42 protein-coding genes are annotated in these 45,803 nt (G+C 73.8%); 23 read left to right on the forward strand and 19 right to left on the reverse strand.

Annotated features, from left to right (window positions below):
- Positions 1–123: 123 nt before the first annotated feature.
- On the reverse strand, positions 124–390 hold the full coding sequence (locus tag ACFWXO_RS18315) for a protealysin inhibitor emfourin (protein WP_375892475.1): 267 nt from the start codon (positions 388–390) through the stop codon (positions 124–126).
- Between the two features lie 108 nt (positions 391–498).
- Positions 499–1,521: a M4 family metallopeptidase gene (locus tag ACFWXO_RS18320; protein ID WP_380524884.1), complete on the reverse strand. Its 1,023-nt coding sequence runs from the start codon at positions 1,519–1,521 to the stop codon at positions 499–501.
- 333 nt (positions 1,522–1,854) lie between these two features.
- On the opposite strand from ACFWXO_RS18320, the gene leuA reads away from it, so the two are divergent.
- The 4 genes from leuA (at position 1,855) to ACFWXO_RS18340 (ending at position 6,327) form a co-directional block, all read left to right on the forward strand.
- Complete coding sequence (gene leuA, locus ACFWXO_RS18325) at positions 1,855–3,651, forward strand: 2-isopropylmalate synthase (RefSeq protein ID WP_375892479.1); 1,797 nt, start codon at positions 1,855–1,857, stop codon at positions 3,649–3,651.
- 370 nt (positions 3,652–4,021) lie between these two features.
- A complete protein-coding gene (locus ACFWXO_RS18330; RefSeq protein ID WP_375892480.1) occupies positions 4,022–4,573 on the forward strand; it encodes a TerB family tellurite resistance protein in 552 nt (183 codons plus the stop codon).
- A 163-nt stretch (positions 4,574–4,736) separates the two neighbouring features.
- Complete coding sequence (gene recO / locus ACFWXO_RS18335; RefSeq protein ID WP_375892482.1) at positions 4,737–5,483, forward strand: DNA repair protein RecO; 747 nt, start codon at positions 4,737–4,739, stop codon at positions 5,481–5,483.
- A gap of 4 nt (positions 5,484–5,487) precedes the next feature.
- The gene (locus tag ACFWXO_RS18340) at positions 5,488–6,327 is read left to right on the forward strand and encodes an isoprenyl transferase (RefSeq protein WP_375892484.1); all 840 of its coding nucleotides are present in this window, start codon (positions 5,488–5,490) and stop codon (positions 6,325–6,327) included.
- Positions 6,328–6,428: 101 nt separating this feature from the next.
- Here ACFWXO_RS18340 and ACFWXO_RS18345 read toward each other — a convergent pair whose 3' ends face one another.
- The 4 genes from ACFWXO_RS18345 to ACFWXO_RS18360 are packed head-to-tail and all read right to left on the reverse strand — an operon-like array spanning position 6,429 to position 9,674.
- The gene (locus tag ACFWXO_RS18345) at positions 6,429–6,839 is read right to left on the reverse strand and encodes a Fur family transcriptional regulator (protein ID WP_360228723.1); all 411 of its coding nucleotides are present in this window, start codon (positions 6,837–6,839) and stop codon (positions 6,429–6,431) included.
- Between the two features lie 35 nt (positions 6,840–6,874).
- Positions 6,875–7,897, reverse strand: a complete 1,023-nt coding sequence (locus tag ACFWXO_RS18350) for a metal ABC transporter permease (protein ID WP_380524886.1) — start codon at positions 7,895–7,897, stop codon at positions 6,875–6,877.
- Positions 7,894–8,658, reverse strand: a complete 765-nt coding sequence (locus tag ACFWXO_RS18355) for a metal ABC transporter ATP-binding protein (protein ID WP_375892487.1) — start codon at positions 8,656–8,658, stop codon at positions 7,894–7,896. Before ACFWXO_RS18355 ends, ACFWXO_RS18350 begins: the two co-directional genes overlap by 4 nt.
- Before the next feature lie 14 nt (positions 8,659–8,672).
- Positions 8,673–9,674: a metal ABC transporter substrate-binding protein gene (locus ACFWXO_RS18360; RefSeq protein ID WP_375892488.1), complete on the reverse strand. Its 1,002-nt coding sequence runs from the start codon at positions 9,672–9,674 to the stop codon at positions 8,673–8,675.
- Positions 9,675–9,865: 191 nt separating this feature from the next.
- Between ACFWXO_RS18360 and ACFWXO_RS18365 the strand changes: the two genes are divergently transcribed.
- On the forward strand, positions 9,866–11,248 hold the full coding sequence (locus tag ACFWXO_RS18365; protein WP_375892489.1) for a glycine--tRNA ligase: 1,383 nt from the start codon (positions 9,866–9,868) through the stop codon (positions 11,246–11,248).
- 113 nt (positions 11,249–11,361) lie between these two features.
- On the opposite strand, the gene ACFWXO_RS18370 is transcribed toward ACFWXO_RS18365, so the two are convergent.
- The 6 genes from ACFWXO_RS18370 to ACFWXO_RS18395 form a co-directional block, all read right to left on the reverse strand.
- Positions 11,362–12,540, reverse strand: a complete 1,179-nt coding sequence (locus ACFWXO_RS18370; RefSeq protein WP_380524888.1) for a hypothetical protein — start codon at positions 12,538–12,540, stop codon at positions 11,362–11,364.
- A 199-nt stretch (positions 12,541–12,739) separates the two neighbouring features.
- A complete protein-coding gene (locus ACFWXO_RS18375) occupies positions 12,740–13,318 on the reverse strand; it encodes an NADAR family protein (RefSeq protein ID WP_380524889.1) in 579 nt (192 codons plus the stop codon).
- A gap of 82 nt (positions 13,319–13,400) precedes the next feature.
- Positions 13,401–14,513, reverse strand: a complete 1,113-nt coding sequence (locus ACFWXO_RS18380; protein WP_380524890.1) for a threonine aldolase family protein — start codon at positions 14,511–14,513, stop codon at positions 13,401–13,403.
- 52 nt (positions 14,514–14,565) lie between these two features.
- Complete coding sequence (locus tag ACFWXO_RS18385) at positions 14,566–15,462, reverse strand: transcriptional regulator (protein ID WP_380524891.1); 897 nt, start codon at positions 15,460–15,462, stop codon at positions 14,566–14,568.
- Between the two features lie 137 nt (positions 15,463–15,599).
- The gene (locus tag ACFWXO_RS18390) at positions 15,600–16,439 is read right to left on the reverse strand and encodes a DUF3626 domain-containing protein (RefSeq protein ID WP_380524892.1); all 840 of its coding nucleotides are present in this window, start codon (positions 16,437–16,439) and stop codon (positions 15,600–15,602) included.
- Positions 16,440–16,552: 113 nt separating this feature from the next.
- Positions 16,553–16,786, reverse strand: coding sequence for a hypothetical protein (locus ACFWXO_RS18395; RefSeq protein WP_375892498.1), 234 nt, complete (start codon positions 16,784–16,786; stop codon positions 16,553–16,555).
- A 175-nt stretch (positions 16,787–16,961) separates the two neighbouring features.
- On the opposite strand from ACFWXO_RS18395, the gene ACFWXO_RS18400 reads away from it, so the two are divergent.
- Complete coding sequence (locus ACFWXO_RS18400; protein WP_380524893.1) at positions 16,962–18,158, forward strand: MFS transporter; 1,197 nt, start codon at positions 16,962–16,964, stop codon at positions 18,156–18,158.
- A 38-nt stretch (positions 18,159–18,196) separates the two neighbouring features.
- Positions 18,197–18,805: an alpha/beta hydrolase gene (locus ACFWXO_RS18405; RefSeq protein WP_380524894.1), complete on the forward strand. Its 609-nt coding sequence runs from the start codon at positions 18,197–18,199 to the stop codon at positions 18,803–18,805.
- Between the two features lie 311 nt (positions 18,806–19,116).
- On the opposite strand, the gene ACFWXO_RS18410 is transcribed toward ACFWXO_RS18405, so the two are convergent.
- Positions 19,117–20,400, reverse strand: coding sequence for an MFS transporter (locus ACFWXO_RS18410; RefSeq protein WP_380524895.1), 1,284 nt, complete (start codon positions 20,398–20,400; stop codon positions 19,117–19,119).
- Between the two features lie 76 nt (positions 20,401–20,476).
- Here ACFWXO_RS18410 and ACFWXO_RS18415 point away from each other — a divergent pair, with 76 nt between their 5' ends.
- Positions 20,477–20,839 (forward strand): MerR family transcriptional regulator, encoded by a 363-nt coding sequence (locus tag ACFWXO_RS18415; RefSeq protein ID WP_380524896.1) that lies wholly within the window; start codon positions 20,477–20,479, stop codon positions 20,837–20,839.
- A gap of 96 nt (positions 20,840–20,935) precedes the next feature.
- Here ACFWXO_RS18415 and ACFWXO_RS18420 read toward each other — a convergent pair whose 3' ends face one another.
- A complete protein-coding gene (locus ACFWXO_RS18420) occupies positions 20,936–22,411 on the reverse strand; it encodes an MFS transporter (protein WP_380524897.1) in 1,476 nt (491 codons plus the stop codon).
- Between the two features lie 111 nt (positions 22,412–22,522).
- Here ACFWXO_RS18420 and ACFWXO_RS18425 point away from each other — a divergent pair, with 111 nt between their 5' ends.
- A complete protein-coding gene (locus tag ACFWXO_RS18425; protein WP_375892555.1) occupies positions 22,523–23,401 on the forward strand; it encodes a helix-turn-helix transcriptional regulator in 879 nt (292 codons plus the stop codon).
- Positions 23,402–23,411: 10 nt separating this feature from the next.
- On the opposite strand, the gene ACFWXO_RS18430 is transcribed toward ACFWXO_RS18425, so the two are convergent.
- Both ACFWXO_RS18430 and ACFWXO_RS18435 read right to left on the reverse strand, forming a co-directional pair.
- Positions 23,412–23,834 carry a hypothetical protein gene (locus tag ACFWXO_RS18430; protein WP_380524898.1) on the reverse strand — a complete coding sequence of 141 codons (423 nt, stop codon included), beginning with the start codon at positions 23,832–23,834 and terminating at the stop codon, positions 23,412–23,414.
- On the reverse strand, positions 23,831–24,355 hold the full coding sequence (locus ACFWXO_RS18435) for a hypothetical protein (RefSeq protein ID WP_375892512.1): 525 nt from the start codon (positions 24,353–24,355) through the stop codon (positions 23,831–23,833). The genes ACFWXO_RS18430 and ACFWXO_RS18435 overlap by 4 nt, the downstream gene beginning before the upstream one ends.
- A gap of 135 nt (positions 24,356–24,490) precedes the next feature.
- Between ACFWXO_RS18435 and ACFWXO_RS18440 the strand changes: the two genes are divergently transcribed.
- From ACFWXO_RS18440 to ACFWXO_RS18475, 8 genes are all read left to right on the forward strand, one after another.
- Positions 24,491–25,711: a histidine kinase gene (locus tag ACFWXO_RS18440; protein ID WP_380524899.1), complete on the forward strand. Its 1,221-nt coding sequence runs from the start codon at positions 24,491–24,493 to the stop codon at positions 25,709–25,711.
- Positions 25,699–26,343, forward strand: coding sequence for a response regulator (locus ACFWXO_RS18445; protein WP_380524900.1), 645 nt, complete (start codon positions 25,699–25,701; stop codon positions 26,341–26,343). The genes ACFWXO_RS18440 and ACFWXO_RS18445 overlap by 13 nt, the downstream gene beginning before the upstream one ends.
- On the forward strand, positions 26,340–27,122 hold the full coding sequence (locus tag ACFWXO_RS18450; RefSeq protein WP_380524901.1) for a DUF4097 family beta strand repeat-containing protein: 783 nt from the start codon (positions 26,340–26,342) through the stop codon (positions 27,120–27,122). Before ACFWXO_RS18445 ends, ACFWXO_RS18450 begins: the two co-directional genes overlap by 4 nt.
- Positions 27,123–27,190: 68 nt before the next feature.
- Positions 27,191–28,378, forward strand: a complete 1,188-nt coding sequence (dusB, locus tag ACFWXO_RS18455) for a tRNA dihydrouridine synthase DusB (protein ID WP_375892519.1) — start codon at positions 27,191–27,193, stop codon at positions 28,376–28,378.
- Positions 28,379–28,942: 564 nt separating this feature from the next.
- Entirely contained in the window at positions 28,943–31,651 is a 2,709-nt protein-coding gene (ppdK, locus tag ACFWXO_RS18460; RefSeq protein WP_375892521.1) for a pyruvate, phosphate dikinase, read from the forward strand.
- 143 nt (positions 31,652–31,794) lie between these two features.
- On the forward strand, positions 31,795–32,307 hold the full coding sequence (locus ACFWXO_RS18465; protein ID WP_375892523.1) for a ribonuclease: 513 nt from the start codon (positions 31,795–31,797) through the stop codon (positions 32,305–32,307).
- Positions 32,308–32,386: 79 nt separating this feature from the next.
- On the forward strand, positions 32,387–32,863 hold the full coding sequence (locus ACFWXO_RS18470) for a hypothetical protein (protein ID WP_380524902.1): 477 nt from the start codon (positions 32,387–32,389) through the stop codon (positions 32,861–32,863).
- The gene (locus tag ACFWXO_RS18475; protein ID WP_375892526.1) at positions 32,863–33,174 is read left to right on the forward strand and encodes a transcriptional regulator; all 312 of its coding nucleotides are present in this window, start codon (positions 32,863–32,865) and stop codon (positions 33,172–33,174) included. Before ACFWXO_RS18470 ends, ACFWXO_RS18475 begins: the two co-directional genes overlap by 1 nt.
- 13 nt (positions 33,175–33,187) lie before the next feature.
- On the opposite strand, the gene ACFWXO_RS18480 is transcribed toward ACFWXO_RS18475, so the two are convergent.
- Positions 33,188–34,183, reverse strand: coding sequence for a hypothetical protein (locus ACFWXO_RS18480; RefSeq protein WP_380524903.1), 996 nt, complete (start codon positions 34,181–34,183; stop codon positions 33,188–33,190).
- 108 nt (positions 34,184–34,291) lie between these two features.
- On the opposite strand from ACFWXO_RS18480, the gene ACFWXO_RS18485 reads away from it, so the two are divergent.
- The gene (locus ACFWXO_RS18485; protein WP_380524904.1) at positions 34,292–35,533 is read left to right on the forward strand and encodes an ADP-ribosylglycohydrolase family protein; all 1,242 of its coding nucleotides are present in this window, start codon (positions 34,292–34,294) and stop codon (positions 35,531–35,533) included.
- Between the two features lie 15 nt (positions 35,534–35,548).
- On the opposite strand, the gene ACFWXO_RS18490 is transcribed toward ACFWXO_RS18485, so the two are convergent.
- Positions 35,549–36,283 carry a GNAT family N-acetyltransferase gene (locus ACFWXO_RS18490; protein WP_375892532.1) on the reverse strand — a complete coding sequence of 245 codons (735 nt, stop codon included), beginning with the start codon at positions 36,281–36,283 and terminating at the stop codon, positions 35,549–35,551.
- A 688-nt stretch (positions 36,284–36,971) separates the two neighbouring features.
- Here ACFWXO_RS18490 and ACFWXO_RS18495 point away from each other — a divergent pair.
- The 5 genes from ACFWXO_RS18495 (at position 36,972) to ACFWXO_RS18515 (ending at position 44,103) form a co-directional block, all read left to right on the forward strand.
- The gene (locus ACFWXO_RS18495) at positions 36,972–37,916 is read left to right on the forward strand and encodes a PAC2 family protein (RefSeq protein ID WP_360228636.1); all 945 of its coding nucleotides are present in this window, start codon (positions 36,972–36,974) and stop codon (positions 37,914–37,916) included.
- A gap of 187 nt (positions 37,917–38,103) precedes the next feature.
- Positions 38,104–39,117, forward strand: a complete 1,014-nt coding sequence (locus tag ACFWXO_RS18500; RefSeq protein WP_380524905.1) for an SGNH/GDSL hydrolase family protein — start codon at positions 38,104–38,106, stop codon at positions 39,115–39,117.
- Positions 39,118–39,389: 272 nt separating this feature from the next.
- Positions 39,390–40,700: a deoxyguanosinetriphosphate triphosphohydrolase gene (locus tag ACFWXO_RS18505; protein WP_375892536.1), complete on the forward strand. Its 1,311-nt coding sequence runs from the start codon at positions 39,390–39,392 to the stop codon at positions 40,698–40,700.
- A gap of 136 nt (positions 40,701–40,836) precedes the next feature.
- On the forward strand, positions 40,837–42,753 hold the full coding sequence (gene dnaG, locus ACFWXO_RS18510) for a DNA primase (RefSeq protein WP_380524906.1): 1,917 nt from the start codon (positions 40,837–40,839) through the stop codon (positions 42,751–42,753).
- Between the two features lie 147 nt (positions 42,754–42,900).
- A complete protein-coding gene (locus ACFWXO_RS18515) occupies positions 42,901–44,103 on the forward strand; it encodes a sigma-70 family RNA polymerase sigma factor (RefSeq protein ID WP_380524907.1) in 1,203 nt (400 codons plus the stop codon).
- On the opposite strand, the gene ACFWXO_RS18520 is transcribed toward ACFWXO_RS18515, so the two are convergent.
- Positions 44,091–45,350, reverse strand: a complete 1,260-nt coding sequence (locus ACFWXO_RS18520) for a helix-turn-helix domain-containing protein (RefSeq protein ID WP_380524908.1) — start codon at positions 45,348–45,350, stop codon at positions 44,091–44,093. The two genes, ACFWXO_RS18515 and ACFWXO_RS18520, sit on opposite strands and share 13 nt — an antisense overlap.
- Between the last annotated feature and the right edge of the window lie 453 nt (positions 45,351–45,803).

Genomic DNA, 45,803 nt, shown 5'->3' on the forward strand with positions numbered 1-45,803 from the left:
CCCTCTCGCCCCCGGGGCGTCTCCGGGGGGGGTGGCGGCGGGGGGGGGGGGCCCCCCCCCGGCCCCGCCCGCCCGCGGGGGGGCGGGGGGGCGCCCCGGGGGCGCGCCGGGCCCGGGAGGGGCCTACGCCCCCTCGCGGAGCACCAGCGAGACCAGCTCCCGCTGGGAGTCGGTGAGTTTGGGGTCGGCGCAGTACACCGTCCGCCCGTCGACGGTGATCTCGTAGTGGAAGCCGTCCGGCACCCCGTACGAGGGCGCGCGCAGCCCGCCCGCGACGGCCTCGCGGGCGAGCGCGTGGACGTGCGGGGCGTCCGTGCGGTCGACGGTTTCGAGCTCCGCGTGGCGGAGGATTCCGGCGAGTCCGCCGGTCCGGGTCACCTGGATACGCATGGTGTCCATGGTGCTACGCAGGGGAGGCTTTTGCGGCTCTTTTCCCCGACCGTGACCTTAAGGCGGTCTCAAACCGCTCCGGACCGGTGGTGAACCGGTCGTCCGCGGTCAGCCCGGGCTGACGCCGACCTGGGCCCAGGAGGCCGTCACGGTGTCGGCGACCGGGGGCTTGTCGGGGTAACGGGCCTTGGCGGCGGCCACGGTGGCCCGGGCGAAGGCGGTGAAGTCGGCGGTGGCGGGCAGCCCGCCGCCGGTCAGGGCGTCGTACCAGATCCGCCCGGCCTGCTCCCAGGACGACCCGCCCAGGGCGGTGGCCAACAGGTAGAACGCGTGGTTGGGGATGCCGGAGTTGATGTGCACCCCGCCGTTGTCGTCGGTGGTGTCCACGTAGTCCCGCATGTGGGCGGGTTGCGGGTCCTTGCCCAGCTGGGGGTCGTCGTAGGCGGTGCCGGGCGCCTTCATCGAGCGCAGCGCCACGCCCTGGACGCCGGGGGCGAGCAGTCCGGCGCCGATCAACCAGTCGGCGGAGGCGGCGTCCTGGTGCAGGGCGTACTGCTTGACCAGCGAGCCGAAGACGTCGGAGACCGACTCGTTGAGCGCGCCGGGCTGGTCCTGGTAGTCCAGTCCGGCGGTGAACTGGGTGACGCCGTGGGTGAGTTCGTGGCCGATGACGTCGATGCAGGCGGTGAAGTCGCCGAAGACCTGGCCGTCGCCGTCGCCGAAGACCATCTGCGAGCCGTTCCAGAAGGCGTTGTCGTAGTTGCGGCCGTAGTGGACGCTGGCGTCCATCCGCAGGCCGCGGCCGTCGATCGAGTCGCGGCCGAAGACGTCGGAGTAGAGCGCGAAGGTGGCGCCCAGGCCGTCGTAGGCGTGGTTGACGGAGGCGTCGGCGACCGGGGCGTGGCCCTCGGTGCGGACGGTGCGCCCGGGCAGCCGCTGGCCGTGCCCGGCGTCGTAGACCAGCCGGCTGAGGCCGGGGGCGCCGGTGGTCGGCGGGGGAGCGGCGAGGCGGGCCGCGCGGTGCGCGGCGTCCAGGGCGAGGGAGTGGACGGCGGGCTGGTGACCGGCCTCGGCGAGGCGGTCCAGGACGTACGGCGGGACGATCGCGCAGCGCGGGACTCCTGCAGTCATGTGGCCCAGGGTGAGGCCTGGATGACCGGATGTCACCACCCGTGGCAGGACCGTTCCACGTCTCAAGGGGTGGAACGGAAGCCCGGATCACTTCGGGGGCGCGCGGGCCTGGGTTACGCTGGGCCACATCATGCGCAACGGGCTGCTTCTTCTTAGCTGCCGCGTCGAGGGCCTGTAGTCCACCGGGCCGGCTCCCTCGCCGCGGGGAACGAGCTGTGCGCGGAAACGGCGATGCGACGGCGTATCGCGGGGCGCAGCAGCGGCCGGCCAGTCGGTGTCGATCCCTCCCGACCGCCCGCACCACGCATCCACAGGAAGCCGAGAGTCCCCTCCATGACCGAGCAGACCTCCGCCGCGTCCGTCCCCGCCGCTCGCGCCTTCGTCGACCGGCCGACCCCGATCACCGCCGCCTCCGTGCGCCAGCGGCCCTCGGGCATGCGCCACGGGCGCTACCTGCCGTTCGGCACCGTCGACCTGCCGGACCGCACCTGGCCGCACCAGGTGATCACCAAGGCGCCGCGCTGGCTCTCCACCGACCTGCGGGACGGCAACCAGGCGCTGATCGACCCGATGTCCCCGGCCCGCAAGCGGAAGATGTTCGACCTGCTGGTGGCCATGGGCTACAAGGAGATCGAGGTCGGCTTCCCGTCCTCCGGCGCCACCGACCACGCCTTCGTGCGGTCGCTGATCGAGGAGGGGGCGATCCCGGAGGACGTCACCATCTCGGTGCTGACCCAGGCCCGCGAGGAGCTGATCGAGAAGACCGTCGAGGCGCTGGTCGGCGCCCCGCGGGCGACCGTCCACCTGTACAACGCGACCGCGCCGCTGTTCCGCCGGGTGGTGTTCCGCAACGACGAGGCGGCCACCAAGGCGATCGCGGTGGACGGCACCCGGCTGGTGATGGAGTACGCGGAGAAGCTGCTGGGCGACGACACCGTCTTCGGCTACCAGTACTCGCCGGAGATCTTCGTGGACACCGAGCTGGACTTCGCGCTGGAGGTCTGCGAGGCGGTGATGGACGTCTGGCAGCCCGGTGAGGGCCGCGAGATCATCCTGAACCTGCCGGCCACCGTCGAGCGGGCCACCCCGAACGTCCAGGCCGACCAGTTCGAGTGGATGTCGCGCAACCTGTCGCGCCGCGAGTTCGTCTGCCTGTCGGTGCACCCCCACAACGACCGCGGCACCGCCGTGGCCTCCGCCGAGCTGGCCTACATGGCGGGCGCGGACCGGATCGAGGGCTGCCTGTTCGGGCAGGGCGAGCGGACCGGCAACGTCGACCTGGTGACGCTGGGGATGAACCTGTTCTCGCAGGGCATCGACCCGCAGATCGACTTCTCCGACATCGACGAGGTGCGCCGCACCGCCGAGTACTGCAACCAGATGGAGGTGCACCCGCGCCACCCGTACGCCGGGGACCTGGTGTACACCTCCTTCTCCGGCTCGCACCAGGACGCCATCAAGAAGGGCTTCGACGCCCTGGAGGCGGACGCGAAGGCGGCCGGGGTGCCGGTGGCGGAGCACACCTGGGGAGTGCCGTACCTGCCGATCGACCCGAAGGACGTCGGCCGCACCTACGAGGCGGTCATCCGGGTCAACAGCCAGTCCGGCAAGGGCGGGGTGGCGTACGTCCTCAAGAACGACCACAAGCTGGACCTGCCGCGCCGGATGCAGATCGAGTTCTCCCGGATCATCCAGGCCAAGACCGACGCCGAGGGCGGCGAGGTCAGTCCGGCGGAGATCTGGCGGGTCTTCGAGGACGAGTACCTGCCGACCACCGGCAACCCGTGGGGCCGGCTGTCGCTGGCCGGTTCGCGCACCCTGACCACCGAGGACGGCCGGGACGCGCTGACCGCCGAGGCCGTGGTGGACGGTGCGCCGGTGACCCTGACCGGTACCGGCAACGGCCCGGTCTCGGCCTTCGCGGACGCGCTGGCCCGGATCGGCGTGGACGTACGGGTGCTGGACTACGCCGAGCACGCGCTGAGCGAGGGCGGCGACGCCCAGGCGGCCGCGTACGTGGAGTGCGCGGTGGACGGCAAGGTGCTGTGGGGCGTGGGCATCGACGGCAACACCGTGCTGGCCTCGCTGAAGGCGATGATCAGTGCCGTCAACCGCTCGCAGCGCGGCTGACTCCCGAGGGTGGTACGCGAAGGGCCGTCCCGTGGGACGGCCCTTCGCCGTGTCCGTCGGGCGTCCCGGGCGGGCTGTGGCCTGCGCCACATTTTTTCGGATCGGAAGCCGTTCGAGGTACTGACACGTGCCGGTAACCGTGGCAACATCGATCCACCGGCAAGCCGGGTCGGTGGGACGGCCTCGGTGTCCGGTCGCGTGACCTGTCCATAGTTGTGCAGGCCGCCTGCCATGTCTGGGGAGTGGCGCCGTGACCAGGTTGTGGGGTGTTCGCCCGAGGTGGCGGACCGATGTTCTCGGTGATTTCTTCTGTCCGGGCTGCGGCGGGGACCGCAACTACCGCCGGCAGCACGGCCGGCGGTGGCTGCGGTTGCTGGGGACGCCGGTCGCGCCGCTCGGACCGGTGATCGGCAGCGTGCAGTGCACCAGCTGCCACGGGCGCTACGGCGTCGAGTCCCTGGAGCAGCCCACCAGCGTGCGCCTCGGCGCGATGCTGCGGGACGCCCAGTACACCATCGCCCTGGCCCTGCTCGCGGCCGGCGGCACCGCCCACCGGGCGGCCCGCGAGGCAGCCTGCACGGCGGTGCGCGAGGCCGGGTTCGAGGACTGCGGCGAGGCCCAGGTGCTGGCCGCGCTCGCCGCGCTGTCCGGGCTCGGCGGCGAACTCCACGACGCCCACGGGATGGCCGGCGGCCTGACCGTGGAACTGCACGCGGTGCTCGAACCGCTCGCCCCGCACCTGGCCCAGCAGGGCCGGGAGCGGCTGCTGCTGCTGGGAGCGGCGATCGCCCTGGCGGACGGGCGCTACCTGCCGCAGGAGCGCGAGGCGCTGGCCGCGGTCGGCAGCTGCCTGGACCTGCCGCAGAGCCAGGTGCCGGCGCTGCTGGAGGCGGCGACCCGGGCACCGTACGAGAACCTGTAGGGCCTCGGCCCCGCCCCTCCGGACCTTCCGTATCCCCCACAAACGGGCCCGCCCCCCCTCCGGGCCCGCCGTGACCCGCACCGCAGTGGTCCTCCCCCACGGCCCCCGGTGCGGGCAACACGGCTGTCCACGGCTGTCAGAGCCCTGGGGGACAATGGGGGGCATGAGTCTTTTCCGGGACGACGGCGTCGTGTTGCGGGCGCAGAAGCTCGGCGAGGCCGATCGGATCATCACCCTGCTGACCCGCCACCACGGCAAGGTGCGGGCGGTGGCGCGCGGGGTGCGCAAGACCAAGTCCAAGTTCGGCGCCCGGCTGGAGCCGTTCTCGCACGTGGACGTGCAGTTCTTCAGCCGGGGGAGCGAGCTGGTCGGGCGCGGGCTGCCGCTGTGCACCCAGGTGGAGACCATCGCCCCGTACGGCGGATCGATCGTCACCGACTACGGCCGCTACACCGCCGGCACGGCGATGCTGGAGACGGCCGAGCGCTTCGCCGAGAACGAGGGCGAGCCGGCCGTCCAGCAGTACCTGCTGCTGGTGGGCGGGCTGCGGGTGCTGGCGGCCGGGACGCACGAGTCGCACCTGGTGCTGGACGCCTTCCTGCTGCGCTCGCTCGCGGTGAACGGGTACGGCGCGAGCTTCACGGACTGCGCCAAATGCGGCCTGGACGGGCCGAACCGTTTCTTCTCCCTCCCCGCAGGGGGGGTGCTCTGCGCGGACTGCCGAGTGCCCGGATGTGCCGTACCCTCCCCTGAGACACTGGTACTGCTCGGGGCGCTGCTGTCAGGGGACTGGCGGACGGCCGACGCCTGCGAGCCGCGGTACTGGCGGGAGGGCAGCGGCCTGGTCGCGGCCTATCTGCAGTGGCACCTGGAGCGGGGCATCCGCTCGATGAGATACGTGGAGAAGTGAGCACATGGCAGCGCGACGGCTCTTCGGCGGCGGCAAGCAGCGGGTCTACGAACCCCCGACCCCGCACCCCAGCGGCGCCAAGCCCCCGAAGCTCCCCGGCGAGCTGGTCCCGGACCACGTCGCCATCGTGATGGACGGCAACGGCCGCTGGGCCAAGGAGCGCGGGCTGCCCCGCACCGAGGGCCACAAGATCGGCGAGTCCGTGGTGCTGGACGTGCTCAAGGGCGCGATCGAGCTCGGCGTCAAGAACATCTCGCTGTACGCGTTCTCCACCGAGAACTGGAAGCGCTCGCCCGACGAGGTGAAGTTCCTGATGAACTTCAACCGGGACGTCATCCGCCGCCGCCGTGACGAGATGGACGCGATGGGCGTGCGGATCCGCTGGGCCGGCCGGATGCCCAAGCTGTGGAAGAGCGTCGTCCAGGAGCTCCAGGTCGCCGAGGAGCAGACCAAGGGCAACGACGCGGTGACGCTCTACATGTGCGTCAACTACGGCGGCCGGGCCGAACTCGCCGACGCCGCGCAGGCGATCGCGCTGGACGTGGCGGCCGGTCGGCTGGACCCGAAGAAGGTCAACGAGAAGACCATCGCCAAGTACATGTACCACCCGGACATGCCGGACGTGGACCTCTTCCTGCGCCCCAGCGGCGAGCAGCGCACCTCCAACTTCCTGCTCTGGCAGTCCGCGTACGCCGAGTTCGTGTTCCAGGACGTGCTCTGGCCGGACTTCGACCGCCGCGACCTGTGGCGCGCCTGCGAGCAGTTCGCGATGCGCGACCGCCGCTTCGGCGGGGCGATCCCGAACGAGGTCGCCGCGCCGCTGGAGCTGCCCACCCAGCGCTGACGCCGACCGGCGCGCGCATGCCGAAGGGCCCGCGGGAACGAACCGTTCCCGCGGGCCCTTCGGCCGTCGTCCGCGCGGGCTGCCCCCGTACGGACGGCCGTTCAGCCCTTCTTCGCGCAGTCCGCGCAGGTGCCGAAGATCTCCAGGGTGTGCGCGATGTCGCTGAACCCGTGCTCGGCGGCGACCGAGTTGGCCCAGCGCTCGACCGCGGGGCCCTCGACCTCGACGGTGGCGCCGCAGTGCCGGCAGACCAGGTGGTGGTGGTGCCCGCTGCTGCACCGGCGGTAGACGGCCTCGCCGTCGGCGGTGCGCAGCACGTCCACCTCACCGGCGTCGGCGAGCGACTGGAGGGTGCGGTAGACCGTGGTCAGACCGACGGAGTCCCCGCGGTGCTTGAGCAGGTCGTGGAGCTCCTGGGCGCTGCGGAAGTCCGCGATCTCGTCCAGGGCCGCCGAGACGGCGGCTCGCTGCCGGGTCGAGCGGGCGCGCGGCGACGGGCCTGCGGTGGTCACCGTGGGTCCTCCTGGGGTCGTGGGCGTCACGCACCTCATTGTGCCAGCCCGGCCCGCCGCTCCGGAGTGGTCGTGTCGGAGGAAGTCCTTCCCGGGTCCTGGCCGGGGATCCGGCCGGTGCCGCGGCCGGGGATCGGGTCGGGGAAGGCGTCGGTGATTCCGTCGGGGAAGGCGTCGGGGATTCGGTCCGGGAGCCGGACGTCGCAGACCTGGGGGGCCGGGTCGGCGTCGCCGCGGCGCCGGTGGCGGCGGCGGGCCAGCGGGGCGGCGATCGCGCTGAACACCGCGAACACCGCGATGGCGAGCAGCACGATGGCCGGGCCGGAGGGCACGTCGAGCTGGTAGGAGCCGGTGACGCCGGCCAGCGAGACCACCACGCCGAGCGCGATCGAGGCGGCCTGGGTGGCGGCGAAGGAGCGGGTCAACTGCTGGGCGGCGACCACCGGGACCACCATCAGCGCGCTGACCAGCAGCAGGCCGACCACCCGCATGGCGACCGTGACGGTGACCGCGGCCATCACCGCGAGCAGCAGGTTGAGGGTGCGCACCGGAACTCCGGTGACCCGGGCGAAGTCCTCGTCCTGGCAGATCGCGAAGAGCTGGCGGCGCAGGCCGACGGTGACCGCGATGACCACGGCCCCGAGCACCGCGATGGTGGCCAGGTCGGCGGGGGCGACGGTGAGGATCGAGCCCCACAGGTAGCTCTCCAGCGAGCCGGCCCCGGCCTGGGCGGACATCGAGACGAGCAGCTTGCCGCAGGCCATGCCGCCGTAGAAGAGCATCGCCAGGGCGATGTCGCCGCGCTGGTTGCCGCGCGAGCGGACCAGCTCCATGGTGACGGCGCCGAGCACGCAGACCAGCACGGCCATCCAGACCGGGCTGGTCTGGAAGATGAAGCCGAGGCCGACGCCGGTCATCGCGACGTGGCCCATGCCGTCGCCCATCAGCGCCTGGCGGCGTTGCACCAGGTAGATCCCGACGGCGGGGGCGGTGATCCCGACCAGTACGGCGGCCAGCAGGGCGCGCTGCATGAAGTCGTAGGAGAGCATCTCGGTCATGCGAGCAGCCTCGGCGGGGTGAGGTCGGCGTGCGGGTGGACGTGGTCGTGGCCGGGCAGCGCGTGCAGGCCGGTGTTGGGGACCGGCGGGCCGTCGTGCGCGACGCAGCCGTCCCGCAGCACCACGGCGCGGTCGATCAGCGGCTCCAGCGGCCCGAGTTCGTGCAGCACCAGGAGCACCGAGGCGCCGCGGCCGACCTCGGCGCGCAGGGTGTCGGCGAGCACCTGCTGGCTGGCGGCGTCGACGCCGGCCATCGGCTCGTCCATGATCAGCAGGTCGGGGGTGCCGACCAGGGCGCGGGCGATCAGGACCCGCTGCTGCTGGCCGCCGGAGAGGTCGGCGACGCCGTCCCCGGCCCGGTCCAGCATGCCGACGGCGGCCAGCGCGCCGTCCACCGCGGCGCGGTCCCGGCGGCGGAACGGCAGCAGCCGGTGCTGCGCCAGCCGCCCGGTGGAGACCACCTCGCGCACGGTGGCGGGGACGCCGGAGGCGGCGGTGGTGCGCTGCGGGACGTACCCGATCCGGTGCCAGGCGCGGAAGGAGCCGTACGGGGTGCCGAACAGCTCCAGGGTGCCCTGCTCCAGCGGCACGGAGCCGATCACGGCCTTGACGGTGGTCGACTTGCCGGAGCCGTTGGCGCCGAGCAGGGCGACGACCTCGCCGGGTCGGACGGTGAGGTCGACGCCGCGCAGCACCGGCCGGCCGCCGCGCGAGGCGACGGCGTCGAGGAGGCGGACGGCCGGGGGTATCGGGTGGGTCATGGTGGTGCGTCCCGTCAGCTCGCGGGGGTGGGGGCGGCGGTCGCCGTGGGCGCGCCGAGGGCGGCCCGGAGGTTGGCCAGGTTCTGCTTCATGACGGTCAGGTAGTCGTCCTTGGCGGCGCCGTTGGATGCATCAGTCTTGACGCCCTCCAGCGGGTCCAGCACGGCGGTCTTGAGGCCGAGGTCCTTGGCGACGGTGTCGGCGAGCTTGGGGCTGACCAGGGTCTCGAAGAAGATCGTGGTGACGCCGTTGTCCTTGGCGGCCTTCTGCACCTCGGCGAGGCGGGCCGGGGTGGGCTCGGACTCCGGGTCGACGCCGTTGATGGCGACCTGGGTGAGGCCGTAGTGGTCGGCGAGGTAGCCGAAGGCGGCGTGGCTGGTGACGAAGGTCTTGGTCTTGACGTCCTGCAGCCCGGTCCGGAACTCCTGGTCCAGGGCGGTGAGCCGGGTGACCAGGTCGTCGGTGTTCTTCCGGTAGTCGGCGGCGTGGGCGGGGTCGGCCTTGGCGAACTCGGCGCCGACGCTCTTGGCGATCGCGGCGTAGCGGCTCGGGTCGAGCCAGACGTGCGGGTCGCCGGCCGGGCCCTCGTGCTTGTGGCCGTCGCCCTCGGCGGTGCCCTCGTCGAGGTGGTGGTCGACCAGCGGGCTGGCGGCGGTGGCGTCGATCTTGTGCTTGCTGCCCGACTGGTCGACGGCCTGGTCGACGGTGGGCTGGAGGCCCTTGAGGTAGAGGATCGCGTCGGCCTTCTGGACGCCGGCGACCTGCTTGGCGGTGAGTTCCAGGTCGTGCGGCTCGACGCCGGGCGCGGTGAGGTCGGTGACCGAGACGTGCTCCTTGCCGATCTGCTGGGCCAGGAACTCCATCGGGTAGAAGGAGGCGACGACGTTCAGCTTGCCGTCCGTGCCCTGGGCGCTGCTGCTGCCGCCGCAGGCCGTGAGGGCCAGTGAGGAGGCGAGGGCGGCGACGGCGAGGGCGGCGGTCTTGCGGGTCCGGCGGCTGAGCAGTCCGATCATCATGACAATCATTCTCATCTCAAGTGGAAATGATTGTCAACTCACTCGGACGGGTGAACGACAGGTGGCCGTGGACGGGGGGAGCCGGACCATATCGATTTGAAACCCGTACCCGTCCGGCCGGTAACCTTGGGTATTCGGGTACGAGCAACCAGCCGTGCCCTGACCGTGCCGTACGTACTGAAGAGAGCACTGTGGCCGCCGACAAGATCGACACGATCGTCAGCCTGAGCAAGCGCCGAGGCTTCGTCTACCCCTGCAGCGAGATCTACGGCGGCACGCGTGCCGCCTGGGACTACGGGCCGCTGGGCGTCGAACTCAAGGAGAACATCAAGCGCCAGTGGTGGCGCACGATGGTCCAGGCCCGCGAGGACGTCGTCGGACTCGACTCGTCGGTGATCCTGGCCCGCGAGGTCTGGGAGGCCTCCGGCCACGTCGCCACCTTCAACGACCCGCTGACCGAGTGCCTCTCCTGCCACAAGCGCCACCGGGCCGACCACCTGGAGGAGAAGTACGAGGCCAAGCACGGCTTCCCGCCGCCGAACGGCCTCAAGGACGTCAACTGCCCCGACTGCGGTACCAAGGGCCAGTTCACCGAGCCCAAGGACTTCTCGGGCATGCTGAAGACCCACCTCGGCGTCACCGAGGAGGCGAGCGGCCTGGCGTTCCTGCGCCCCGAGACCGCCCAGGGCATCTTCACCAACTTCAGTTCCGTCCAGACCACGTCGCGCAAGAAGCCGCCGTTCGGCATCGCCCAGACCGGCAAGAGCTTCCGCAACGAGATCACCCCCGGCAACTTCATCTTCCGCACCCGCGAGTTCGAGCAGATGGAGATGGAGTTCTTCGTCAAGCCGGGCGACGACGAGCAGTGGCACGAGTACTGGCTCCAGCAGCGCTGGGACTGGTACGTCGACCTCGGCATGCGCACCGAGAACATGCGCTTCTTCGAGCACCCGAAGGAGAAGCTCTCCCACTACGCCAAGCGCACCGTGGACATCGAGTACCGCTTCAACTTCGGCGGCTCCGAGTTCTCCGAGCTGGAGGGCGTCGCCAACCGCACGGACTACGACCTGCGGGTGCACAGCGAGGCCTCCGGCAAGGACCTCCGGTACTTCGACCAGGAGAGCGGCGAGCGGTACTTCCCGTACGTCATCGAGCCGGCGGCCGGCCTCAACCGCGCCATGCTGGCCTTCCTGATCGACGCCTACTTCGAGGACGAGGCGCCGAACGCCAAGGGCGTCATGGAGAAGCGCGTCGGCATGCGGCTCGACCCGCGCCTGGCCCCGGTCAAGGTCGCCGTGCTGCCGCTGTCGCGCAACGCCGAGCTCTCCCCGAAGGCCCGCGGCCTGGCCGCCGACCTGCGCACCGCGTGGAACGTCGAGTTCGACGACGCGGGCGCGATCGGCAAGCGCTACCGCCGCCAGGACGAGATCGGCACGCCGTTCTGCGTCACGGTCGACTTCGACACCCTTGAGGACAACGCGGTGACCGTGCGCGACCGCGACACCATGTCGCAGGAGCGCGTGTCGCTCGACCAGGTGAAGGGCTACCTGGCGGCGCGGCTGATCGGCTGCTGAGTCCGGTGCTTCGGTAGTCCGGTACTGCGGTACTTCGGGGAGCCCCCGGCCGTCCTCCTTCGGGGAGGCGGGCCGGGGGCTCCCTGCGTTCCTGTCGTTTCGGGGGCGGGGGCCTACCGCCGGCCCCAGCGGGAGCGGGGGGCGGCCGACGGGGCGGTCGGCAGGCCGGCCGTGCGCAGGGCGGCCAGGGTGGTGCGGTGGCGGGTGCCGTCGGCGAGCAGTGCGGCCAGCAGCTGTCCGTAGAGGTCCCGGTGGTTCTCCAGCGCGGCGGCCAGGCGCACCAGTTCGACCGGCGGGCGCAGGGCCGCCAGCTCGTGCAGCAGGAGGGTGGCGAGCGCGGGCGGCAGCTCGGTCGCGAGTCCGGCCAGGTCCGCGGTCGGGCGGCCGGCCGCCTGGCGCAGCAGCGTGCGGACGTCGGCGGGGCGGCCGTGCTGCTGGAGGCCGGCGGCCAGCGAGGTCAGCTCCGGGGTCGGTGCCGAGCCCCACTCCCAGAGCAGCGTGGCGCTGTCGGCGTGCTGCCCGGCCCGCTCCAGCGCGGCGAGCAGGGCCGGGACCGCGGCGGCCGGGTAGGCCCGGAAGGCGTGGAACAGTTCGGCGGCCTCCTCGGCCAGGCCCAGCTCCCGCAGCTCCGCCAGCACCGTGACGGCGTGCTCGGGGGCGCCCCGGGCGGCCGTCCGGGCCAGTTGGAGCGAGGCGCCGGTCGGGCCGCGCCGGGAGAGCATCCCGACCAGCAGGGCGGCGTCGGCGGGGGCGAGGTGGGCGGCGGCCCGGTCCAGCAGCTCCCCGGCCTCGGCGAGGGCGCCGCTGCGGTGGAGTCCGGTGATCCGCTCGGTGAGGGTGCCGAGGTCGGGGCGGACGGGTGGAGCGGGAGACGGCGCCGCTGCGGGGGGCGGGGTCGTTGCCGGGATCGGGGCCGGAGGTGGGGTCGGCGCCGGTGGCGGGGGCGGTGGGGGCTGGTGAGGAGAGAGGGGCGGGTGATCCGCCTGCTCCGGGGCGGGTCGGGGGTGCGGCCGCTGTCTGAGGTGGATCTCCAATTCCCTTAACTGATCGCTCAGTTGCAGGCAGCGCGCACCCAGGCCCTCGCGCAGGGTGCGGGCCTGGGCGAGCTGCCGCAGCAGGTCGTCGTCCGGGCGCCGGCGGCCCGGGGCCGCCCGTATCGCCTCGTTCAGCCGGCGTTCGCGTTGGCCCGCGTAACGGCTCGCGCGGAGCAACTCGTCCAGTTCCGACCGGAGTTCGGCGGCCCGTTGCTCGCCCTCCGGTTGCTGGCCTGCGGATTCTTCCGTCGACCGCATGCGCATGATCGCCCCAACCTGTCCATCTGTACCCTGACTGCGGGACATCCTGGCGTCGGAATGTGGCGATGGAGTTACGAGAGCGCGACCAGTCGTGCCCGAGTGGTGTCAAGGAGCGCGCAGAGGGCGGCCGTTGCGAGAAGTGCGCCGGTCGCGCTCCGCGGCGGGGCCGCCCCGTCCGGCCGGGGAGCGACCGGCCTCATCCGGCCAGTCGCGCCCGCGCCTCCATCAGTGCGAACCCGAGCAGGTTCAACCCCCGCCACTCCAGCGGGCGTTCAGCCCGGATGTCGTCCGCGCCGAGCCCGATGCCCCAGATCCGGTCCACCGGGCTGGCCTCGACCAGGACGCGGCCGCCCGTGCCGAGCAGGTACTCCCGCAGGGCCTCGTCCTGGCCGAACTTCGCGACGTTCCCCTCGACCACCAGGTCGAACCGGCCCGCCGTCCAGGTCTCGTCGTCGAAGTCCCGGACCAGCCGGCCCAGCTTCTTCGCCTCGGCGGGCGTCCGGGCCGCCAGCACCTGCTGCTCGATCGCCCCGTCGCCGAACATCCGGGCCTTGCCGGCCATCATCCAGTGCTCGGCGGAGGCGTACGCCACCCCGTCGACGGTGAACTGCCCGGGCCACCACTGGCTCAGGCACTCCTGTCGCGTCCCGCCGCCCTTGCGGGCGGTGTGCCCCCAGAACATCACCCATTTCGGCCGCGCCCCGGTGGCCATCAGGCCCGCCAACTGCTCGCGGCTGCGGACGTCGGCGAAGTCTCCGGCCTGCTGCTTGCTCATAATCGTCATTCTGACACGAAGGGTCGGGCGCCCGCCATCCGTTTGACGGCGGGCTCCGTCGGAGGGCCGGCCCTCCCGGGGGTCAGTCCCGTTCGGCGGCGGCGACCAGCTCCAGGAAGCGCAGCCCGAGTCCGGTGACCTCCTGCGCCGTCCAGTCCTGAGCCGAGCCCGCCAGTCGGACCTCGGCCATGGCGAGGCCGGGGGCGGCGTCGGTCCAGTCCAGGAACCAGGTCCCCTCCCGCTCGGCGAGGGCGAGGGTGGCGGCGTTCAGGACGCGCGCCGGGTGGGGGAGCCAGAGCTGGAAGTCGTGGGTGGGCGGCGCCTCCGGGAGGATCCGCGCCCCGGGAAGGGCGGCCAGGGCGGGGACGAGGGTCGCCGCGTGGCGGGTGTAGCCGGGGATCCGGGGGAGCTCGGTGTCCAGGCCGGCGAGCGCGGCGAGGGCGGCCGGCCACTGCTGGTAGAGCTGGCCGCCGTAACGGTGGCGCCAGGTGCGGGCGTAGGCGGTGAAGGCCTTGTCCCCGGCGAGGGCGGCCCCGCTGATGCCGCCGAGGTCCTTGTAGTAGGAGACGTAGACGCTGTCGGCCAGGGCGGCGATCTCGTCCAGCGGCCGGCCGAAGTGGGTCGTGGTGTTCCAGAGGCGGGCGCCGTCGAAGTGCACCCGGGCACCGGTCTCGCGGGCGGCGGCGACCAGTTCGGTGAGCTCGTCCCAGCTGGGCAGGAGGAAGCCCGGGTCGCGGAGCGGGAGTTCCACCACCAGGGTGCCGAACGGTTCGCCGAGACCGCGCAGGTCGTCGGCGGTCGGCTGCCGCGCCTCGGTGGTGGGCCAGAGGCTGCGCAGGCCGGTGAGCTGGATGTGGGCGTGGCGTTCGTGCCGTTCGAGGTGGCTCTGCGGGTGGAGCGCGACGGCCGGGTTGCCGGTCCGCTCGGCGTGGTGGCGCAGGGCGACCTGCTGGGCCATCGTCCCGCTGGGGAAGAACACCGCGTCCTCGGTGCCGAGGAGCGCGGCGGTGCGCTCCTCCAGCTCCCCGACCGGGCCGCCGTTCCCGTAGATGTCGGGGTGGGCGTCCGGCTCGACCGCCTCGGCGAGCGCGGTGAGGCGCTCGCGCATGGTGAGTGGGCGGGCGCCGGAGAGGAAGCGGGTACAGGCCCGGCGGGCGGCGCGCAGGCGGGCCGGGTCGATCTGGTCATCGGTCATCCGGCGATTGTCGGAGCGGCGGGGACGCCGGGCCAACTGCTTTTCCCGGCGCTCAGGCCTTTTCTGCCCCGGGCGGGTCGAAGGCGCGGAAGAGGGACAGGTCGGGGGCCTGGCGCCGGATCGCCGCCCACCGCTCCCGGAAGGCGTGGCGCAGTCGTGCGGGCGGCCAGGGGGCGGGCCGCAGTTCGGGCGGCAGCAGTGGGTCGTGCTCCAGTGCCCGGCTGAACGCGTCGGCCAACCCCAGGGCGGAGGCGACGAGTTCGGGGAAGCCGTGCTCGGTGCCGATGAGTTCGGTGGAGCCGTGGTCGGTGCCGGTCAGTTCGGGGGAGTCGTGGTCGGTGCCGACCGGTTCCGCGGCGAGCGCCTCGGCGAGCGGCCGGTAGGCGGCGAGGGTGTCGGCCGCGGGCCACAGGCGCTCCGCGACGGAGGCCGGGTCGGTGAACCCGGGGCCGGTCAGCCGGGTGGCCTCCGCCGTGACCAGGTAGCTGCCGACGGTGGACTCCGAGGTCTCGCCGACGAGTTCGGCCAGCAGGTCGTGCGGGCTGAGGTAGGCGCCGGGGGCGAGCGGGGCGGCGCCGAGGCGGGTCAGCGCGGTGCGGAGGGCGTCGCGTTCGGGGCGGCGCTGTTCCGGTACGGAGAAGGTGTGGAGCCGCCAGAGCCCGTCCCAGGGGGCGAGTCCGGCGTCCTGGGCGTAGGCGAGGCGGACGAGGCGGACGTCCGTGTCGGAGCGGAGCCGGCCCGCGTCGGTCAGCAGGAGGCGGCCCTTGCGGCCGCGGCCCTCCTGCCGGAGGACGCCCGCGGCCTCCAGCCGGCGGATCGCCAGCCGGACCGGCTGGTCGGCGAGTCCGGCCGCGGCGGCGAGGTCGTAGACGTAGGCGAGGGAAGCGGTGCCCTGCGGGTCGAAGCAGGCCTCGACGACCGTCCGCGGCGCGGCCTGGTACTCGGACAAGGGGAGACCTCGGTTCTCGATCGCGCCCCGGCTCCGGCGCCGCCCCCAGGGTAACCGCGGCGGGAGGAGCGACGCGGGTCACCGGAGCAGGGCGGCGCCGGACTGTCGCACCGGGCCGCGAGGATCCGCCGACCCCCCTACGCGGGGGCGCCGAAGCGGGCGAGGTAGTGCCACACCCTCTTGAGGTCCTGGGGGTCGTGGCGGCCGGTCGCGGCGGCGGCGCCGATGATCCGGGGGTCGAGGGCGCCGTCCTCGGCGATCCGGGCGCCGAGGTCGACGAACTCCCGGCCGCGGTAGTCGGGGTGGCGGCGGAGCTCCTCGACGGTGAGCCGGAAGCCGGGGTGCCACTCCAGCGGGCAGGGGAGGCGGCGGGCGGCGTCCTCGACCGGGGTGTTCCGGTAGCAGGGGTCCAGCACCAGGGCCTCGACGTCCACGGCCAGCCGGACCGGGCCGTGGACGTGCGCCTCGATGCAGTCGTCGAGGGCGTCCCGGTCGTCGGCCAGGGCGAGCGGGATGAGCCCCATGTGGGCCGCGGTGCCGAAGTCCGTGGGCTCCAGGAAGCTGTCCGGGTAGCAGAAGGTGGTGCGCTCCAGGGCGGGGGCGGTGAGCCGGAAGTGCGCGGACCCGAAGCGGGGTGCGGCGCCGACGGGATTGCGGCGGTGGTCGAGGGCACCGTAGACGGGGCGTTCGCCGGGGGCCGCGTCGTCGTAGGCGCCGTTGAAGATCCGGCTCTCCCAGCGCCAGCGGTCCCCGCCCGGGTGGGCGGTCAGGCCGCCGTTGCTGGTGCCGGTGGCGAACTGGGAGAGGTAGACGCCGTCCTCGGCCAGGGCGTCGAGGACGGCCCGGCCGCGGGAGACCCGGTCCGGGTGGAAATTGAGGGTCACCCGCAGGGCCGGGTCGACCGGCGGGCCGGCGGCGAGCGAGGCCACGTGGTCGAGGGCCCGGACCTGCGGGGTCGGGGCGGCGTCGGAGCTCATGCGGGGTAGTGTCGCGCGGCCGGGCCGGTGGGTGCACCCGGGTTTCCGTCCGCCGCCGCACTGCCGCGTCCGCCGCGGCGCCGCACCGCTGCGTCCGCCCTGGCGTCGCCCCGTCAGACGTAGTGCGTCTGGAGGTCGTCGGGGAACAGGCCGTTGCCGTGGTGGGTGGCCCAGGTGGAGTGGGTGGTGCGGATCCGGGCGGCCTGGGAGGTCCGCCGCCGCTCGATCAGCAGGCCCTCCGTGCCGTCCGCCCACCGTCGGTGGGCCCGGTCGCGACGGGCCAGGAACAGGGTGGTGCCGACGACGACGGCCGCCAGGGCGGCCAGGAACGCGAGAACGAAGCTCATGAGCTCCCCCTTCCTTCGGACTCGATCACTGTGCGAACCAAGTATCGCGGACCGGGGTGCCCGTCCGCCATAGCTGAAGTAGCTTGGGGCGCATGGCAGATGATGGCGCAGGACGTCCCCCGCGGCCGGTCCGTCGGTCACTCCGCGGGCCTCGCGGAACGCCGTACCGGCCCTGATGTTCTCGCAGGGCGTCAGCGTGGCGGGCACCCAGGTCACGGCGCTGGCCCTGCCCGCGCTGGCGATCCTGCTGCTGGACGCCGGGCCGCTGGCGGCCTCGCTGCTGTTCGCCCTGGAGTACGGGGTGCAGGGGCTGACCGGCCCGTTCGCCGGGGTGCTGGTGGACCGGGTCGCCTCCCGGCGGCGGCTGCTGGTCGCGGTGGACCTCGCCCAGCTGCTGCTGATCGCCACCGTCCCGCTGGCGCACGCCGCCGGTGCGCTGACGCTGGCCCACCTCTGCGCGGTCGCGGCGGTCTCCGGGGCGCTGGGCGGGATCTCCGCCATCGCGGTGCCGACCGTGGTGGCGGACTTCGTGCCGAAGGACGGCCTGGTGGCGGTCAACGCCAAGCTGGCCGGGGCCCGTTCGGTCGGCCAGATCGCCGGGCCGGGGCTGGCCGCCGCGCTGGTGCAGGCGGTCGGGGCGGCCACCGCGATGGTCGCGGACGCGGTCAGTTACGGGTTGTCCGCCCTCGCCATGAGCCTGCCCCGGCTCCGCCGGGACGAGGAGCCGCCGCAGGCCGCCGCCCGGCCGGGGGTCGCGGCCTCGCTGCGGGAGGGCGTCGACGTCCTGCGCGGCCGGCCGCTGCTGGCCCGGCTGGCCGTCGCCGCAGCGGCGCTCAACCTGGGCGGGGCCGGGCTGGCCGGGCTGTTCGCCTACTTCGCCTACCAGGTCGTGGACCTGAGCCCCGGGGAGCTCGGTCTGACCCAGGCCGTCTACAGCATCGCCGCGGTGACGGCGGTGCTCACCGCGAAGCGGGTGATCCGGCGGGTCGGGCTGACCAGGGTGATCCCGCTCTTCGGCCCGCTGGCCGCGGCCGCCCTGTTCCTGATCCCGCTGGCCTCGCTCGGGGCGGCCCTTCCGGTGCTGGTCGTCTACCAGGCGGTGTTCGGCTTCTGCGCGACGGTCTGGGGCGTCAGTTGGGTGACCCTGCAGCAACAGCTGTCCCCGCCGGAGCAGTTGGGGCGGGTGCTCGGCCTGTCCCGCTCGATCGGCCAACTCGTCATGCCGGTGGGCGCGTTGCTGGGCGGCACGCTGGCCGGTGCGGTCGGCGTCACCGGGGCGCTGGCCGTCTTCGCCGCGATCGCCGTGGCCGGCACCCTCGCGGTGGTCGGCACCCGGCCCCAGGCCGTCCTCCCGGAGGGGAGCCGGGCCTGACCGGCAGCCGCCAGGGCGGACGGCAGTAGCCTGCGGGCATGTCCGCCTCCCCCGCACCGAGCCTCCCCACCCGCATCGACGGCGACCCGGACCGGGTCGCGCTGGTCGTCCCGGGCGTCGGCTACTCGCCCGCCCGTCCACTGCTGCACTTCGCCTCCTCGGTCCTGGCCCGGCACGGCTGGACGGTCCAGGAGCTGTGGTGGCGGATCCCGGAGGCGTTCGCCGAGTTCACGACGGAGCAGCGGATCGCCTGGGTCGAGCGGCAGGTCGGCGCGGCCGTCGACGCGGAGGGCGGTGCCTGCCGCCTGCTGGTCGGCAAGTCGCTGGGCTCCCTGGCCGCCGGCCTCGCCGCGGACCGCGCCCTCCCGGCCGCCTGGCTCACCCCGGTGCTCACCCTCGACCACGTGGCCCGCGCCCTCGGCCGGGTCACCGCGCCGACCCTCCTGATCGGCGGCAGCGCCGACAGGCTGTGGGACCGGAGCGTCGCCGACGCCACCGGCCACCAGGTCCTGGAACTCCCCGCCGCCGACCACGGCCTCGAACTCCCGGACGACCCGACCGGATCCATCGACCTGCTCCGCACCGCCGTCGCCCGCCTGGACACCTTCATCGGCGGACTGCCCCCGGGTGGGGGGACGGCCGCCTAGGCAGGGGCGCCGCCGGTGGCCCGGGGGATCGGAGCGGGCAGGAGCCGAGGCCGATCAGCGACCTTCCTCGTCGCGCATCCCGTGGAGGGCCTCGGTGGCCGACGGGAGTCGGACGGCGATCGAGGGCGGGATCCAGTCGGCCGCTGGTGCAGTCGCGTACGAGGTTCTCCAGCACCCGCTGCTCCGGGGCCGGCGGTGTGAGTACGGCGATCAGCCGTCCCTCGCGGGTGATTCCGATCAACTCCCCGGCCGCCACCCGGTCGAGCAGTCCTGATCTCTGGCCCGGGGCGGCCGGTTCACCCGGACGGGCGTCACCCCTTGCCCGGGAACCCGTGGCGGCGGGCGGCCGCCGTGACGGCCAGGGCGAGGGCCAGCAGGGCGAGGGCCGACCAGGGGAGGGAGCGCGGTCCGGCGTGGTCGAGGAGGAGGCCGCCGGCCGACGCGGCGGCGGCGATGCCGAGGTTCCAGCAGGTGACCAGCAGGGACTGGGCGAGGTCGGCGGCCGTGTCGGCGGCGTCGGCGACGGCGGTCTGCAGCAGGGTGGCGACGCCGCCGAAGCCGAGGCCCCAGATCGCGGCGGCGGCGTAGACGGGCCAGGGGGACGAGCCGAGCAGGGCGCCGGCGAGGGTCAGGGTCGCGGCGCCGACGAGGAGGCAGGCGGTGAGGGTCAGGGTGCGCAGGTGCCGGTCGATCAGGGCTCCGGTGGCGGCGATGCTCACCAGCGAGGCCAGGCCGAGGACGAGCAGCACGGTGTCGGTCCGTCCGCCGAGGTGCAGCGGTTCGAGCAGGGCCGCGACGTAGGTGTAGAGGACGTTGTGGGCGAGTACGAAGGTCGCCGTGACGGCCAGGACGGCCGCCACGCCGGGGATCCGCACCACCTGCCGGAGCGGCAGCCGGTCGTGTTCGGCCCGGCCGGGGACCGGGGGGACGGCTGCGGCGATCCAGCCGACGAGGGCGAGCGCGAGGACGCTCATCAGCCCGAAGGCGACCCGCCACCCGGCGGCCCCGGCGAGCAGGGTGCCGGCCGGGACCCCGACGGACAGGGCGACCGTGGCGCCGCCCATCGCGACGGCCATGGCCCGTCCGCGTTGTTCGGGCGCGACGATGCTGCGGGCGTACCCGGCCAGCAGGGCCCACAGCATTCCGGCGACCAGGCCCGCCGCGAAGCGGGCCGCCATGGTGAGCGGGTAGTCGCCGGAGACCGCGGTGACGGCGTTGGCGACGGTGAAGCCGCCGACGGCGAGGAGCAGCAGCCGCTTGCGCGGCCAGCCGGCGGTGGCGGCGGTCAGCGGGATGGCGGCCGCGATGGAGCCGATCGCGTAGAGGGTGACGGACTGTCCGGCGCCGGACTGGCTGACGCCGAGGTCCCGGCTCATCGCGGGCAGGACGCCGGCGGGCAGCGCCTCGGTCATCAGGGTGATGAACCCGCCGGTGCTCAGGGCGAGCAGCGCCGGCCAGGGCAGTCCGGCCGGTGGCGCCCCTCTCGCCGGGCCGAGCGGAAGCCCCGGGTCGGGCGAGGGGGTCGAGGCGGCGCCTCCGGCCGTGGCCGGGGTCGTCATCGGGCAGGAGGGGGAGGGGAGTTCGTGGGTCGGCATGTGACCGATCGTCTATCGTTGACACGGATGTCAAGGTCCAGCCGGAACGGCCCGGCCCCGACGTGAGGGTGGTCACATGCGGATCGGCGAACTGGCCCGGCGGACGGAGACCTCGCCGCGCCTGCTGCGCTACTACGAGAAGCAGGGCCTGATCTTCCCGCGCCGCGAGGCGAACGGGTACCGGGACTACGACGAGTACCTGGTCGACCGGGTGATCCAGATCCGCGGACTGCTGGACGCGGGGCTGCCGACCCGGATCATCAAGCAGATCCTGCCCTGCCTGGACGCCCCGCGGAAGATCCACTTCGCGGACGCCACCCCGGAGATGCTCGACACCCTGGAGTCCGAGACCGAGCGGATGACCCGCCGCATCCACTGCCTGACCCGCAACCGCGACGCCATCCGGGAGTACCTGTCCGTGGTCAGGGAACTCGCCTGACCGTACGGGCGGTCGCGGCAGCGCGACGGCCCCGCGACCGGCGGGAACCGGTCGCGGCGCCGTTCGTCGTCGCCCGGGCCCGTGGGCCCGCGGGGCTCAGCCGATGGAGCGGGGCAGGCGGGTGGTCAGGTACAGCACGGTGAAGGAGCCGAGCAGCTGGACGCCGAGGCACAGGGCGAGCGCGCGGCCCATGCCGAGGCTGGGGGAGAGGGACAGGTAGAGGGTGCCGAGGGTGGCCACGCCGAGGGCGAGGCTGGACTGCTGGCCGGTGGCGAGGACGCCGCTGCCGACGCCGGCCCGGGCGGCGGGCACCTTGGCGAGCACGACCCGGAACAGCGGGGTGCCGATCAGGCCCTGCCCGATGCCCGCGAGGGCGACGCCGGGGGCCATCCGCAGCGGGGAGAAGTGGTCCGCGTCGGCGAGGACGGTCAGCGCGATGGTGATGAGGCCGAGGGCCTGGACGACGGCACCGGCGCTGAGCACCCGGCTGCCCCAGCGGCCGATCAGCCGCGGGCCGGAGAGCGAGGCGGTGAAGTAGCCGACGGCCATCGGGACGAGCGCCCAGCCGGCGGCGACCACGCCGAGCCGCAGGCCCTGCTGGAGGGCGACGGCGATGACGAACATGAAGCCGCCGAAGCCGGCGAAGTAGGGCAGCGCGATGCCGAGGCCGCGCCGCATCTCGGGGATCCGCAGCAGGCTGGGCGGCACCAGCGGGGTGGCGCCGCGCCGCTCCGCGCGGCTCTCGACCAGGGCGAAGGCGGTGGCGAACACCGGGAACAGGGCGAGCAGCACCCAGGACCAGAGCGGCCAGCCGGCCGCGCGGCCCTCCATCAGCGGGACGAGCAGGGAGAGCAGGGAGGCGGTGAGCAGCAAGGTGCCGGGTACGTCCACGGCGGCGGCCCGGGTGGCCCGGCTCTCCGGCACGTACCGGACGGCGAGGAGGACGGCGAGCAGCGCGAACGGGACGTTCAGCAGGAAGACCGAGCGCCAGCCGGTGCCGAACAGGTCGGCGGCGACGAGCATCCCGCCGAGCACCTGGCCGATCACCACGGAGATGCCGCCGACCGCGCCGTAGACGCTGAGCGCGCGGCCGCGCCGGGCGCCGTCGGTGGCGGCGGTGATGGTGCCGAGCACCTGCGGGATCAGCAGCGCGGCCGAGGCGCCCTGGGCGGCCCGGGCGGCGACCAGGGACCACGCGTCGGGGGCGAGGCCGCAGGCCAGTGAGGTGACGGCGAAGGCGGTGGCCCCGGCGACGAAGAGCCGGCGGCGGCCGAAGGTGTCGCCGAGCCGCCCGCCGAGGACGAGCAGGACGGCGAAGGCGATGCCGTAGCCGGCGGCGACGAGTTCCAGCACCGCCGGTCCGGCGGCCAGGTCCTGGTCGATGGTGGGCAGGGCGACGTTCACGATGAAGAAGTCGAGCATCGGCAGGAAGGCCCCGAGCAGGACGGTGACCAGCCCGGCGGTGCCGAGGGCGGGGGTGTGCGGGGCGGCGGCCTGCGGGGCGGTGGTGCTCGGGGCGGTGGTGCGGGCGGTGCTGGGCGGGGCCGGGGCGACGGCGAGTCGTTGAGTCACGGGTCATACGATCCGCCGGTTCCCAGCCTGGTACCAGAGTGTGGTTATCCAGGTATGAGAAGTACCTGGCAACAGGCTGCGGCGTGCCGCATGCTGGGGAGCATGAGCCTGATGACCCCGGCCGCGCAAGCCCGCCCCGGCACCGCCGCGCCGCACCGCGCCACACCCGGCGAAGCCCGCCGGCACGACCTGGCGGCGTTCCTGCGCAGCCGCCGGGAGCGGATCGCGCCCGAGCAGGTGGGCCTGCCGCTGACCGGCCGCCGCCGCACCCCGGGGCTGCGCCGGGAGGAGGTGGCGCAGCTGGCCGCGGTGGGGGTGACCTGGTACACGTGGTTGGAGCAGGGGCGGGACATCCAGGTGTCCGCCCAGGTACTGGACGCGGTGGCGCGGGCGCTGCTGCTGGACCCGAGCGAGCGGGCGCACCTGTTCACCCTGGCCGGTGCGGACGATCCGGCGCCGGTGAAGGAGTGCCCCTCGGTGACGCCGAGCGTGCGACTGGTGCTGGACCAGCTGGCGCCGTACCCGGCCGCCGCGGTCAACTCCCGCTACGACATCCTGGCGCACAACGTGCCGTACACCGCCATCGTCGGCGACCTCGGGGAGCTGCCCCCGGAGGAGCGGAACCTGATGTGGCTGGCGTTCACCCCCTCCCGCTTCCGCGACGTGCTGATCGACTACCGGACGGAGCGCCTCGGCATGGTGGCCCGGTTCCGCGCCGCGATGGCCGACCACTCCGCCGAGCCCGCCTGGAAGGCGCTGCTGGCCCGGCTGCGCAAGGCCTCGCCGGACTTCGAGGAGGAGTGGCAGCGGCACGAGGTGATGCGGCCACGCAACGGGATCAAGCGCTTCCAGGTGCCGGGCGTGGGCCTGCTGCGCTGCGAGTACACCAACTTCTGGCTCGGCCCCCGGCTCGGGACGCGGCTGATCAGCTACACCCCGCTGGACGAGGAGACCCGCCTCCTGATGGACCGGCTGCCGACACGGCGCTAGCCGCGCGGAGCTAGCGGCTCACCGCCACCCCGCGCCCGACCCCGCGCCCGGCCGCCCCGGGTATCGCCTCGCGCCCGAGCAGCAGGCACACCGCCGCCAGCGGCAGTTCGACGCAGCAGGCCATCACCAGCGCGGCGAGCACCGCGTGCCCCGGCCCGGCGCAGGCGATGTCGGCCAGGGCGTCCCCGGCGAGCAGCAGCGCCACCACCGCGCCCGCCCACAGGGCGGCGGGGCTGCGCCGGCGCAGCAGCGCGTCCAGCGAGAGCAGCGCGGCGAACTCCGCGAGGTCCAGCACCACCCACGGGGTCTCGTGGTTGACGGCCAGGACCATCAGCCAGGGCAGCAGCCCGAAGGCGGCCAGTCGCGGCAGCCGCTGGAACCGCTCCGGCAGCACGTACGCCGGAGTGCCCGGGGGGACGAGGGCGATACTCATGCGCCGACCTCGCTCCGCACGCGCTGCAGGGGGAGCCGCTCGACGGGCCCGCCCGCCGGGTGCCCGACGAGCACCGCATCGAACGGGCCCTCGGCCAGGGCGAGCCAGAACTGCCCGGCCACCGTGACCACTTCGCCCGCCGCCGCCCGGACGGTGCCGAACAGCCGCCGCCCGCCGGTGAACACCACCGAGGGCACCCGGCCGTCGGAGGGCAGCCGCCCCCAGGCGAGCACGTGCGAGCCCCGACCGGCGGACGGGCTGCGCCGCGCGCCGCGGACGAGCCGCGGGGCGAGCCGGGCGGCGACCAGGACGTCGGCCAGCTCGCCGTGCTGGTACAGCTCCAGCGCGGCCCGGCCGCGGCCGGACCCGACGCTGCGGACCGACCAGGGCCCGGCCCCGGCGGGCAGCGTCCCCTCCGGCCCCGGCGCCGGGCGGAGCGCGCCCCCGGGAACACCCCCGTGGTTCCCGGGGACGGGCCGCCCGTGCGGCGGGGTGGCGGAGTGCGATGCGGTGCTCGTCATGTCCCCAAGCCTCTCGTCGCGAGGGGGGTCCTGTCGGTGGTGCCCCACACCGAATCGGGGGTGTATCTAGCTACACCCCCGGCGGGGACCCCCCTTCATGGCGGCCGTTGATCACCGGGCCCTACGCTGTCCGGCATGCCCTCCACCACGTTGCGCCGAGCGCTCGTCAGGAGCCTTCGGCGACCACCGTGGTCGGCCGGGACCTGGCGGGACGCCCGCTTCATCGCCGCCGGAATACCCGTGGCCGTGCCGGTCTGGCTGGCGCTGACCGAGTCCAGCCTGCTCTTCCCGGTCCTCGGGGCCGTGCTGGTCTGCTCGCGCTGGCTCACCGCCCTCCAGCGCGGACGGCTGCGCGCCCTCCGCGGCGTGGAGGTGCCGCCGCCCGGCGCGCCCGCGGGCCGGCGGCTGGCCCGGCTGCGGATCGGCCTCACCTGGCGCCAGGTCGGCTACCACCTGCTGATCGGCCCGGTGCTGGCGCTCTGCGCGCTGGCCGCCGTCTACCTCTGGGGCATCGCCCTGGTGCTGACCACCCTGTACGCCTGGGTGTGGCTGCTGCCGCCCGAGGCGGGGCTGCGCGGTGAGCTGGCCGGTCTGGACGCGGCGCTCACGGTGTTCGGGGTGCTGCTGCTGGCAGCGGCGCCCTGGGCGACGGCGCTGGCCGCCCGGCTGGAGGTCCGGGCGGCGCAGCTGCTGCTCGGCCCGAACCGGGCGGAGCAGCTGGAGCAGCGGGTCGAGGAGATCGCCGAGTCCCGGGCCGGCCTGGTGGACGCGGTGGACGCCGAGCGCCGCCGGATCGAGCGGGACCTGCACGACGGCGCCCAGCAGCGCCTCACCTCCCTCGCGATGAACCTGGGCCTGGCCCGGCGCACCCTCAAGGACTGCCCGCCCGACGCCATGCAGGTGATCGTCGCGGCGCACGAGGAGGCGCAGGCGGCCATCGACGAGCTGCGCGACCTGGTCCGCGGCCTGCACCCGGCGGTCCTGGAGGACCGCGGGCTGGACGCGGCGCTGTCCGGCGTCGCCGCCCGGGCCCCGCTGCCGGTGCGGCTGGACGTCGAGCTGTCCGAGCGGATCGCCCCGACCGTCGAGGCGGTCGCCTACTTCACCGTCTCCGAGGCGCTCACCAACGTGGCCAAGCACGCCCGGGCCGAGCGGGCCGACGTCTCGGTGCGGACGATCGGCGGCCGGCTGCGCCTGGTCGTCAGCGACGACGGCGTGGGCGGCGCGGACGCCTCGCGCGGCACCGGGCTCACCGGTCTGCGCCAGCGCGCCGCCTCGGTCGACGGGACGCTGTCCGTTCTCAGCCCCCTCGGGGGCCCCACCACCATCACCGTGGAGTTGCCGTGCGTGCTGTGATCGCCGAGGACTCGGTCCTGCTGAGGGTCGGCCTGGTCAAGGTCCTGGAGGCGGTGGGCTTCGAGGTGGTGGCCGCCGTCGGGGACGCCGTCGAACTGCTGGCCGCCGTCGAGGAGCACCGCCCGGGCGTGGTGGTCGCGGACGTCCGGATGCCCCCGGGCTTCACCGACGAGGGCGTCAAGGCGGCGATGGTGATCCGGCAGCAGTGGCCGGACACCGCCGTGCTGCTGCTCTCCCAGTACGTGGAGGAGCGGTACGCCGCGGATCTGCTGTCGACCAACACCAGCGGCGTCGGCTACCTGCTCAAGCAGCGGGTGGCCAATGTGGACGACTTCGTGGACGCGCTCCAGCGGGTCGCCGAGGGCGGCACCGCGCTGGACCCGGAGGTGGTGGCCCAGCTGCTGGTGCGCCGCCACCGGGACCCGTTGGAGAAGCTGACCCCGCGCGAGCGGGACGTGCTCTCGCTGATGGCGGAGGGCCGTTCCAACGCGGCGATCGCGGGCGCCCTGGTGGTCAGCGACAGCGCGGTGGCCAAGCACATCAACTCGATCTTCACCAAGCTGGACCTCCCGCCGGCCGACGACAGCCACCGCCGGGTGATGGCGGTGCTGCGCTTCCTGGAGATCACGTGAGCGCGCGGTCCACCAAGGCGTGGCGGATCACCGGCGTGCTCACCGTGGTGTTCGTGGTGGTCATGGGCGGGGCGCAGACCCTGGCCCTGGTGGCCCGGCAGTCGCGGACCGAGCAGCAGACCTTCGTCACCGCCGTCCACAAGCTGCAGCTGGCCACGAGCAGCGCCTCCGTGCGGATCAGGCCGGGGGTGGAGGGCCGGGTGGTGGTGCGCAAGAACCTCGACTGGACGGTCTCCGAGCCCCGGGTGCGCGCCGATGTGGTCGGCGACACGATGACCGTCGGCGTGGAGTGCCGGCGTTCGCTGCCCTTCTACAACTGCGGCGCCTCGATCGAGCTGGAGGTGCCCGCGGGGACGGAGGTCGCCGGCACGGTGACCTCGGGGGCGGTCGAGGTGTCGGACCTCAGCGGCGCCGTCCGGCTGGACGGGACCTCCGGCTCGATCCTCCTGCACGGGCTGTCCGGCCCGGTCCGCGCCCGCACCACCTCCGGGATGACCCAGGGCAGGGACCTCTCCTCGGCGCGGGCGGAGGTGTCCAGCACCTCCGGGTCGGTGGACCTGACCTTCCGGTCGGCGCCGCAGGACGTCAAGGTGAGCACCGGCTCCGGCTCGGTGACCGTGCGGGTGCCGAAGGACAGCCGCTACCGGATCAACGGCGGGACGGGTTCGGGCAGCAGCTCCATCGATCCGGCCCTGGGCGACGCCGCCAGCGGCAGGAGCCTGGAGGCCGACGTCGGCTCGGGCTCCCTGGACATCGGGTACCGCCAGGATCCGGAGTAGGCGGGGCGGCTCACCCGGGTGGGGGACAATGGAGAGTCCCGTCCCCTTCGCCCAGAGGTCAGCCGCGCATGACAGTCACGCCCGCACCCACCGCGCCCGAGTCGGCGACCGCGACCGCGACCGGGTTCGCGCCGCTGGACATCGGCCCGATCCGGGTGTGGCCGCCCGTCGTGCTGGCGCCGATGGCCGGCATCACCAACGCGCCGTTCCGCACCCTGTGCCGCGAGCAGAGCGGCGGCAAGGGCCTGTACGTGTCGGAGATGATCACCACCCGGGCGCTGGTCGAGCGCAACGCCAAGACCATGCAGCTGATCAAGTTCGACCCGAGCGAGAAGCCGCGTTCGATCCAGCTGTACGGGGTGGACCCGGTGACCGTCGGCAAGGCGGCCCGGATGATCTCGGACGAGGGCCTGGCCGACCACATCGACCTCAACTTCGGCTGCCCCGTCCCCAAGGTGACCCGCAAGGGCGGCGGCTCGGCGCTGCCGTACAAGCGCAACCTGCTGCGCGAGATCCTGCGCGAGGCCGTCGCCAACGCCGGGGACCTGCCGGTGACCATGAAGATGCGCAAGGGCATCGACGACGACCACCTGACCTTCCTGGACGCCGGCCGGATCGGTGCCGAGGAGGGCGTGGCCGCGATCGCCCTGCACGGGCGCACCGCCGCCCAGCACTACGGCGGGACGGCCGACTGGTCGGCGATCGCCCGGCTGCGCGAGTCCGTCCCGGCGCACGTCCCGGTGCTGGGCAACGGGGACATCTGGTCCGCCGAGGACGCGCTGCGGATGATGCGGGAGACCGGCTGCGACGGCGTGGTGGTGGGCCGCGGCTGCCTGGGCCGCCCGTGGCTGTTCAAGGACCTGGTCTCGATCTTCGAGGGCGACGTCGACCACGCCCGCCCCGACTTCGGCTACGTGGCCCGGGCGATGGTGCGCCACGCCCAGCTGCTCGGCGAGTGGCTGGGGGACGAGGCGCGCGGTGTGGTCGACTTCCGCAAGCACGTCGCCTGGTACACCAAGGGCTTCTCGGTCGGCTCCGAGCTGCGGGTGCGGCTGGCGAACTCCTCCTCGCTGGCCGAACTGGCCGGGACCCTCGCCCAGGTGGAGCAGACCCAGACCTGGCCGATCGGCGCGGACGGCCCGCGCGGGCGCACCAGCGGCAACGGCCGGGTGGTCCTGCCGGAGGGCTGGTTGGACGATCCGTACGACTGCGCCCGACCGGGCGAGGACGCCGAATCGGACACCTCCGGCGGATGATCTAGCCGATCCGTCGAATTCGACCCCTCGGGGCCGCTGGCCACCCGGTCCCAGCCCTCTTGTCCATTCTGGACAGGAGGGCTCCTTTTCGGCGTGCTGATGTCACGGAACGGGCACGTTTCTGGACGCAGTGCGACGATTGGCGCAGGCGTCCTACGTTCGAGCCGTGAGACGGGCTGGTGACGCTTGCCACACGCCGGAGCGGGTGACGGTCGGTCAGTGGACGGAATGGACAGGTCGAGCGTGGAACGCTTCCCGAAGCCGGTTCGACGCCGATCGGCCGATCCGGGTGCAGGAAATCAAGCCGGGGCAACGCGACCGACCCGCGGTCGCTACCCAGCGTCCGAATCGGGCGATCTTCCTGTTTCCCCGCCTTCAAGACTTGAATGCTGGCTCGCGTCAGGGGGACGATTTCACCAACAGAGGTGAACGCCTTTATGTGCATTCGATCTAGCGGGTTACCACTCGGTACCGGCCTCGTGTGGCCTATTCAGGGCAGAGAAGTGCCTTCGAAATGGGTATGTTCTCCGGCGTCAGGGCAACCGCGTACGAGGAGACCGACCCGTGCCGTCCCAGCAGAAGTTTGTTTACTCCTTCACCGAAGGAAACAAGGACCTCAAGGATCTTCTTGGCGGCAAGGGCGCGAACCTGGCCGAGATGACCAATCTGGGGCTCCCCGTCCCTCCGGGGTTCACCATCACCACCGAGGCCTGCAAGGTCTTCCTGGAGACCGGTAGCGAGCCGTCCTCCCTGCACGAGGAGATCAGCGCCCACCTGGACGCCCTCGAACAGGAGATGGGCAAGAAGCTCGGCCAGGCCGACAACCCGCTGCTGGTCTCCGTCCGTTCCGGTGCCAAGTTCTCCATGCCCGGCATGATGGACACGGTCCTGAACATCGGCCTCTCCGACGCCTCGGTGGTCGGCCTGGTCGCCCAGTCCGGCAACGAGCGCTTCGCCTGGGACTCCTACCGCCGCCTGGTCCAGATGTTCGGCAAGACCGTGCTGGGCGTCGAGGGCGAGCTGTTCGAGGAGGCCCTGGACGAGGCCAAGCACGCCAAGGGCACCGTCAACGACCTGGACCTGGACGCTTCCGACCTCCGGGAACTGGTCGAGGTGTTCAAGGGCATCGTCGAGCGCGAGACCGGCCGGGCCTTCCCGCAGGACCCGCGCGAGCAGATGGACCTCGCCGTCCACGCCGTCTTCCACTCCTGGAACGGCGACCGCGCCCGGCTGTACCGCCGCCAGGAGCGCATCCCGAACGACCTGGGCACCGCGGTCAACGTCTGCAGCATGGTCTTCGGCAACCTCGGCGAGGACTCCGGCACCGGCGTCGCCTTCACCCGCGACCCCTCCACCGGCGCCCAGGGCGTCTACGGCGACTACCTGTCCAACGCCCAGGGCGAGGACGTCGTCGCCGGCATCCGCAACACGCTGCAGCTGTCCGAGCTGGAGAAGCTCGACAAGAAGTCGTACGACGAGCTGATGGCGATCATGCAGAAGCTCGAGAACCACTACCGCGACCTCTGCGACATCGAGTTCACCATCGAGCGCGGCAAGCTCTGGATGCTCCAGACCCGGGTCGGCAAGCGCACCGCCGCGGCCGCCTTCCGGATCGCCGTCCAGCTGGTCGACCAGGGCCTGATCGACCTGGACGAGGCCCTGATGCGGGTCACCGGCGGCCAGCTGGCCCAGCTGATGTTCCCGCGCTTCGCCCCGACCGGCGAGTCCAAGCAGATCGGCTGGGGCCTGGCGGCCTCGCCCGGCGCCGCGATCGGCAAGGTCGTCTTCGACTCGTACACCGCCGTCAAGTGGTCCCGCTCCGGCGAGAAGGTCATCCTGGTCCGCCGCGAGACCAACCCGGACGACCTGGACGGCATGATCGCCGCCGAGGGCATCCTCACCTCGCGCGGCGGCAAGACCTCGCACGCCGCCGTCGTCGCCCGCGGCATGGGCAAGACCTGCGTCTGCGGCGCCGAGGAGCTGGAGGTCGACACCAAGGCCCGCAAGTTCACCACCGCCGACGGCCTGGTGGTGCACGAGGGCGACGTGGTCTCGATCGACGGCGCCAGCGGCAAGGTCTACCTCGGCGAGGTACCCGTCCTGCCGTCCCCGGTGGTCGAGTACTTCGAGGGCACCCTGCACGCCGGCGCCGACGTCCAGGGCGGACTGGTCCAGGCCGTCCACCGGCTGATGTCGCACGCCGACGGCCGCCGCCGGCTCGCCGTGCGGGCCAACGCCGACAACGCCGAGGACGGCGGGCGCGCCCGCCGCTACGGCGCCCAGGGCATCGGCCTGTGCCGCACCGAGCACATGTTCCTCGGTGAGGAGCGCCGCAAGGAGGTCGAGCACCTGATCCTCGCGGACAACGACAAGGACCGCGAGCTCGCCCTCTCCACCCTGCTGCCGCTGCAGAAGGGCGACTTCCTGGAGCTCTTCCAGGCGATGGACGGGCTGCCCGTCACCGTGCGCCTGCTCGACCCGCCGCTGCACGAGTTCCTGCCGGACATCACCGAGCTGTCGGTGCGCGTCGCCCTCGCCGAGGCCCGCAAGGACCCGAACGAGAACGACCTGCGCCTGCTCCAGGCGGTGCACAAGCTGCACGAGCAGAACCCGATGCTCGGCCTGCGCGGCGTCCGCCTCGGCCTGGTCATCCCCGGCCTGTTCGGCATGCAGGTCCGGGCCATCGCCGAGGCCGCCGCCGAGCGCAGGCTGGCCGGTGGGGACCCGCGCCCCGAGGTGATGATCCCGCTGGTCGGCACCGTCCAGGAGCTGGAGCTGGTCCGCGACGAGTGCGAGCGGGTGCTCGCCGAGGTCGTCCAGTCCACCGGCGTCCCGCTGGACATCAAGCTCGGCACCATGATCGAGCTGCCGCGCGCCGCGGTGACCGCCGGTCAGATCGCCGAGGCCGCCGAGTTCTTCTCCTTCGGCACCAACGACCTCACCCAGACGGTCTGGGGCTTCTCCCGGGACGACGTGGAGGCCTCCTTCTTCACCGCCTACCTGGAGAAGGGCATCTTCGGGGTCTCCCCGTTCGAGACCATCGACCGGGACGGCGTCGGCTCGCTGGTCAAGCACGCCGTCGAGGCCGGCCGGGCCACCCGCCCCGACCTCAAGCTCGGCGTCTGCGGCGAGCACGGCGGCGACCCGGAGTCGGTGCACTTCTTCCACGAGGTGGGGCTGGACTACGTCTCCTGCTCCCCCTTCCGGATCCCGGTGGCGCGCCTGGAGGCAGGCCGCGCCGCCATCGAGACGGCGGGCAGCGACTCGCGCTGAGAGGGTAGGCATCCCCTACTCACGCGCGGGTACGACTGACCGCTCACCCTCCCGTCGGGAGGGCGTACACCGGAGCTCGGCGCAGGAGAACCGGCGTACGTGACACGGCCGCCCGGACGCTGCCGCCTGCCAAGCTGGACCGCATGACCAGAAGCAAGAGCCCGCTCGTCGTCGTGGCCGTCCTGATCCTGGCCGTGCTCGCCGGAGTCGGCTACCTGCTCGCCGGCAAGGGCGGCAGCAGCCACCCCAAGGCCGCCGCGAGCGCCACCACCACCACGGGCGCCACGGCCCCCAAGCCCTCGGCGCCCAAGCCGTCCCCGCCGGCCGGCGGCGCCCCCTCCGCGGCCGGCACCTGGGTGCCCGCCGACCCGGCGCTGGCCGACGTCTGCCGCACCAAGCTCCCCAGCCAGGCCCAGGACACCATCGGCCTGATCGCCAAGGGCGGCCCCTACCCGTACAACCGGGACGGCATCGTCTTCGAGAACCGCGAGAGCCGGCTGCCGAAGAAGGGCAACGGCTACTACCACGAGTTCACCGTGGTCACCCCGGGCTCCAACGACCGCGGCACCCGACGGGTCGTCACCGGCGGCGCGGGCGAGCAGTACTGGTCCGCCGACCACTACGCGACCTTCCAGGAGATCGACCCGCGCTGCTGAGCGGCGATTCCCGGAAAGTACTTTCCAACTCGGAAAGACGATGGCACAGTGGAGCCACCGTCACTTCCGAGGGGGAAGCATGAGTGACTCCGTTCCCACCCCGCCGCTGTCCGCCGCCGAGGCGCTGCGCCTGGCCGACCGGGCCGGCGCGGCCGCCCGGCGGCCGGGCGAGGTGCCCCGCTGGTACGGGCCGGCCTTCGCCTTCGCGTTCGCCGCCTACGGCCTGGGGATCGGCCAGGCCGTCGAGACCGGGCAGTTCGTGATGATCGCCGTGCTCGCGGGCGGCTTCGCCGCCCTGACCGGCGTCCTCGCCCGGGTCGCCGTGCGCAGCGACGGCATCGTCCGCCGGGGCGTGCCGGACGGCATCGGCGGCCCGGTCGCCCTCGCGGTCCTCGCGGTCTGCGCCGCGTCGGCGGCCGGGATGCTGCTCGCCTGGCAGGCCGGCGGCGGCCCGCGCTGGATCGGCGGGGCCGCCGGGCTCGCGGCGGGCCTGACCTTCTGGGTGGGCACCGACCGGCTCAACCGCCGGGTCCGGCGCTCCCAGGAGGCCGGCTGATGCCCGCCGCCCTCGACCCGCTGCTCCAGCACGCCACCCGGCTGACCGTGCTCGCCTTCCTCGGCGCCTGCCGCGAGGCCGAGTTCGGCGCCGTCCGGGACCACTGCGAGGTCTCCGACTCCGTCCTCAGCAAGGCCGCCACCGCCCTGGAGGAGGCCGGCTACCTCACGGTGAAGAAGGGGTACGTCGGCAAGCGCCCGCGCACCTGGCTCGCCGCCACCGCCGCCGGTCGCGCCGCCCTCGCCGCCCACCTCGCCGAGCTCCAGCGGCTGGTCGCCGCCGCCGAGGCGGCCGGCGCCCGACACGCCTGAGGCACCGCCGGGTTCACCGGGCCCGCCGCCAGCTGACCCGGCCGTGCGGGCCGTGCGGGCCGGTGGTGACCAGGGCGGTCAGCTCGTGCAGCACCGGCGCCGGATCGCGGCGGAGCTGGACCGGGGTGGTGCGCACCACCGGCAGGCCGGCGCCGGCCAGCCGGTTGGCGCGGGCCAGCCCGCGTTCGTGGTCGGCCGGGCGCAGGTGGTAGGCGCGGGAGTCGATCTCCAGCGCCACGCAGGCGTGCGGCCAGTAGGCGTCCGGCACGGCCAGGAAGCGGCCGTCCAGGAACAGCACCGGATTCCACAACGGCTCCGGCAGCCCCGCGTGGGCGAGCAGCTCGCGCGCCTCGCCCTCCACCACCGAGCGCACCCCGGTGGTGAGGTCCTCCACCACCCGGGCCACCTGCGGCAGCGCCAGCGCCCCCGGCCGGGCGAGCAACTGGTCCAGCAGCTCGCCGAGTTCGCAGTGCCGCCGCTGCACCGCCTCGGCGCACAGCGCCCGGAACCGGCGCTGCCCGGTCTCCCTCGGCGCCAGATCCGCCAGCGCCCGCGCGACCGGGGCGCTCCACAGCCCGTCGTCCCGCTCGAAGCCGCCCGGCATCACCCCGGACGACCGGTGGATCCGGACGAACTCCCGCTCCCTGACCCGGCGTTGGCCGGGGATCAGGACGTCGACCTCGGTCAGGTCGGCCGGGTGCCCGGCGCTCGGCAGCCCGGCCTCCGCCAGTACCGCGAACCCGGTCAGCAGCACCTCGCCGGGCTGCTCCTGCCGCCCCTTCGGACTCGCGTACGCCAGGGCCGCCCGGAGCTTCTGATGGCTCGTCAACCTCCCGTTCTGCAGGCAGATCACCCGCGGCAGCACCTGCTGCCAGGGCCCGCCCGGCCGCAGCCGGTGGGCGATCGTGCCGGAGGGCACGCCGAGCCGGCGCAGCTGCGCCCGGGTGGCGATGTGCTGCTGGTCGGCGCCGAGCAGGGCGACGGGGTCGAGCGGATGCGCGCGGGTCATACCCCGGTGCTGCCCGCCCGGATCGGAGGTATGCGAAACATCCCTCGTCAGGGGCGTTCCGGTAACGATGTTGACGAATCGGAGGCCGATCCGCTGTGCTGGAGGCACATGATGACCGAACCCAACGGCCCCGCGCTGGACGCGCTCAACGGCCTCTCCGTCGGTGACGCCCTCGGCGCCCAGTTCTTCGTCCCGGAAACCGCCCGGGCCCACTTCGCCTCCCGCACCGAACCGCCCGGCCCCTGGCCGTGGACCGACGACACCGAGATGGCCTGCTCGGTGTACGCCGCCCAGCGCGAACGCGGCGCGATCGACACCTTCGACCTCACCCACGCCTTCGCCCGCCGCCACGACTTCGACCGCGGCTACGGCCCGGCCGCCAACCGGCTGCTCCGGCTGGTTCGCGAGGGCGGCGACGCCGGGGCCCTGGCCGCCGAACTCTTCGACGGCCAGGGCTCGTACGGCAACGGCGCCGCGATGCGGGTCGCCCCGCTGGGGGCGGCGTACGCGGACGACCCCGCCGCCGTGGTCCGGCCCGCCGCCGACACCGCGGTGATCACCCACACCCACTCCCAGGCGGTGGACGGCACGATCGCGGTCGCGGTGGCCGCCGCGTACGCGGTGCGGGCGCGGACCGGGCCGATGGCGCCGGAGGCCTTCCTGGAGGCGGTGGTCGAGCTCACCCCGTACGGCGTCCTGCGCGACGCGCTCGCCGAGGCCGTCCGACTGCTCGCCGAACCGGATGCTCGGGCCGTTGCCCGACTGCTCGGCAACGGCAGCCGGACCTCGGCCGCCGACACCGTCCCGTACGCCCTGTGGTGCGCGGCCCGCCACCTCACCGACTACCGGGCCGCCGTGTGGGAGGCGATCGCGGCCGGCGGCGACATGGACACCGTGGCCGCGATCACCGGGGGAGTGGTGGCCGCTCACACCGGCACCCACGGCATCCCGGCCGCCTGGCTGGCCGCCCGCGAACCGCTGCCCGGCTGGGCGTTCCCCGAGCCGGGCAGCGTTCGGGCGGCTTCCGCGGACGCCTCGCATCTCAAGCCGCTGCGACTGCCCCGGCCCTGTCCGGTGCCGGACCTCGTCTGGACCGAGGAGCAGTGGCAGGCGGTGAGGTCGGGGCGGATCACCGGGGACGTCGACGGACGGTGGATGTTCCACACCGCCGAGGGCGTCCTGCACCTGCACCGCAGCTGGACCGGCTTCGAGATCTGGCGGGTGCGGGTGGCCCCGGTCAGGGGCGGCGGCTGGCGGCCGGTGTCCGCGCTGGTCGAGGCGCACCCCGGGCACTACCGGGGCGAGCCCCGGGTACCCGAAGGCCTCCTGCGCATGGTGGCCGAGGGCTGAACCCCCGGTCCCGGCTCAGGCGGTGATCATCAGCTGCCCGGCGCCACTGCCGCCCTGTCTAAGACACTCCTGGTTGATCGCCGGATCCGGGGCGCTCGGCGAGGTGGCGGCGGCGATCCGCAGCTCGATGATGTCGCGCACGGCCGGCCACTCGTCCTCCAGGATCGAGTAGAACGCGGTCGAGCGCACCACCCCGTCCAGCCCGCGCGAGTGCGCCCGGCGGACCCCCTCGGAGGTCGCGCCGAGCCGTTCGATGGCGGCCCGGGAGCGCAGGTTGCGGGCGTCCGCGCGCAGCGAGATCCGCTGCACGCCCCAGGTCTCGAAGGCGTACCGGAGCATGAGCAGCTTGGCCTCGGTGTTGATGCCGGTGCCCTGGGCGCGCGGGGAGAGCCAGGTGTTGCCGATCTCGGCGGCGTCCGGGACGGCCGTGGCCGGATCACCGAACGGCACGCCGGGCACCGGCGGCCACACCATGGGGCCCTGCCAGTAGTCGAGTTCCAGGAACCGGGTGGAGCCGACCACCCGGCCGTCGGCGACGTTCACCGTCGCGAACGGCAGCGACCGGCCCGCGGCCTGGTCGGCGAGGGCGCGCGCGATGTAGTCGCGGGCCGCTTCCGGACCGTGCGGGACGGGGGTGAAGGCATAGGTCGTACGGTCCTCGGCGCCGGCCGCGGCGATGGCCTCGGCGTGGTGGGCGGCGAGGGGCTCCAACCGAACGGTGCGGCCGGTGAGGAAGACAGGTGCTGGCACGGAACCTTGGTCCTTCATCGGTCGTAGGGCGCATCCGGCGCCGGGGTGCGGCACGGGCTGCGGTGGACGAGGGGTTCGCCCCGGCCCGGTTTCCGGCTCCGGGTACCCGTGTGCGCCGGAGGATTCCGGTCGGATGGGGCGGAGCGGCGGCCCGGAACGGGCGGCGAGGGTGCCGGAACGGACACGGATCCTCGGACCGGTCCGGCGGGAACAGCGAGCGGGACAGTGTGCGTCCGCGAAATGGCCGAAGAGGTAACGAGTGCGCGAAGGGAAGCAGGCGGCCAGGTGAAGGCAAGATGCGTCGTGGGTGTCTGACCGAGCAGCGATCCGGGTCGTGATCGACGGCGTTACGGACGACGTGACGACGACGCGACGATGCGAGGCAGCGAGAGGACGATACCCGCCAGAAGGCGGTGCGTCACTTCGCGGCACCCGAATGTCGGCGCGGGCCGCCACCGCGCGCCCCGGACGGGGCTGTTGAACGCCCGTGAACAGGGGTTTTACCCCCGGGTGCGATCATGGTCCGGAGCGGTCGGCGACGGTCCCCGAGCGTGTTGCCGGGCGGGTCGCGGGGCGGGCCGTCCGCGAGAGCGGTCGGCCGGAACGGGAATTCCCGCGCGTCCCGGCACGCTGGACAAGGCGAGAGCCGGTCGGAGCGGGACGAGCAGAGAACGGGGAAGGGTGCGCGGTGCGAGACTTCCAGGCGCTGTACGAGCTGGATGAGCGGGGCGTGGCCGCCGTGGCCGAGGCCAACGCGGAGCTGCGCGACACCGGCGCCGGCCTGGTGCTGCTCCAGCACTTCGAGGGCTTCATGGACGCCGGCGAGGCGGGCGCCCAGGTGGTGGCCCACCTGCTGGAGACGGGCTCCCCCCAGGTGGTGGCCCGCTTCGACCACGACCGCCTGGTCGACTACCGGGCCCGCCGCCCCGCGATGGTCTTCGACCACGACCACTGGTCCTCCTACGACCCGCCGGAGATCCTGCTCCAGCTGGTCCGCGACGCCGCCGGCGCCCCGTTCCTGCTGCTCACCGGCCCCGAGCCGGACGTCGAGTGGGAGCGCTTCGCGCGCGCCGTCCGGGAGCTGGTGGAGCGCTTCGAGGTCCGGCTCAGCCTGGACTTCCACGGCATCCCGATGGGCGTGCCGCACACCCGCCCGGTCGGCCTGACGCCGCACGGCAACCGGCTCGACCTCGCGCCGGGGTACCCGCAGTGGTTCGAGCAGGCGCAGGTCCCGGGCAGCGCCCAGGCCCTGCTGGAGTACCGCCTGGCCGAGGCCGGGCACGACGTGCTGGGCTTCGCCGTGCACGTCCCCCACTACGTGGCCCGTTCGGCCTACCCGGCGGCCGCCGTGCTGATCCTGGAGGCGGTGCAGTCCGCCACCGGACTGGTGCTGCCCGGCACCCGGCTGCGCGAGCGGACGGGCGAGGTGTACGCCGACATCGAGGAGCAGCTGGCCCAGGGCGACGGCGAGTTGCGCTCCGCCATCCGTGGCATGGAGGGCCAGTACGACGCGGTCGCGGGCGCCGAGGGCCGGGAGAGCCTGCTGGCCGAGCCGGTCGACCTGCCGTCCGCGGACGAGCTGGGGCGGCGCTTCGAGCAGTTCCTCGCCGAGCACGAACGCGGCGCGGAGTAACGGGAACGGGGCAACGGGAACGGGGCAACGGCAACGCAGTGACGGGAGCGGAGTCGCCGGAACGGCGTAACGCCGACGCCGTGGCGGGAGTCATCGGCGCCGCCCGTACGTTGAGCCGTGCGGTGCCCGGGGGGACCGGCCGCCGCGTACGCAGCTGCCCGTGACCCGCACCCCCAGGGGGGACGCCATGCCCAGGACCACCCGCCCGTCGACCGTCGCGACGGCCCTCTCGGCCGCCCTGCTGCTGGCCGCCCTGGCCGGGTGCGGCGGCGGGTCGGACGGACCGGACGGCTCCGACCGGGGCTTCGCGGGCGCCCTGCCCGGTCGCGCCCCGGCCGGTGCGACCCCGACCCCCACCCCGACACCGACCCCGCCGCCCGTCGCCCCGTACGTGGCGCTCGGCGACTCGTACACCGCCGGGCCCCGGATCGCCCCGCAGGTCGGCGACCCGGCCGGCTGCGCCCGCTCCGGGGTCAACTACCCCTCCCTGCTGGCGAAGGCGCTCGGGGTGGCGCCCGGGCAGTTCCGGGACGTCAGCTGCAGCGGCGCCCGCACCGGGGACCTCAGGAGCCCGCAGAAGACCGCCGACGGCCCCAACCCGGCCCAGCTGGACGCGCTGACCCCGGACACCCGGCTGGTCACCGTGGGCATCGGCGGCAACGACGCCGGTTTCATGGAGGTCGTCACCGAGTGCGCCAAGGCCACCCTGGCGGACGCGGTGAAGGACCTGGTCGGCGAGGACCGCGCGGCCGCGCCCTGCCGGGAGCACTACGCCTCCGGCGGCACCGACGAGGTGCGGGCCCGGGTCGACGCGGCCGGCGAGCGGCTCGGCGAGGTCCTCCGGGAGATCGGGCGCCGCTCCCCGCGGGCCCGGGTGTACGTGGTCGGCTACCCGGCCCTGCTCCCGGCCGACCCGGCGGGCTGCCGGGCGACCCTGGGCACCACGGTCGCGGCGGCCGACCTCGGCTTCCTCACCGAGAAGGAGCAGCAGCTCAACGGCATGCTCAAGCAGCGCGCGGAGGCCGCCGGGGCGGTGTTCGTGGACACCGCCGGGCCCTCGGCCGGGCACGACATGTGCGCGGGGGAGGACGCCCGCTGGATCGAGCCGCCGTTCCCGGCCCACGGCCTCACCCCGGTCCACCCCAACGCCAAGGGGGAGGAGGGGGTGGCCGCCGCGCTGCTCAAGGCCGTCCGGGGCTGAGGCTGCCGCAGACCGTGCCGCCGACCGCGTTGGTCGGCGGCACGTGGTGATGGATCTACGGATCCGCACTCTGCGCCTCACGTGGGGCACGCCTCCCGCGTCAGTGGGACGGCGTACCGTGAGTGCCATGTGACTCCGCCTCTCCGCGATGACGGAGCGGCTTCTCACTCGGCTCTGGGAGCCTCATGACGGTCAAGCCCTGACCGCTGCCCGAGGACAGGTGGCCGAGTATATGTCACTCCGCGCGCCCGGCCGACTACGCAAGGAAGTGGATGGACGACACCACGCACCGCCTCGCCGCCCCGCTCCCGTACGACCACGCCGCCGAGGCCCGCTGGGTCCCCGAACCGGACAAGCGTCCCGGCCGCACCGCCTTCCAGCGCGACCGCGCCCGGGTGCTGCACTCCGCCGCACTGCGCCGGCTGGCCGGCACCACCCAGGTGGTGGCCCCGATGCGCAGCGACTTCCCGCGCACCCGGCTCACCCACTCGCTCGAATGCGCCCAGGTCGGCCGGGAACTGGGCGCCGCCCTCGGCTGCGACCCGGACCTGGTGGAGACCGGCTGCCTGGCCCACGACATCGGCCACCCGCCCTTCGGCCACACCGGTGAGGAGGCCCTCGACCAGGCCGCCGAGGCCTGCGGCGGCTTCGAGGGCAACGCCCAGTCGCTGCGCATCCTGACCCGGCTCGAACCCAAGCGCTTCGCGCCGGCGGAGGAGCAGCCGGCCTCCCGGCTCGCCCCCTGGCCCGGGCGCAGCGTCGGCCTCAACCTGAGCCGGGCCGCCCTGGACGCGGCCACCAAGTACCCGTGGACCAAGGGCGCCCACCCGACCGACCCGGCCTCGCCCAAGTACGGCGTCTACGCCGACGACCTGCCGGTCTTCCGCTGGCTGCGGGCCGGCTCCCCGGCCGGGCGCAAGTGCTTCGAGGCCACCGTCATGGACTGGTCCGACGACGTCGCCTACTCCACCCACGACGTCGAGGACGGCCTCCAGGCCGGCCACATCGACCCGGCCGCGCTGCGCGCCCCCGGCGAGCGCGCCGACCTGTTCAAGGTCGCCGAGCGCTACGCCCCGGACGCCGAGCCGGAGGAGCTCTCCGCCGCCCTGGACCGGCTGCTGGCCCAGGACTTCTGGCCGCAGGGCTACGACGGCACCGCGCGTGCCCGGGCCGGGCTCAAGGACCTCACCAGCCAGCTGATCGGCCGCTTCTGCCTGGCCGCCGAGCAGGCCACCCGCGCCCGCTACGGCCCCGGCCGGCTGACCCGCTACACCGCCGAGCTGGTGGTGCCGCGGGAGGTCCGGCTGGAGGTCGCGGTGCTCAAGGCCGTCGCCGTCCTCTACGTGATGATGCGCGACGAGCAGGCCCAGCTGCGGGCCCGCCAGCGGATCGTGATCGCCGAGCTGGCGTACGTGCTGAACCAGCGCGCCCCCGAGGGGCTGGACCCGGTCTTCACCGCGATGTACCACGAGGCCGAGGACGACCGCGCCGCCCTGCGCACCGTGATCGACCAGATCGCCACCCTCACGGACGCCTCGGCGCTGGCCCTGCACGGCAGGCTGGTCGGGGCCTCCTGGACCTGACGCCCACGTCAGGCCACGTGAGGCCCACGTCACGCCCGCCCGGCGCGGCCCGGGCCCGGACCCGGGCCGCGGCCCCGGCCGGAACCCGGCCGGCAGCCCCGGCTCGAAACCCCGGCCGCCCCAGTAGACTTCCGGGGTGGCCGGGCGGATCAGGGACGAAGACGTACAAGCGGTGCGCAGCGCACTGCCGATCGACGCGGTGGTCGGCGACTACGTACAGCTGACCAACGGTGGCGGTGGCGAGTACAAGGGCGTCTGCCCCTTCCACGACGAGAAGTCGGCCTCCTTCTACGTCAACCCCGCCAAGGGCGTCTTCCACTGCTTCGGCTGCCAGGAGAACGGCGACACCATCGCCTTCCTGATGAAGATCGAGCACTTCACCTTCGCCGAGGCCGTCGAGCGGATGGCGGCCCAGGCCGGCATCACGCTGCGCTACGAGGAGGGCGGCTACAGCCCCCGCCACCAGCAGGGCGAGCGGACCCGGCTGGTCGAGGCGCACAAGGTGGCCTCCGCCTGGTACCAGGAGCAGCTGGCCTCGGCGGAGGCGGAGATCGGCCGCCGCTTCCTGGCCGAGCGCGGCTTCGACGAGGAGGCCGCGAAGACCTTCGGGGTGGGCTACGCCCCGGCGGGGTGGGAGCACCTGGTCCGCTACCTGCGCGGCAAGGGGTTCAGCGACAAGGAGATCCTCCAGGGCGGCCTGGCCTCGCAGGGGCAGCGCGGCGGTCTGATCGACCGCTTCCGGGGCCGGCTGGTGTGGCCGATCCGGGACATCGCGGGCGAGGTGGTCGGGTTCGGCGCCCGCCGGCTGCGCGAGGACGACAACGGTCCGAAGTACCTGAACACCCCCGAGACGCCGATCTACAAGAAGTCCCACGTGCTGTACGGCATCGACCTGGCGAAGAAGGAGATCGCCAAGTCGGGCCGCGCGGTGGTGGTCGAGGGCTACACCGACGTGATGGCCTGCCACCTGGCCGGGGTCACCTCGGCGGTGGCGACCTGTGGCACGGCGTTCGCCGAGGACCACATCAAGATCATCCGTCGGCTGCTGATGGACACCTCCCAGTACCGCGGCGAGACGGTCTTCACCTTCGACGGCGACGCGGCCGGCCAGAAGGCCGCGCTGCGCGCCTTCGAGGACGACCAGAAGTTCGCCGCCAAGACCTCCATCGCGGTCAGCCCGGGCGGCATGGACCCCTGCGACCTGCGGCTGGCCCAGGGCGACGAGGCGGTCCGGCAGCTGATCGACCACCCCGTCCCGCTGTTCGAGTTCGCGCTGAACACGGCGGTCGCCAAGCACCGGGTCGAGACCCCCGAGGGGCAGGCCGCCGCGATGGAGGAGGCCGCCCTGATCGTCGCGAAGATCAAGGACCCGTCGATCCGGCACGGCTACGCGATCCGGCTGGCCGGCATGGTCGGGGTGAACCCGGGCGACGAGCAGTTCGTGGTCCGCCGGATCTCCCAGCTGGCCCGCTGGGAGCGGGAGAAGCAGCAGAACCCCCGCGCCAACGGCCAGCAGCGCCGCACCGAGCAGCCCGTCGCGGTGCCGGGCCCGGCCAGGCCCGCGTTCCGGCTCAACCCGCGGGACCCGGCCCAGTTCGTCGAGCGGGAGCTGCTCAAGCTGGCGCTCCAGCACCCGGAGCTGGTCAGCCCGGCCTTCGACCAGTACGGCGACGACGAGTTCCCGACCCCGCCGTACACCGCCGTCCGGCAGGCCATCGCCAAGGCCGGCGGCACCGGGTACGGGGCGGCCGCGCCCGACTTCACCGGCGCGGTGCGCGAGGCCTCCCCGGACGACCAGGTGCGCTCGCTGGTGACCGAGCTGACCGTCGAACCGGTGCGCTCGCTGCGCAAGGCGGACGCGGTCTACGCGGGGGAGTTCCTGGTCAAGCTGCGCCTGCTGGCCGTCGACCGGCGGATCGCCGAGGTCCGCGGCTACCTCCAGCGGCTGGGCCACCGGGCGGACGCCGAGCAGCTGCACGCGGTGCAGACCGAGCTGTGGCAGCTCCAGCAGTACGGCGACCAGCTCAAGAGCCGGGGCGCCGGGGCGTTGTAGCGGGTTCTCCGGCGCGAACGGCCCCGGGAAGTCCCGCACAGAAAGTCGGCGCACGAGTCTCGGCCACGGAGCGTGGCGTACCCCACACTGGAGGGCGTCCCACCTCCGTACAGCGCGGGTCCGCCAGAGTCGCGCCCGCCCCGAGGGATGCCCGTGGACCGAGGCCTTGCCGCAGCGACCACCGCCACCAGACGAGCCGAGCCGACCGGACGGGCCGAGCCCACCGGACGAGCCGAACCGACCGAACCGACCGGACGGGCCGAGCCCGCCGGGCCGCCGACCGGGGAGCAGGAGACCGACCACGGCCGGGCCGGGGCCGCGCCCCCGGGCCCACGGGTTCCCGCCCAGGAGCGGCCGGAGGGCCACCCCGACAGCCCGGAGGCGGCGGCCGAGCCGGACCTCGACGACGATGGCCCCGCCGAGCGCTCCGAGGGCGGCGGTCCGGCCGCCGACCTGCTGCGCCAGTACCTGCGCGAGATCGGCCGGATCCGGCTCCTCACCGCCGTCGAGGAGGTCGAACTGGCCCGCCGGATCGAGGCCGGACTGTTCGCCGAGGAGCAGCTGAACGCGGACCCGCCGCCGCCCGACCCGCTGGCCGGCGAACTGGACTCCCTGGTGGTCCTTGGCCGGATCGCCAAGCGCCGCCTGATCGAGGCGAACCTGCGCCTGGTGGTGTCCGTTGCCAAGCGCTACGTCGGCCGCGGGCTGACCCTGCTGGACCTGGTCCAGGAGGGCAACCTGGGCCTGATCCGGGCGGTGGAGAAGTTCGACTACGCCCGCGGCTACAAGTTCTCGACGTACGCGACCTGGTGGATCCGGCAGGCGATGAGCCGGGCGCTGGCGGACCAGGCCCGGACGATCCGGGTGCCGGTGCACGTGGTGGAGCTGATCAACCGGGTGGTCCGGGTGCAGCGCGCGCTGCTGCAGGAGCGCGGTCTGGAGCCCAGCCCGGCCGACATCGGCACCGCCCTGGAGCTCACCGAGGTGCGGGTCCGCGAGCTGCTCCGGCTGGCCCAGGAGCCGATCTCGCTGCACACCCCGGTCGGGGAGGAGGACGACGTCGCGCTCGGTGACCTGATCGAGGACGCCGACGCCGCCTCACCCGCCGAGTCGGCGACCTTCCTGCTGCTGCGCCAGCACCTGGACGCCGTGCTGGCGACCCTGGGCGAACGGGAACGCCAGGTCGTCCAGCTCCGCTACGGCCTGGACGACGGCCGCCCGCGCACGCTGGAGGAGATCGGCTCGGTGTTCGGCGTGACCCGGGAGCGGATCCGGCAGATCGAGTCCAAGACGCTGGTCAAGCTCCGCGACCACGCCTCCGCCGAGCAGCTGCGCGGCTACCTCGACTGACCGGGCGGGGACGCGGCCGGGCTCGGCGAGACCTGCTCGGCCGGCGGTGCCTGGGTCGCGCCCTGCGCCGGGTCGGCCGAAGCCGGTGCCGAAGCCGGTGCCGAAGCCGGTGCCGAGGCCGAGTCGCTCGGCGTGGCCCCGGCGCCCGGGGGCGGCGAGGCGGGGCCGATCGGGATCGGGGTGGAGGCCACCACCCTGGCCAGGTCGGTGACGGTCCCGGTGCAGTCGTGCCCGGCCGGCTGGGTGCCGCAGACCTGGAAGCCGATCGAGGGGTCGGCCGCGTTCAGCATCGGCGAGTAGTTGTCGTAGCCCCAGTGGATCATCGCGGTCTCGCTGTCCCCGGTGGTGTCGGTGATCACCGCGAAGTCCTTGGGCTCGCCCTCGGAGATCGCCGCCCAGGCGGCCTGGCAGGTCTGGCTGTAGCGGAGGTAGACGACGACCTTGCCGATGACCTGGGTCTGCAGCGTGCGCGCGTCCCTGCCGCAGCCGGTGGTCTTGGGGTCCTTGTGGGCGCAGCCGAGGGCCCGGCAGTCGGGGGCGCCCGCCACGGCCGCCGTGGTCGGGGCGGCCCTGCCGGTGGCCGAGGTGCTCGGGGCCGGACCGTCGGCGGCCGAGGCCTGGTCGTCGTGCCGGCTGAGGTGCAGCCCGGCCAGCACCAGCAGCAGTGCCAGCACGGCCGCACCGGCGACCAGGGCCGCGGGACGGCGCCACCAGGCGACGGCGGGTTCGTCGGCGGTCTCGCCGGTGGTCTCGGCGGCGGGCCCGTCGGCGGCTCCGGCGACCGGTCCGGCGGTCGGGTCGTCGCTGGGCTCGGCGGTTTCGGCGGGCTCGGCGGCCGGTTCGGACGGGTCGGTCCCGGGGGCCGACCCGTCGTCGGTCGGCGCCGGCTCCGCGCTCCGGTCCCCGGGCTCCCCGCCCCGGTCCTCGGTCTTCGGGGCCACGGCCTCCCGTGCCACAGCTTCCTGGGCCACGGTCCCCGGGGCCACGGGGACGGCCGCCCGCTGCCGGAGCCGGCGCAGCACCACCGGGTCGCAGTCGACCGCCCTGATCAGCGCCTCCAGCGCCTGCTCGGTGACCACCCGCTTGCCGTTCAGCCAGCGCTCCCAGGAGGCCCGGCTGTAGTGGGTCCGGGTGGCGAGCTCGGACAGTGACAGTCCGGCGTCGTCCTTGAGCTTGCGGAGCTCCTCGGCCAGCAGGCGGGCGGGCTCGGACAGCTCCTCGGGCAGGTCCTTCCAGACGGAAGCCAACGCGGTCCTCCATGAGTCGCGGGACGGGACGACGGTGCGACGGGGCGGGAGGTGCGCGCCCGGTCCGGCCGTTCGGCGTCTCCTCGTTCTCCAACCTCAGCGGCCCGGTGTCCCAAACTCCAGGTCATGGCGTTGAGACGGACGGAAGTGTCTCACAACCCCCCGGAACCATCGAACAGTCATGTGTTCGTCGTGCAGAGTTCTCCCTGCCGGTGCGTTCCACCGCCCCGGCCGTTTCGTTCGGGCCCCGGCCGGTCGGCCGTGGTCGGCCCGATACGGAGTCCCGGATCCCCCACCGGTCGTGGCAGCCTCACGGGGGGAGGCTGCCCCGACCGACCGGGACCACCCGGTGGGAGGGCGCTTCCCCTGCGCCCTCCCACCGCGGCGTTTCCCGGGCGCAGAGCCTGTGTGTTATAAAAATCAACGAACCCACCTGACCCCAAGCAAACGGGG

The organism is Kitasatospora sp. NPDC059088 (assembly GCF_042738155.1).
In the GTDB taxonomy this organism is placed as follows: domain Bacteria; phylum Actinomycetota; class Actinomycetes; order Streptomycetales; family Streptomycetaceae; genus Kitasatospora.

Excerpts from the sequence above, each read along its gene's own strand:
- ACFWXO_RS18430 (WP_380524898.1), bottom strand. The coding sequence starts at position 23,834 with ATGAGTATCGCCCTCGTCCCCCCGGGCACTCCGGCGTACGTGCTGCCG.
- ACFWXO_RS18505 (WP_375892536.1), top strand. The coding sequence starts at position 39,390 with ATGGACGACACCACGCACCGCCTCGCCGCCCCGCTCCCGTACGACCAC.
- ACFWXO_RS18370 (WP_380524888.1), bottom strand. The coding sequence starts at position 12,540 with ATGCGGTCGACGGAAGAATCCGCAGGCCAGCAACCGGAGGGCGAGCAA.
- ACFWXO_RS18515 (WP_380524907.1), top strand. The coding sequence starts at position 42,901 with ATGCCCGTGGACCGAGGCCTTGCCGCAGCGACCACCGCCACCAGACGA.
- ACFWXO_RS18475 (WP_375892526.1), top strand. The coding sequence starts at position 32,863 with ATGCCCGCCGCCCTCGACCCGCTGCTCCAGCACGCCACCCGGCTGACC.
- ACFWXO_RS18480 (WP_380524903.1), bottom strand. The coding sequence starts at position 34,183 with ATGACCCGCGCGCATCCGCTCGACCCCGTCGCCCTGCTCGGCGCCGAC.
- ACFWXO_RS18500 (WP_380524905.1), top strand. The coding sequence starts at position 38,104 with ATGCCCAGGACCACCCGCCCGTCGACCGTCGCGACGGCCCTCTCGGCC.
- dusB (WP_375892519.1), top strand. The coding sequence starts at position 27,191 with ATGACAGTCACGCCCGCACCCACCGCGCCCGAGTCGGCGACCGCGACC.
- ACFWXO_RS18485 (WP_380524904.1), top strand. The coding sequence starts at position 34,292 with ATGATGACCGAACCCAACGGCCCCGCGCTGGACGCGCTCAACGGCCTC.
- ACFWXO_RS18465 (WP_375892523.1), top strand. The coding sequence starts at position 31,795 with ATGACCAGAAGCAAGAGCCCGCTCGTCGTCGTGGCCGTCCTGATCCTG.
- ACFWXO_RS18375 (WP_380524889.1), bottom strand. The coding sequence starts at position 13,318 with ATGAGCAAGCAGCAGGCCGGAGACTTCGCCGACGTCCGCAGCCGCGAG.
- ACFWXO_RS18410 (WP_380524895.1), bottom strand. The coding sequence starts at position 20,400 with ATGCCGACCCACGAACTCCCCTCCCCCTCCTGCCCGATGACGACCCCG.
- ACFWXO_RS18350 (WP_380524886.1), bottom strand. The coding sequence starts at position 7,897 with ATGACCGAGATGCTCTCCTACGACTTCATGCAGCGCGCCCTGCTGGCC.
- ACFWXO_RS18355 (WP_375892487.1), bottom strand. The coding sequence starts at position 8,658 with ATGACCCACCCGATACCCCCGGCCGTCCGCCTCCTCGACGCCGTCGCC.
- ACFWXO_RS18390 (WP_380524892.1), bottom strand. The coding sequence starts at position 16,439 with ATGAGCTCCGACGCCGCCCCGACCCCGCAGGTCCGGGCCCTCGACCAC.
- ACFWXO_RS18415 (WP_380524896.1), top strand. The coding sequence starts at position 20,477 with ATGCGGATCGGCGAACTGGCCCGGCGGACGGAGACCTCGCCGCGCCTG.
- ACFWXO_RS18425 (WP_375892555.1), top strand. The coding sequence starts at position 22,523 with ATGACCCCGGCCGCGCAAGCCCGCCCCGGCACCGCCGCGCCGCACCGC.
- recO (WP_375892482.1), top strand. The coding sequence starts at position 4,737 with ATGAGTCTTTTCCGGGACGACGGCGTCGTGTTGCGGGCGCAGAAGCTC.
- ACFWXO_RS18380 (WP_380524890.1), bottom strand. The coding sequence starts at position 14,513 with ATGACCGATGACCAGATCGACCCGGCCCGCCTGCGCGCCGCCCGCCGG.
- ACFWXO_RS18405 (WP_380524894.1), top strand. The coding sequence starts at position 18,197 with ATGTCCGCCTCCCCCGCACCGAGCCTCCCCACCCGCATCGACGGCGAC.
- ACFWXO_RS18400 (WP_380524893.1), top strand. The coding sequence starts at position 16,962 with ATGTTCTCGCAGGGCGTCAGCGTGGCGGGCACCCAGGTCACGGCGCTG.
- leuA (WP_375892479.1), top strand. The coding sequence starts at position 1,855 with ATGACCGAGCAGACCTCCGCCGCGTCCGTCCCCGCCGCTCGCGCCTTC.
- ACFWXO_RS18470 (WP_380524902.1), top strand. The coding sequence starts at position 32,387 with ATGAGTGACTCCGTTCCCACCCCGCCGCTGTCCGCCGCCGAGGCGCTG.
- ACFWXO_RS18340 (WP_375892484.1), top strand. The coding sequence starts at position 5,488 with ATGGCAGCGCGACGGCTCTTCGGCGGCGGCAAGCAGCGGGTCTACGAA.
- ACFWXO_RS18440 (WP_380524899.1), top strand. The coding sequence starts at position 24,491 with ATGCCCTCCACCACGTTGCGCCGAGCGCTCGTCAGGAGCCTTCGGCGA.
- ACFWXO_RS18360 (WP_375892488.1), bottom strand. The coding sequence starts at position 9,674 with ATGATGATCGGACTGCTCAGCCGCCGGACCCGCAAGACCGCCGCCCTC.
- ACFWXO_RS18320 (WP_380524884.1), bottom strand. The coding sequence starts at position 1,521 with ATGACTGCAGGAGTCCCGCGCTGCGCGATCGTCCCGCCGTACGTCCTG.
- ACFWXO_RS18435 (WP_375892512.1), bottom strand. The coding sequence starts at position 24,355 with ATGACGAGCACCGCATCGCACTCCGCCACCCCGCCGCACGGGCGGCCC.
- ACFWXO_RS18395 (WP_375892498.1), bottom strand. The coding sequence starts at position 16,786 with ATGAGCTTCGTTCTCGCGTTCCTGGCCGCCCTGGCGGCCGTCGTCGTC.
- ACFWXO_RS18315 (WP_375892475.1), bottom strand. The coding sequence starts at position 390 with ATGCGTATCCAGGTGACCCGGACCGGCGGACTCGCCGGAATCCTCCGC.